Below are 56,456 nucleotides of genomic sequence, written 5' to 3' on the forward strand. Positions count from 1 at the left end.
CACCGCGATCGCCATTCCGGTACTCGCCACCCTGCTTGGGGTGTTCGACATGAGCAAGTCGTTGACCGACTTTGCCAACCCTGTCCTGTTCCTCTTCTTCGGCGGTTTCGCACTGGCCGCCGCCCTGTCCAAGCAGGGGCTCGATACCCAGATAGCCGCCAAGGTGATGCAACTTGCCAAGGGCCACCTCGGCTGGGGCGCCCTCGTGCTGTTCACCATCACGGCCGCCCTCTCCATGTGGATCAGCAACACCGCCACCGCCGCCATGATGATGCCGCTCGCCCTCGGCATGCTCAAGGGCATCGATATCCAGAAAGAGCGCCGTACCCTGGTCTTCGTTCTGCTGGGGGTGGCCTACAGCGCCAGCATCGGCGGAATAGGCACCCTGGTCGGCAGCCCCCCCAATGCCATCGCCGCCGCCCAGATGGGCCTCGGCTTCACCGACTGGCTCAAGTTCGGCATCCCCGTGGTGCTGATCTTCATGCCGGTGGGCATTGGTCTGCTCTATCTGGTGGTGCGCCCCAACCTCGCCCACCAGGTCAGTGCCGAGAAGGTCACCATCGAGTGGACTGGCCAGCGCAAGACCACCCTGTTCATCTTCCTGGCCACCGTGCTGCTGTGGATAGGATCGCAACCCATCGCCAAGGCGCTGGGGGGCATTCCCCAATTTGATACCCTGATCGCCATGGGCGCCATCCTGGCCATCGCCGTCAGCCGGGTCGCCAGCTGGGACGACATCAACCAGAACACCGACTGGGGTGTGCTGCTGTTGTTCGGTGGTGGCCTGACCCTGAGTGCGATCCTCAAGCAAACCGGTGCCAACGCCTTCCTGGCCGAGCACCTGTCCAGCGCCCTCGCCACCATGCCTATCTTTATCATCCTGCTCTGTCTGGCCACCTTCGTGATCTTCCTGACCGAGCTGGTCTCCAACACCGCCACCGCCGCCCTGCTGGTGCCGCTGTTCGCCGGCGTGGCCGAGGCGCTGGGTGTCTCCCCCATCGTCATGTCGGTACTGATTGCCGTCGGAGCCTCCTGCGCCTTCATGCTGCCGGTCGCCACCCCGCCCAATGCCATCGTCTTCGCCAGCGGTCATATCCAGCAGCGGGAGATGATGCGGGCCGGCCTGGTGCTGAACCTGGTGTTCACCGTCATTCTGACCATGCTGGCGTACTTCATGGGTGACATACTGCACTGATCAGGCTCATGAGCCTGCCAGTACTGGCGGGTCGGGTAGCGTCCCTGAACCCTTGAACGAACAGCAAAGCCCCGCATCGTCGGGGCTTTGCTTATGGCATCCCCGACCCTGTCGATTGCTCCCCTTACCACGTCATGGCCGTATCAACCCCGATGACGGATCCCTGGCTACCTCCTTTCTACCCGTCTCCCATCGACCTTAATGCGACCTTAAGAAAGCGCCTTCATGATGCGGACAGCGGCACGCCAGGGATCTGGATGCATCACAACGAGAGGAGAATGTCATGGCGAACACGATGGGAAGCAGCAATGAGATCGCGGTATGGGATCCCCTGATCAGAGGTTTCCATTGGGCCACCGTCCTGCTCTGCCTGCTCAACCTGTTCATTCTGGAAGAGGGAGAGCGCAATCATCGCTATGTCGGGTACGCATTGGCTGGCTTGTTGCTGCTGCGCATCCTGTGGGGCCTTGTCGGCGCTGACTACGCTCGATTTGCCCAGTGGTTTCCCACCCCGGCCCGCATCACCCGTTACCTGCAGGCGACCTTGCAGGGGAAACACCCCTATTATCTCGGCCACAATCCGCTCGGTGCCTTGATGATACTGCTGCTGTTGGGCTGCCTGGTGGGAACCGCCGTCACCGGGATCATGACGGGGTACGAACAGCTGTTTGGTGACGATCTCATCGAAGAACTCCACGAGATCTTCGCCAAGGCGCTGCAGATTGCCATCTTCATCCATGGGCTGGCGGTCATTGCCCTCGATCGCCTGACCCGGAGTGATCTGATCAGGGCAATGGTCACGGGTAAGAAGCGCGTGCCGACAGAGACCGAGATTGCCGACAAGCGTTGAAGCACGCTGCCTGGCCAATGGCATAAAAAAAACCCCGCAATGCGGGGTTCTTCAGATCTGATGGGGATTAGCCGATCTTGCAGGCACTCAGGTTCCAGATCCGATCCACGTAGTCCTGGATGGAGCGGTCGGAGTTGAACTTGCCCATGGTGGCCGAGTTGATGATCGCCTTCTTGGCCCACAGCGCCGGATCCCGATACCAGGTATCGATCAGCTTGTGCGCGTCCGAGTAGGCGGCAAAATCGGCCAGGGTCAGGTAAGGATCCCCCCCTTCCAGCAAGGAGCGCTTGATGGAGGAGAGCTCCCCCGGCTTGCCCGGCGTGAAGTAGTCGGTATCGAACCAGTCCAGCACGGCCTTGAGCTCGGAGTTGGCATAGTAGAAGTCGTAGGGGTTGTAACCCCGCGCCTTCAACGCCTTCACCTCATCCACGTTCAGACCGAAGATGGCGCAATGCTCGGCCCCCGCCTCCTCCACTATCTCTATGTTGGCGCCATCCAGGGTGCCGATGGTGATGGCACCGTTCAATGCCAGCTTCATGTTGCCGGTGCCCGACGCCTCGTAGCCAGCGGTAGAGATCTGCTCGGAGACGTCGGCGGCCGGGATCATCTTCTCCGCCAGGCTGACCCGGTAGTTCGGCATGAACACCACCTTCAGCTTGCCCTGGATGCGGGTATCGTTATTGACCCGCTCCGCCAGCTTGTTGATGGCATAGATGATGTCTTTGGCCAGCTTGTAGCCGGGCGCGGCCTTGGAGCCGAAGATGAACACCCTCGGGTGCATGTCATAGTCGGGGTTGGCCAGCAGGCGACGATAGAGCGCCATGATGTGGATGAGGTTCAACTGCTGACGCTTGTACTCATGCAGGCGCTTGATCTGGATATCGAAGATGGCATTGGCATCCACCTCGATCCCGGTCTCGGCCTTGATCACCTTGACCAGCTTCTCCTTGTTATGACGCTTGATGGTCATGAACTGCTGCTGGAACGCCTTGTCGTCGGCAAACTTGACCACGCCGCGCAGCTTGTCCAGCTGCAGCGGCCACTCCTTGCCCACCACCTCGTCATAGAGGGCGGCGAGCTCGGGGTTGCAGGCCAGCAACCAGCGACGGGGGGTGACCCCGTTGGTGACGTTGCACATCTTGTCGGGCCAGAGCGCGGCAAATTCGGGGAAGAGATCTTCTTTCACCAGCTTGGAGTGGATCTCGGCCACGCCATTCACCTTGGAGGAGCCGATCACGCACAGGTTGCCCATGCGCACCTTGCGTACCTCCCCCTCTTCGATGATGGAGAGCTTGGCCTTGATGGCATCATCCCCCGGCCACTTGACCTCGACCAGATCCCCAAGGAAGCGGGCATTGATCTCGTAGACTATCTCGAGATGACGGGGCAACACCTTCTCGAACAGGCTGACGCTCCACTTCTCCAGGGCCTCTGGCAGCAGGGTGTGGTTGGTGTAGGAGAAGACCTGGTAGCAGATGGCCCAGGCCGCATCCCAATGCAGATCCTCTTCGTCCACCAGCACCCGCATCAGTTCGGGGATAGCCACTGTCGGGTGGGTATCGTTGAGCTGGATGGCAATCTGGGCGGCAAAGTTGGTGAAGTCGCTGCCATGCACCCGCTTGTAGCGGCGCATGATGTCCTTGATGGAGCAGGCACAGAAGAAGTACTGCTGGATCAGGCGCAGCTCTTTGCCTGCATCTGTCTCGTCGTTCGGGTAGAGCACCTTGGAGATGGTCTCGGCCTGGGCCTTCTCCGCCTGGGAGTCGACATAGCCCCCGGCGTTGAACACATCCCAATCGAAGAACTCGGAGGCGCGGGACTCCCACAACCGCAATATGTTGACGGTGTGACCGCCAAAACCGACCACGGGGATATCCCAAGGCACCCCTTTGATCTTGCGACCGGCATGCCACACCTTCTTCAGGCCACCGTTGTCGCCAAAGACCGTCTCGACGTAGCCATACAGGGGGATCTCCTGCACCGACTCGGGACGGCAGATCTCCCAGGGGTTGCCATATTCACGCCAGGAGTCCGGGCGCTCAATTTGGCGACCATCCTGGATCTCCTGACGAAACAGGCCGTGCTCATAATGCAGACCATAACCTACCGCCGGGTAGTTCAGGGTGGCGAGTGAATCGATGAAGCAGGCGGCGAGCCGACCCAGACCACCGTTGCCGAGGGCCATGTCAGGCTCCTGCTCGCACAGATCGGTCAGCTCCAGGCCCAGCTCGCGCAACGCCTCTTCACAGATACTGTAGAGGGAGAGGTTATGCAGGTTGTTGGAGGTCAGTCGCCCCATCAGGAATTCGGCCGAGAAGTAGTGGATCGCTCGGGTATCTTTGTTGAAATGAGTCTGCTGGGTGCGGGTCAGCCGTTCGTACACCTGTTCATTGACGGCGGCGGCGGTCGCCTTCCACCAGGCTTGAGGTGAGGCTTTCTGTTCGCTAGTGCCCAGCGTAGCGCGCAGATGGCGCACTATGCTCGCCTTGAGCTGATCCTTGTTCAGTTGCAGATCCAGCTCTGTCTTCTTCTTGGTAGCCATAACGCTGTTTCCTTCGTTACTTAAATAATTTGATTGCCCGCCAGGGACCGGGGTTATTGTTATCTGAGAATATGTTCCGGCGTGGGCATACTAGCTAATGACGTTGCCAGAAAAGTTAACGCAAGTCACAGTTTAACGTATATAAATGACAGTTTTACCATGAAAACCCTTTCCTGCACCCCTTTCGAAAACAACAACAAAATACTTATAATTCATGCTGTTATGAATTAAATTCAAAATAAAAACTATGAATAGGTTTTCAGCACTTGCATGGATTTCAAATAGCTTGAAAATATCTGAAAATAGTTAACACCTTGAAATCGTTTTCAATTCAACCTTCCTCAATGATCCCGTCACCGATTGTAAAACAGCCGCCAGATAGGCGGCTGTTTTATCCTGGCGAGTTGACCGAGCTTAAATCGGACTCACAAAAGCCTGGATTTAAACTGGTTGCTGACCCCGTCATATTGATAACCAATTTGCTGCAGACGGGTGGCAAGCTGATCCTCGCTCATGTCGTAGTAAGCAAGCAGCTCGTCGAGATTGTCGCATTCGAGCCTTAGCTTCTCATTGACGATGCCCAGCAAGATATTGGCATCCAGGCGCTGCAAAGTACTGGCATCCATGGTACGGCTCCTCTGTTAAACCCTGTATAACCATGGTCCCTTATCGCAGGGTTGTCCATTTCTCACACAAGGCACACGCCCTGAATAAAAATTTAAATCGTATATATCAATAAGATATGAGCATGGCATGCAACCAATGTCACATTTTTGAGCATAAACGGCTTGTCTGATGGAGGAGATACAACTACTGTATACACATACAGCATGGTAATTCATACAGGAAACGCAGATGAACCAGCCAATGAGCCGCCCTCTTGCCCCCCTTATCGCCGGACTGACCCAACCCTGGCCGACCCGCTATCTGAGTCGCCGGCCAAGTTCCCCCGCCGCGGGGGCCGAATTCAGTGGCTCGCAACTGCTGGGTGCCCTGAGCCAGGCGAGCCAGGCGGCAAAAGGCTGGATCCTGCTGATCGCCCCCCCGGGTCTGCCCATTGCGGCCCAACTGCAAGCCAATGGCATCAATCCAGCCCATGTGCTGGTCGTCCATGGCCACAAGATCAAGAACTGGCAGCGCACCCTGGAACAAGCCCTCAGCCAGAGTCGCTGCGCCGCCGTACTGACCTGGCTGCCAGAGACCATCAGTCTGGACACCGGCCGCCTCCATCACTTGAGCCAGCACCATGGGGTGCTGACCCACTACTTCCATGCTCAGGCCGCCACCGACAAGGCCGTGCACTATGCAGGGCAAGATATCTACCTCAACCACTGACCCCCCTCGCGGTGAGACAACCGTATAGAGGCCATCAGTGCTAGCGATTGAGGTTCATGACGGCTTGGCCGATTTCAGAGTGCAGCGTGCAGGCCACCCATGTGGCAGCCATCGCTCTGTGGCGCATCGGTTGACGATCGTTTCGATGGGGTTGGGGAGGCTTGGCGGTATAACGCCTCGTCAGCCCGGTCAGGGGCCGATGTTTCATTCTCAGGGAGAGAGGAGCAACAGATGGGTGATGGGGAGGAGTCCCGGGAGCATCTTGCCAAAACAACACGGCGGCCCTGGGGCCGCCGTGTGAGCTGACGCCGTGCCAGATCATGTCTGGATCTGGGTTGGCGCTTTTGATGACTCAGGAAGAGAGCTTGCCGTCGAGCTCGGCAATCTTGGCTGACCAGATGGCCGGACCTGTCTCGTGGACATTATTGCCACTGGAGTCCACGGCCACGGTGACCGGCATATTCTCCACCTCGAACTCATAGATGGCTTCCATGCCAAGGTCGGCAAAGGCGACGACCCGCGCCTTCTTGATGGCCTTGGCCACCAGATAGGCGGCGCCACCGACAGCCATCAGATAAACCGCTTTGTGCTGGCGAATGCTCTCGACCGTTGCCGGGCCACGCTCCGATTTGCCTATCATGCCGATGAGCCCCGTGTCGCCGAGCATCATCTCGGTGAACTTGTCCATCCGGGTCGAGGTGGTGGGGCCAGCCGGGCCGACCACTTCGTCTCGTACCGCATCCACCGGGCCGACGTAATAGATGAAGCGGTTGGTGAAGTCGACCCCCTCTGGCAGACCTTCGCCATTTTTCAACATGTCGGCGATGCGCTTGTGGGCGGCGTCCCGTCCGGTCAGGATCTTGCCAGAGAGCAGCACGGTTTCGCCGCTCTGCCAGGTCGCTATCTCATCGCGCGTCACCGTATCCACATTGACCCGGCGCACATTGTCACCCACTTCCCAGGTGATCTCGGGCCAGTCGGCCAGCGAGGGGGCGGCCAGTTCGGCAGGGCCTGAGCCGTCAAGTTCGAAGTGAACATGGCGGGTAGCGGCGCAGTTGGGGATCATCACCACGGGTTTGGAGGCCGCATGGGTCGGCGCCGACTTTATCTTCACATCCAGCACTGTGGTGAGGCCGCCCAGCCCCTGAGCCCCGATACCGAGCTTGTTGACCTTGTCATGGAGCTCGAGACGCAGCTTCTCTTCCGTGGTCTGGGCACCGCGCGCCTTGAGCTCCTGAATGTCGATGTGCTCCATCAGCGACTCTTTGGCCAGCACCGCTGCCTTCTCTGCGGTGCCGCCAATGCCAATACCCAGCATACCAGGCGGGCACCAGCCCGCGCCCATGGTGGGCACGGTTTTCAGCACCCACTCGACGATATCGTCCGAGGGGTTGAGCATTGCCATCTTGGATTTGTTCTCTGAGCCACCGCCCTTGGCCGCGACGCTCACCTCAACCTTGTCCCCTGGCACCATGTCGATGTGCACCACGGCCGGGGTGTTGTCTTTGGTGTTCTTGCGGCTACCGGCCGGGTCGGCCACTATGCTGGCCCGCAGCGGGTTATCGGGATTGGTGTAAGCGCGGCGCACCCCTTCGTCCACCATCTGTTGCACCGTGAGATCCGACTCCCACTGCACCTGCATGCCGATTTTGACGAAGCAGGTAACGATACCCGTATCCTGGCAGAGCGGACGGCGTCCCTCAGCGGCCATGCGGGAGTTGATCAGGATCTGGGCCAGGGCATCTTTGGCAGCCGGGTTGGCTTCCTTGTCATAGGCCTCTTTCATGGCGTTGACAAAATCGAGGGGGTGGTAGTAGGAGATGTACTGCAGGGCGCCTTCGACGGAATCGATAAAATCCTGTTTTTTTATGATGCTCATATCATCCTCACTGGTCCTTGTCTTCACGAACGGCAGCAAAGCAAGGGCTTCCATATTGGCCGCGCCAGGGAGAGACATTCAACTCCCTTCCCATGTCGAGGCGCGGCGTGTCTGTTCTAACATTCGCGGCCACTATGATACGCTTAGCCCCCCATACCGGCTAGGGACCAGCGCGCAAACTGTTGCCTGTGTAACAAAAAATGAAACCAGCACTGCACATTCACCCCCTCCCTGACACAACTGACGGGGCAACCCTGTTTGCCCGGCTGCAACATCAGCCCTGGGCCATGCTGCTTGAGTCCATGGGAGCCATGGGCCCGGACAACCGCTTCGACATCATCACCGCCGATCCCCGGGCGACCCTGACGACCCGGGACGCGCTGACTCAGCGGTGGCAAGATGGTGCCTCACAGACCTTGACGGAAGACCCGCTCAGCCTGCTGGCCCGCACCCAAGAAGCGCTGCTCGGGGAGTGCGAGCCCTCTGGTTGCAGCCTCCCCTTTATCGGCGGCGCCCTGGGGCTGTTTGGTTACGATCTGGGTCGACACTTCGAGCGGCTGCCCGTGCAGGCCGAGGCCGATTTGACCATCCCCGACATGGCGGTCGGCATCTATGATTGGGCCCTCATTCATGACAAGGCCCATCAGCAGTGGCAGCTGGTACATTGGGGGGATGCCGCCGGGCTGGCCCGCCGTCTCGCCTGGTGGCATGCGCAACGAGCGCCTGAGCCCTCAGCCTTTCAGCTGCGTGGCCCCTGGCAGAGCAATATGAGTCGCAGTGAATATGGCGCCAAATTCGCCCGCATTCAGGATTACCTGGCCGCGGGGGATTGCTACCAGATCAATCTCACCCAGCGCTTCAAGGCCCCCTATCAGGGTGACGAGTGGCTCGCCTACCTGCGGCTGCGCGCCGCCAATGCCGCCCCCTTCTCCGCCTTCCTGCGTCTGCCGGGTAGCGCCGTACTGAGCCTCTCCCCCGAGCGTTTCTTGCTGCTCGATGGCCGTCATATAGAGACCAAGCCCATCAAGGGCACCCGCCCCCGCCAATCCGATCCCCTGGCCGATGCCGCCAGCGCCCGGGAACTGGCGAGCGCCGAGAAGGACAGATCCGAGAATCTGATGATCGTCGATCTGCTGCGCAACGACATAGGCCGGGTCAGTCGACCGGGCACCGTCTGCGTGCCACAGCTATTTGCCGTCGAATCCTTCCCGGCGGTACATCACCTGGTGTCAACCATCCATGGGGAGCTGGATAGCCCCTGGCAAGGGGTGGATCTGCTGCGTGCCTGCTTCCCTGGCGGCTCCATCACGGGGGCCCCCAAGATCCGCGCCATGGGGATCATCGAGGAGCTCGAACCCCACAGACGCAACGGCTACTGCGGCAGCATTGGCTATCTGAGCCAGCATGGCCGCATGGACACCAGCATCTGCATTCGTACCCTGCTCGCCACCGAAGGGCACCTTTACTGCTGGGCGGGGGGCGGCATCATCGCCGACTCCGAGGTCGACAGCGAATACCAGGAGACCTTTGATAAATTGGCGCGGATCCTGCCTTTGCTCGAGCAGCCATCGTCATGACCCACGCCGAGCTGCTGACCCGCTTCCTGCTGCAACGCCTGCCGCTCGCCCCCCTGCGCGCCCCTGCCCCGGCACTGAGTCCGGCGGCGGTGTTGATGCCCCTGGTCGAGCGGGCCGATGGCCTGCATCTCTTGCTTACAGAACGCAGCCGGCACCTTCGCCACCACGCCGGGGAGATCAGTTTTCCCGGCGGGCGCCAGGATCCCGGCGATGACACTCTCTACCAGACGGCGCTGCGGGAGACCCGGGAAGAGATAGGCATCGCCGCCGATCAGATCCAGCTGCTCGGCCATCTGCCCAGGCTGCCTACGGTATCGCGCTTCGAGGTGCTGCCCGTGGTTGGCCTGCTCGACGCCGACTACCGGTTGCAACTCAATGCCGATGAGGTCACCGCCGCCTTCGAGGTCCCCCTCGCCCATCTGCAAGACCTGGGCAACTATGTCAGCATGCCGGTACAACGCCGTGGCCAGCACTATGAGCTCCACTGGATCCCCTGGCAGCACAGATACATCTGGGGAGCCACCGCCAGCATGATCAGGCAACTCATCGCCCAGATAGCGCGATAACCTTTTCGTTACACAATGTCGAAGCAAATGCGGGATTTAACATTCAAATAACACCGCAAATGATAAACAAAAATTGAAATTATCTTCTTTTGATCACGTTTCCATAAAAAAGTACGGGTTTCGACGATGGAAAAGTGAATTTGATCAACATTTTTACCTGCAAAGCCAGTATCCTTGCGCCGGATTAATAAAAACTACACATCTGGGGTCAGACACATGTCAAATACCGTCTCTCACGCACAGGACGCTGCGGTCGCCAAGGAGCAAGGAACAAGCTCCGTTCAATCTCGTAGTTGGGGAAAACAGGATACCACCTGGGTCATCAGCCTGTTTGGTACCGCCGTCGGTGCCGGCATCCTGTTCTTGCCAATCAATGCGGGTATGGGTGGCTTCTGGCCGCTGGTCTGCATGGCGCTGCTGGTCGGTCCCATGACCTATCTGGCCCACCGTGGTCTGGCCCGTTTCGTGCTCTCTTCCAAGAAGCCGAACGCGGATATCACTGAAGTCGTGGAAGAGCATTTCGGCGTCGGCGCCGGCAAGCTCATCACCTTGCTCTACTTCTTTGCCATCTACCCCATCGTCCTCATCTACGGTGTGGGCATCACCAACACGGTCGACAGCTTCATCGTCAACCAGTTGCAGATGACGCCGCCCCCGCGCTGGATCCTCTCCATCGTGCTGATCATGGGCATGATGTCCGTGATGCTGGCCGGTGAGAAGCTGATGCTCAAGGTGACCCAGTTCCTGGTCTATCCCCTGATCGCCATACTGGCGGGCATCTCCCTTTACCTGATCCCCGAGTGGAGCGGTGCCGCTCTCTCCCAGGTTCCCTCCGGCAAGGATTTCGCCACCACCCTGTGGCTGACCATCCCGGTACTGGTGTTCTCCTTCAACCACAGCCCGGCCATCTCCAGCTTCGCCCTGGCGCAACGTCGCGAGCACGGCGACAATGCCGTGGCCAAGTCCGATGCCATCTTGAAGCGCACCGCCATGCTGCTGCTGGGCTTCGTGATGTTCTTCGTCTTCTCCTGCGTCATGAGCCTGAGCCCGGCCCAGCTGGCTGAAGCCAAGGCCCAGAACATCGCCGTTCTCTCCTACCTGGCCAACCAGCACGAGAGCCCGATCATCTCCTACTTCGGTCCTCTGGTGGCGTTCGTGGCCATCGTCTCCTCCTTCTTCGGTCACTATCTGGGTGCCCGTGAAGGTCTCAAAGGGCTGATCGTCCAGCAGCTGCGCAGCTCAGGTAAAGAGGCAAACCACAAGCTGATCGACATGATCATCATCGGCTTCTTCATCATCACCCTCTGGGTCGTTGCCGTGGTCAACCCCTCTATCCTGGGCATGATTGAATCCCTGGGTGGCCCCATCATCGCCACCATACTGTTCATCATGCCGATGTACGCCATCAAGCGCGTCCCTGCCATGGCCAAGTATCAGGGTCAGATCAGCAACCTGTTCGTGACCGCCATGGGCCTCATCGCCATCTCCGCCATCCTCTATCAGCTGTTCGGCTAAGCCGACGCGGATAACGGGATCAAAAGGGCTGCCTCGGCAGCCCTTTTTCATGCGGCCATCACATCCCTCAGTTCCCCCTCTTCCCATCGACTACAAAAAATTTACAATGTTTAGACAAAACCCATAATCGGAGTGATGTCATGATCAGTGTCTTCGACCTGTTTTCCATCGGAATAGGCCCCTCATCCTCCCACACCGTTGGTCCCATGCGGGCCGCCCATGCCTTCGTGACCCAGCTCAAGGCAGCTAAGCTGCTGGCTCGCACCGGCAGGGTCGAGACAGAATGCTACGGCTCCCTCGGCCAGACCGGCAAAGGCCATGGCACCGGCAAGGCCATCATTCTGGGACTGGCAGGCTTTGAACCGGACAGTGTCGACATCGAAGGGATCCCCGCCTTCCTGACCGGGGTCGAGCAGAGTCAGACCCTTATGCTGGCCGGCGAGCAGCCAAGCGCTTTCCCCCGCAATGGCGCCATCATCTTCAACCGCCGCAAAACCCTGCCCGCCCACTCCAACGGCATGACCTTGCGCGCCTATGACGGTCAGGAGCTGTTGCTGTCCCAGACTTACTACTCCATCGGTGGCGGCTTCATCATCGAAGAGAGCCACTTCGCCAACGCCCGCGAAGAGGCGGCTAAATTCGAGGCGGATCACCCCATTCCCTACCCGTTCGACAGCGGCGCCCAGCTGCTGGCCCACTGCCAGGAGAGCGGCCTCTCGGTGTCCGGGCTCATGCTGGCCAACGAGAAGGTGTTTCGCAGCGAACAAGAGATCATCGCTGGCCTGCGCAAGATCTGGCAGGCGATGAAAGGCTGCGTGACGCGGGGTTGTCAGCAGGAGGGAGTACTGCCCGGCGGACTCAAGGTGCGCAGACGTGCCCCGGCGCTGCTTCGTCAGCTCAGCGCCGAGACCAACTTCAATAAAGATCCGCTGATGGTGATGGAGTGGGTCGATCTCTTTGCCCTGGCCGTCAACGAAGAGAATGCCGCCGGTGGACGAGTGGTGACGGCCCCCACCAATGGCGCGGCCGGCATCATTCCCGCCGTGCTGCACTATTACGATCGCTTCGTGCGCACCGTGGATGACGATCTGCTGGTGCGCTACTTCCTCACCGCCGCCGCCATCGGCATCCTCTATAAGAAGAACGCCTCCTTGTCCGGTGCCGAGGTGGGTTGTCAGGGTGAAGTCGGGGTCGCCTGCTCCATGGCGGCAGGCGCCCTGGCCGAACTGCTCGGCGGCAGCCCGGCCATCGTAGAGAACGCCGCCGAGATAGGCATGGAGCACAATCTGGGCCTGACCTGCGATCCGGTCGGTGGCCTGGTACAGGTGCCCTGCATAGAGCGCAACGCCATGGGCGCGGTCAAGGCGATCAACGCCGCCCGCCTCGCCCTGCGTGGCACCGGTGAGCACAAGGTGTCCCTCGACAAGGTGATCAAGACCATGTGGGAAACTGGCAACGACATGAAGACCAAGTACAAGGAGACGGCCCGGGGTGGCCTGGCGGTGAACATCACCGAGTGTTAACAAAAGGCCATTCGAGCCTCATTTATCCTGCGATACCCGGCCTGGCCGGGTATTTTTTTGCAAAACGTTTGCGAAGCGCTTAACAAAATGGATAAGCATCAAAATAAATTTTATACTCGCGGCCTTTGATTCAACAAAAATAGATCTATTTCAACTTTTTTTAAGGCGAGTCGCGTTACACTGCCGTTATCAGGTCCAGGACCTTAGGGCGATGTCACGACGCAAGCGCCATGGATCACCCCCTTTTTGCAAGCTGGCAACACGTCGGCTTCTACCCAGAGGTAACTATTAGATGATCAGCGTTTTTGATATTTTCAAAATCGGTGTTGGCCCCTCCTCCTCCCACACTGTCGGCCCGATGAAAGCGGCCAAGCAGTTTGTGGATGAATTGCGTGCTGGCGGCAAGATCCGCGACATCACCCGGATCCAGGTTGACGTTTATGGTTCCCTCTCCTGGACCGGCAAGGGTCACCATACCGATACCGCTATCATCATGGGTCTGGCCGGCAACCTGCCAGAAAATGTCGATATCGACGGCATCCCCGAGTTCATCTCCCGGGTCGAGCAGACCGGCCGCCTGCCGATCGGCCTGCACTGCCATACCGTCAGCTTCCCCCGCGAAGCCATGGTGTTCCATGATGAGGCACTGCCTCTGCATGAGAACGGCATGAAGCTGACTGCCTTCATCGAAGACACCGCGCTCTACAGCAAGACTTACTACTCCATCGGTGGCGGCTTCATCGTCGATGAAGAGAACTTCGGCAAGGCCGACAGCGGTGACATGCCCGTCAGCTATCCGTTCAAGAGCGCCGCCGAACTTCTCGCCCACAGCAGCCAGACCGGTCTCTCCATCTCCGCCCTGATGATGGAAAACGAGAAGTGCTTCAACACCCCGGAAGAGATCTACAAGAAACTTGGCAAGATCTGGACCACCATGCGTGAAGGCATAGAGCGCGGCTGCCGTACCGAAGGGATACTGGCCGGCCCCCTGCGGGTACCGCGCCGCGCCGCGCCCCTCTATCGTCAGCTCACCACCAACGAGAGCCTGTCGAGCGATCCCATGAGCATCATCGACTGGGTCAACATGTTTGCCCTGGCAGTGAGTGAGGAGAACGCCGCCGGTGGTCGTGTGGTCACGGCCCCCACCAATGGCGCCGCCGGCATCATCCCCGCCGTGCTGGCCTATTACGACAAGTTCATCCAGCCGGTTGGCCGCGACGAATACACCCGTTTCTATCTGGCCGCCGCTGCGGTGGGCATGCTCTACAAGATGAACGCCTCCATCTCCGGCGCCGAAGTCGGCTGCCAGGGCGAAGTGGGTGTCTCCTGCTCCATGGCCGCCGCAGGTCTGACCGAACTGATGGGTGGCAGCCCGGAACAGGTGTGTGAAGCGGCCGAGATCGGCATGGAACACAACCTGGGGCTGACCTGCGATCCGGTCGGTGGCCAGGTACAGGTGCCCTGCATCGAGCGCAACGCCATCGCCTCCATGAAGGCGATCAACTCCTCGCGTATGGCCCTGCGTCGCACCTCCAAGCCGCGGGTCTCCCTGGACAAGGTGATCGAGACCATGTACATCACCGGCAAGGACATGGACTCCAAGTACCGGGAAACCTCCCGTGGCGGTCTGGCCATCAAGGTGATGCAAGTCGCCTGCGAATAAGTGCTTCGCACATCATGAAAAAGGCGGGATTTATCCCGCCTTTTTGCTGCCTGTCATGTGCCACGCCAAGAGGCAGGCGGCCCCCATCACCGCCTCACCACGGGGGGGGCCCAGTCCCCTTGCCGCCATCCCACCACTGGCATTGATCGGCCCTCGCTGCCGCCCCTCCCCTCAGATCTTGGCCAGTCGCCTGGCCTCCGGCTCACGGCAAGCCTGCCCCAAAAGAGGTGGCGTTGCCCACAAATGAGTCAAAGGAGAGCACTCAGACGAAGAAGGGGGACGATGAAAATAATGGTGGGGGAAAACAACTGTATATTTATACAAGTTGGTCGCTGTTTGAAAATATTATTTTCAAGGCTCATTCGAAGGCGAAAGACTTTATCATCCTCCACTCGCGCAGACATTATCGGCCGCCCTCAGGGGCCGCCAGCAATAATGCCAGGGTGGATCTGAGCCTAATAAACAAGGCGAGTTGTGATATGCGGGATTAAAACATCCCGCGCAAGGACGCAACAGTACCAAACGACAGGTTGCGTCCGGCAATATCAGGAGGTCTGTGGGGGCGTTTGCGCCAGCTTGTGCTGCTCGAGCAAATTCTCCACCGGCGGGGGGACCTGCAGGTAGAAGCCTTGCAGCTTCAGCGCCTCCATCACCCGGCTCACGCTGGCCATGCCAAGGGGCTTGCCTGGGGTGAGCTTGGTCATCAGCACCAGTTGCGGCGTGCCGAAGGTCTGCATCAGGGGGGCCGGAACCCGGGAAAAATCATCCCTTTTTTCAACAAAGAGATAGGTGTCTGCTTTTTTGCGACTTTTATAGACTGCACACAACATGGAAATTGATATAATCCATTGAGTTTATTGCCTCGGAAGTGGGCAAACTATAACATCAGACCATCAATAACAATAACGGATTACCGTCTCTGTCTCGGGGAAAGTCATGGTTGAGCGCGATAACGAATTGAAAGGGACTACCTTCACTATTTCTGTGTTGCATATCAACGATGCCGCGCCGGACAAGATACGCCAGTTATTGGCCACCAAGGTGGCATTGGCGCCCCAGTTTTTCAATTGCGCGCCCCTGGTGCTCAATGTGGAAAAACTCGAGCAACAACCGGATTTTGACGAACTCAAGGCGCTGGTCGAGTCGGAAGACTTTGTACTGGTTGGCATTACAGGGGCCAAGAGCGAGGCCATGAAGATAGCCGCCAAGGCCGCAGGCCTGGCCGTCATGGCCTCGGGCCGCAGTCGCAAGGGGGATCCCCTGCCTGAGGTTGTGACCAAACCCACCGCCAACGACCTGCCCGTCGTCGATCTGCCACTGCCCAGCACTGTGCCCGCCCCCCTGCTTGCCAGCAAGGTTCATGTGGGCCCGGTTCGGTCCGGCCAGCAGATCTATGCGGCGGGAACCTCGCTGGTGGTGCTCGGTTCAGTGAGTCCAGGCGCCGAAGTCCTGGCCGATGACAGCATTCATATCTACGGGGCCCTGCGGGGCCGGGCAATAGCCGGGGCGCGCGGTAATACCGATGCCCGTATCTATTGCCAACAATTACAGGCCGAGCTCATCTCCATCGCGGGCACCTTCCAGCTCAGCGATGCGTTGCCAGCAGGCCAGACTGAGCAGCCGGTGCATATCCGGCTGGATCAAGAACAACTCCGAATAGACCGAATCAAATAGAGTTACAAGGAAGCGAGAATGGCGCGAATCATAGTCGTTACGTCCGGCAAGGGTGGCGTTGGCAAGACCACCACCAGCGCGGCATTGAGTACAGGGCTGGCCCAGCGTGGCCACAAAACGGTGGTCATCGATTTCGATATCGGCCTGCGTAATCTCGACCTCATCATGGGTTGTGAGCGCCGTGTGGTCTATGACTTCGTCAACGTCATCAATGGCGAGGCGAACCTCAATCAGGCCCTGATCAAAGACAAGCGCAGCGAGAATCTCTTTATCCTGCCCGCCTCCCAGACCAGAGACAAAGATGCCCTCACCAAGGAAGGCGTGGAGAAGATACTGGATCAGCTGGGCGAGATGGGTTTTGAGTACATCGTCTGCGACTCCCCCGCCGGGATAGAGTCAGGTGCTCTGATGGCACTCTATTTTGCCGACGAGGCCATCGTCACCACCAACCCGGAAGTCTCCTCGGTACGCGACTCGGACCGGATCCTCGGGATCCTGGCCTCCAAGTCTCGCCGGGCCGAGCGCGGTGAAGATCCCATCAAGGAGCATCTGCTGCTCACCCGCTACTGCCCGACCCGGGTCAGCCGTGGTGACATGCTGAGTGTGCAAGATGTGCAGGAGATCCTTGCCATCCCGCTGCTCGGGGTCATCCCGGAATCCCAGGCGGTGCTGCGCGCCTCCAACTCGGGAGAACCCGTCATCCTGGACAAAGAGTCCGATGCGGGCAAGGCCTATGAAGATGCCGTTTCCCGTCTGATGGGAGACGCCACCGAATTCCGTTTCCTGCAAGAAGAAAAGAAGGGCTTCTTTAGCCGTCTGTTCGGGAGTTAAGCATGTCTATTTTTGATTATTTTCGTTCGACCAAGAAGCAGGCGACGGCCCAGACGGCCAAGGAGCGCCTGCAGATCATCGTTGCCCACGAGCGCTCTTCCAGAGGGGGGCCGGATTACCTGCCCCAGCTCAAGCAAGATATCCTCGACGTGATCCGCAAGTACGTGCAGATAGATCCTGAGAAGATCACGGTACAGCTGGATAAGAAGAGTGATGAGCTGTCGGTACTCGAGCTCAATATCACCTTCGCCGATGACAAGAAGGGATAAGCCAGGCGCCCTATGCGTGACCCCTTCCCTCAATGAGACCGGATCCCGACCCAGGATCCGGTTCTTTTTTATCGCTTAATCACCCTTTGCCGCTCGGCGAACCCCCGAGAAGTGTCCTGCACATGCAGGGGGCTCAGACCAGCTCGTGTGCCTGCTTGCCCTGCAGCATCAGAGGATCCAGCGTCACCTCCGCCTTGCCATTGCTCACCCACAGCTGACCATCTGAGATGGTGCAGGTGAGCTGCATGGTGCGCTCTATCATGGCCGCAAGGGGCAGGGTCTGACTGTCGCTGAGCTCTATGATGCTGAGGTTGTCATGCTGACTGAGTTTGCCCTGATTCTGCTTCCACCAGACGCTGGTACCCCGGCCGCCGTAGAGATAGAGCACCACTTGGCGCGAGCGGTTACAGGCCTTCTTGAGACGGCGCTCATCGGGCTGGCCAAGCTCAATCCAGAGTTCAATCTCATCGGAGTAACTCTTGCGCCACAGTTCGGGCTCATCGTCCGCCGACAGCCCCTTGGTGAATTCGAGCCGCTCGGCCGCATGCCAGGCAAAGGCCGCGAGACGGATCATCATGCGCTCGTCGGTTTCGGAGGGGTGACGAGCCAGGGTGAGGGAGAAATCCTGATAGAGCCCCCTGTCCATGTCAGAGAGGGAGAGCTGGGCCTTGAATACGGTTGCCTTGAGAGCCATGAGGGACCTTATGGGATGCAAAATACGAGACGCTATTACATTGGCCGCCAGTGTAATCAAATTTTCTCCCGGGTTCGACCTCCATGCTCATCGCCCCAGCCTCCAGCGCGCATCTCGAGCCCTGCATCCGGCCCCAGAGACAACAATGCCAATCAGAAGACTGGCATTGTGAACGCGCTATGGCGTGGGGAGGCATGGTAGCCATGCGCTTCACTTCTCGGCGGACTGCACCCCGAATGCGTTGAGCAGCACGCAACAGGTCACAGCCACCGCCACGAAGCCACTCAGGAAGATGAAGGGCATGACGCCATAGCCCAATATTGTCCAGATGGTTTGTTCAAGAAAGCTCATGATGTGTCCTTTGTCCTGTGACGCCCATCTCTGGCGCGAATGTCCATGGCGGCTTGGGCCGCACTCTGACTACTTTCGTTCCTATTTGAGCCTAATACGCCGCCCCCGCCTATGCCACCAAAGGAATATATAGGGGGTAAGATTGCGCTAGATCAATCTTTGGGGGCAAAAAGTGCAGGGATCTGCCGCTCCCCCCCGGATCAGCGGCCAGGTGATCGACTCCCCTCCCCTTGATCCCCTCCGGAACGGCATCAAACCGGCAACGCCTAGTCAACACGCCCATAAAAAGAGGCGACCCTGGGTCGCCTCTTTGTTCATCATGGGGTCACTGACCCCTGAGCCGGTGGATAGCTCCCGTTGATCTGGGGTTCCTCAATAGAAACTCTGCCCCTCGGCCGCCATCGCCTTGAGTCGGCTGCAGGGTGCGAAACGCTCCCCATGGCGCTGTTGGTAGTGTTCGAGGCGAGCCACCAGCTCGGCAATCCCCAGGCTATCCATGTAGCGGAAAGGGCCACCGAGGAAGGGAGGGAAGCCGATGCCAAAGATGGCGCCAATGTCACCATCCCGCGCCGAGGCTATCACGCCGCTATCCAGGGCCATGGCTGCCTCGTTGAGCATCAGCAGCACGCAGCGCTCCACCAGTTCGGTCTTGGCAAGCTTGGCCTGAGGTTTGACCCCGAGCAGCTCGTAGACGCTCTCATCGACCTGCTTCTTGCTCCCTTTGCCCGTGAGTCGACTCAGCAAGTCCGGTTTGCCATAGCGGTAGAAACCCTTGCCATTCTTGCGACCCTTGCGGTCATCCTTGAGCAGCTTGTCAAAGGCCGCTGGCGCCTGGAAGCGCTCGCCCCCCAGTTCCCGTTCGAGGATGGGGGAGATCTTGGCCCCCACATCGATGCCCACCTCGTCGAGCAGATTGATGGGGCCGACCGGGAAACCGAAATCGAGCAGGGCGCCATCAAGCACCTCCACAGGTTCCCCTTCCAGTACCAGGCGCGCCGCCTCGTTCATGTAGGGGGCCAGGATCCGGTTCACATAAAAGCCGGCCTCATCCTTGACCACGATGGGGGTCTTGCCCTGGGCCCGGGCAAAGGCGATGGTGGTGGCCACCGTCTCGGCGCTGGTGCCTGCATGGGGGATGATCTCGGCGAGCGGCATCTTGTCCACCGGGCTGAAGTAGTGCAGGCCCACTATCTGGCCCGGCCGCGCAGCCCCTTCGGCAATCTGGTGGATGGGCAGGGAGGAGGTGTTGGAGGCGAAGATGGTCTGCTCACCACACTCGCGTTCCACCTCCTGCACCATCTGGTGTTTGAGGGCCAAGTCCTCGAACACGGCCTCCACCACCATATCGACCCGCGAGAAGCCGGAGAAATCCAGGGAGCCGGACAGCAGGCTCATCTGCTTCTCCAGTTCGCTGCGCAATATATGGCGGCGCTTGAGCTTCTTGTTAAGCAGGTCATAGCTGTAGCGCATGGCGTTGCTGATCCCCACCTGCGCCACATCCTTGATCCGCACCGGCACCCCGGCCTTGGTGGCGGTGACGTAGGCAATGCCGCCCCCCATCAGCCCACCGCCCAGCACGGCGGCATGGCCTATCTTGCGTGGCGCGGCTCCCTGGTAGCTCACCTCCTTCTTCATCTGGGTCGTGGCGAAGAAGAGTGAGCGCAGGGCGGCGGATTCCGGGGTCATCACCAGTTCACCGAAATGGCGGGATTCGGCAGCCAGACCAGCCTGAATACCCTCCTCCATGCCGATACGCACCACTTCCAGGATGCGTTCCGGGGCCGGGTAGTTGCCACGGGTCTTGGCCCTGATCCCTTTGTGAGCCTGGCTGAACAGCACATTGCGGCCCAGCTTGCTGGTCTCGAGCAGTTTGCCTTGCACGTCTCGCCGCAAAACATGGCGCGGCTTGCCCTTGCGAGCCAAGGCAATGGCCGCCTCCATCAATATGGAGAGCGGAACCACCTCATCCACCAGCCCCATCTTGCCCGCCTGCTTGGCCCTGACTTGCTTGCCGGTAAGCATCAGGTCGAGGGCCTTGGCCACGCCGATGAGGCGCGGCAGACGCTGGGTACCGCCGGATCCCGGCAGCAGACCGAGTTGCACCTCGGGCACCCCGAGCACCGTCTTGCCATGATCGCTCGCGACCCGGCCGTGACAGGCCAGTGCCAGCTCCAGCCCGCCCCCCAGGCAGGGGCCATGGATGGCGGCGATCACCGGGATGTCGAGATTCTCGATCTCGGCGAAGATGATCTGCCCTTCTCGGGACAGTGTCTGGGCATCTGCGGCGCTGGTACAGGCATCCAGCATGCTGATGTCTGCCCCGGCGATGAAGGAGTCCTTCTTGCCGGAGGCGATCACCAGACCGATCAGATCCTTGTTGGCTCGCACGCCCTCCAGCACGGCGCGGATCTCCTCGACGAAGGCGGCCTTGAGGGTGTTCATGCTCTCCCCCGGCACGTCCATGGTGAGGATGCCGATGCCGTCTTTACGAATATTCAGGGAAAAAGTTTGCTCGCTCATCATTCCACCTCCAACACCATGGCCACACCCAGTCCACCCGCCGCGCAGGCGGTGTTGAGTCCCAATCCACCGCCGCGGCGGCGCAGCTCATGGAGCGTCTGGGTGATCATGCGTGCGCCGGTCGCGGCGAAGGGGTGGCCATAGGCCAATGAGCCCCCCAGCACGTTGAACTTGTCCATGTCGATCTCGCCAATGGCGCTGTCACGGCCCAGCTTGTCCCGGGCAAAATCCCGGCTGGCAAACATCTTGACGTTGGCCAGGGTCTGGGCGGCAAATGCCTCATGCATGTCGATCAGAGTGAGATCGCTGAGGGTGATGCCCGCCCTGTCCAGGGCGATGGGGGTCGCGTAGGAGGGCCCCATCAACATGTCCTGCCAGACATCGATGGCGGAGAAGGCGAAACTGCGAATAAAGCCAAGGGGTTCCAGGCCAAGCTCCTTGGCACGTCCTTCACGCATCAGCAGCACAGCGGCGGCGCCATCGGTGAGCGGGGTGGCATTGGCGGCGGTGACGGAGCCATGCACCCGGTCAAACACCGGCTTGAGCTTGGCGTAGCTTGCCAGGTCAGAGCTTTCGCGAATGTTGTTGTCGCGCTCAAGGGCCGCCTTGTAAGGCGCCACATGGGCGGCAAACACCTCCTGGGCCAGCTTGCCCTCGGCCCAGGCCTGGGCGGCCAGGCTGTGGGAGCGGTGCGCCAGGGCGTCTTGCGCCTCACGGCTGATGCCATGACTCTTGGCCATCTGCTCGGCGGTCTGCCCCATGGAGAGGCCGGTCGAGTATTCGGCCACCGCCGGGGGCACCGGCAGCAAGTCTTTTGGCCCGAGTCGGCGCAGGATGGCAAATTTTTGCGCGAAGGTGCGCGCCTTGTTGAGATCGACCAGGGCGCGAGCCAGCCGCTTGCTGACCCCGATGGGCAACACAGAAGAGGAGTCGGCGCCGCCGGCGATGGCGATGTCGACCGTGCCGGCCATGATGGATTCGGTGACATTGGCCACCGCCTGGAAGCTGGTGGCGCAGGCGCGCGACACGCTATAGGCGTCAGTGCTGACGCTCATGCCGGTGCCCAGCACTATCTCGCGGGCTATGTTGGGCGCTTCGGGCATCTGTACCACCTGGCCGAACACCAGTTGATCGATGAGGGCGGGGTCTAGATTGGTGCGGGCGAGCAGCTCGCTCACCACCAGCTTGCCCAGATCCACCGCCGGCACCCCATGAAAGGCGGTGGCCTGCTTGGCGAAGGGAGTACGCAGACCCGCCACGACGGCAATCCGTTCGCCCTGGCGAGTGGTCAGTTGTAAAGGCTGTTTCATCCTGGCTCCTTGGGTTAATCAGGTAGAGGTCAGACCTCATTGCGCCACATCTTAACAATCCGCTCACAAGTTTCATACGGCTGATTGAAACTAAATCTGCACCGGGAGGGACTCGGTTCTCGCACCCCGAGGGTATCTGGAGTATAAAAAGATCAACTTCTATTAAAACAATAGGTTTATCTCATGGCTCTGGCCGAATTTCGACAAGTACGCGACCATATTGCCAGCCAGATCCTGGGGCAGGGCGAACTCATCGACGGCCTGCTCATCGCCCTGTTATGTGAAGGCCATGTGTTGATAGAGGGGGCGCCGGGTCTGGCCAAGACCCGGGCGGTCAAGGTATTGGCGACCGCCATCGAGGGACGTTTCGCCCGCATTCAGTTCACCCCGGATCTGCTGCCAGCCGATCTCACCGGCAGCGAGGTGTTTCACCCTCAGGATGCCAGTTTCCAGTTCCAACCCGGCCCCCTGTTCAATCATCTGGTGTTGGCGGACGAGATCAACCGGGCGCCGGCCAAGGTGCAATCCGCCCTGCTCGAAGCCATGGCCGAGCGCCAGATCACCGTCGGCAAGAAGAGCTGGCGCCTGCCTGGCCTGTTCATGGTGGCGGCGACCCAGAACCCCATCGAGCAGGAGGGGACCTACCCCCTGCCCGAGGCCCAGCTCGATCGCTTCTTGCTCAAGCTCAATGTCGATTACCCCAGCCCGGCGCTGGAGCTCGCCATACTGCAGCTCAATGAGCGGGGCGAGACCTTGCCCCCCTCCCCCTGCCTCATCGGCCCCGATGCCTTGCAACGTGCGCGCGATGCCGTGCTGGATGTCATGATGCAGCCCAGGCTCGCCAACTATCTGGTGCAGCTGGTGTGCGCGACCCGCCCCGGCAGTGGCATAGCCCCCGAACTGGGCAATCTGATTGATTTTGGCGCCAGCCCCAGAGCCAGCCTGGGCCTGGCCCGCGCCGCCCGCGCCCGTGCCTGGCTGGCCGGGCGGGACTATGTGGTGCCAGAAGATATCCAGCAGTTGGCCCCGGCGGTGCTGCGCCATCGCCTGTTGCCAAGCTACCAGGCTCAGGCCGAAGGAATCGATGCCGAAGAGATAGTCCGCCGCCTGCTGGATTGGGTGCCATGTCCCTGAGCCACGGCGCCTCCCCCCTGGCAGATCCGCCCCTCGGCAGCTGGCCGCCCGAGTTGCAACTGCCCCTCGCAAGCCTGCTCGCCACCCGGTTGCTGGCCCAGACACAGCAGCCAATGAGGCGAAAGGGCCCTGCCCAACGCGGCGCCCAGCGTCGTCAACCCGGCCTGAACTTTCGTGAGCTGCGTCCCTACCAGGCCGGGGATGAGGTGCGCCACATCGACTGGCGGGTCACCGCCAGGCTAGGTCGCCCCGTCACCCGCCTCTATGAAGAGGAGCAGGAACAACACCATTGGTTGTTGCTCAACCTCTCCCCTGCCCTCTATTTCGGTTCGAGAGAGCGGCTCAAGGCCCAGCTGGCATGCGAGCTGGCCGCAGCGCTACTCTGGCGAGGGGAACATCATCCCCAGACATTGCATATCCACGGCGCAACTCCCCAGACCCTCGCCTGCAAGGGCTCCCCTCTGCCGCTGTTGCCAGCCATCTGCCTGCACTATCAGGCAGGGCTTGGGCGCCGCCCCTTGCCAATCACCCTGGCGCAGGCGCTGGAGCGGCTACGCCCCCGTCTGCCCCATGGGGCGCGTCTGACCATCATCAGTGACCACCTTCCCCCGCCCCCTGGGCAAGAACTGCAACTCCGACTCATCGCCCGGCGCCACGATATCCATTACTGGCAGATCCGCGATCCTCTGGAAGCCGAGCTGGGTGGCACTGAACGGCTGCCGGTGATGAGCCCCTTCGGCCCAGGCTGGCTCGATGGCAGCAATCCTCAGTTCGTGCGCCGCTATCGGCACCAGGCGCAGCAACAGCTGGCCCTGAGTCAGGCCCGGCTGCTGCCCCTGGTACAGCGGCTGACCCTGCTCGACAGCGGCCTGAGCCTGCAAGCCCAGTGGCCATCCCTATGACCATGGATGCCGCGCCCCCCTTCACAGCATCGATCACGCAACAGATAGCCCAGCAGATCAGGGACATTCATCCAGGCCCTCCCCTGGAGGCAGGCTGGCTGGACCCGCGCCTCGGCGCCCTGCTCCTGCTGACCCTGACCCTGTTGCTGATCGCCGCCCTCGCCTGGTTTGGACGCAGGCTATGGCGGTACTGGGGCTGGCGCCAGGCCCTCGCAGCGCCGCCAGCCAGCGATCGGCGTCTCTGGCTCGGCCAGTTGCACGACAGGTTGCGCCAGGAGGGGCTGCGCCGCTGGCCAGCAAGTCGCAGCTTGCAAGGGGCTGAGTGGCTCGCCTGGCTCGACAGCCAGGGACCGACCGATTTTCAACGCTGGCAGCACCATTGGGATGAGTGGCTCTATGGCCACCGCCAGCCGAGTCACGCCCAGTGTCAGGCGCTCCATGCCGACTATTTGCGTCTGGGTCGCCAGCTGCTGCTCGGCCGACTCGTGCACCCGAGGGGGACCCCATGATCCTGGCCTGGCCCTGGTTTGCCCTCGCCCTGGCGCTGCCCCTGCTGGTTCGCTCCCTGCCCCCCTTGCATCGCCCCCGGTTGCACCATGACGGCTTTGCGCTGCAAGGTCCCCAGGGCGGCTTGCCACGCTGGTATGGCGCCCTGCTGTGGGGGGCGCTGGTATTGGCCCTGTGCCGACCTCAACTGATGGGGGAGCCCATCGTCCAGTATCAGGGCAGTCGGGATCTGCTGCTGGCCGTGGATCTCTCCGACAGCATGCGCACCCCGGACATGTTTGATGGCAGTCAGCAGCAAGACAGACTGAGCGCGGTGCGCAAGCTGATAAGGCAGCTGATCCTGACCAGGCAGGGTGACAGGATCGCCCTCATCGTCTTTGCCGACCACGCCTACCTGCTCAGCCCCCTGACGGAGGAGACCCAAGCGCTGCTGACTCTGGCCAACGAGCTGGATTTTGATCTGGTCGGGCGCACCACGGCGCTCGGCGAGGCCATCGCCCTCGCCAACGCGCACAAGGAGCCTGATCGCGATGCGACGCTGTTGTTGATCACCGATGGCCGCAACACCGCGGGCAGTGCCGATCCCCTGGCCCAGGCGCGCCAGGCCGTCGCTGCCGGACTCAAGATCTATACCCTGGGGGTGGGGGCGGATCCCGACAGTCAGGCGCTGGCCCCGGCCCAGCCCGATCCCAGTACAGAGCTTGACGAGCCCCTGCTCACCGAGTTGGCCACCCTGGGGCAGGGCCGCTACTTCCGCGCGCGCACTCAGGACGATCTCATCGCCATGGATCTGAGCCTCGAGCAGCTGGAACCCGCAGCCAGGGCAAGTCACAGCTATCGCCCGCTGACCGAGCTCTATCCATGGCCACTGGCCCTGTTCACGCTGCTGCTTCTGCTGCCGATGTTGTGGTCAGGCGTGCAGGGGAGGTCAAGATGAAGGACAAGACGGTGCTCCGCAGGTCAGCCCCTTCGAGTGGGGGCCCTCGTTCATGGAACTAGTCCTGCTGCGCCCTTGGTGGTTGCTGGCCTTGATACCCTGGCTCTGGCTTGGCTGGCGCCTGCGCCGTCACTCTCCGCAGCTCAGCCCCCTGATGCGGCGCTATCTGTTGCCAGACTCCAAACCTGCCGTGCCCTGGCGCTGGTGGGCGATGCTGCCCGCCATCCTGGCCCTGGGCGGCCCGGCGCTGGAGCGGGGCCAGGCCGCCCAGGCCGCCCCCCCTCTGGACATCTGGCTGCTGAGCCTGTCGCGCTCCATGGAGGCCCAGGATCTGGCACCGGATCGCGCCACTCGGGTGCGCCTGCTGCTGCAAGATATGCTGGCCCAGCGCCAGGGGCAGCGTATCGCCCTGATCCTGTTTGCCGCCGATGCCTATCTCGCCATGCCGGCCACCCGGGATCACGAGGCCATCGCTCGCCTGTTGCCGGACTTGCGCCCCAGTATCATGCCGCTGCAAGGGGCCAATCCAGAGCGAGCCCTGGCCCTGGGGTTGGCGCAGATCCCCCCTGGTCAGAGCGCCCGCCTGCTGCTGGTAACCGATGCCCTGACCCAGGCCCAGGCCCGGCGGATTGCCGACCACTGGCCCTGCCAGAGTCGCTGGCAGTGCCTGCGTCAGGCGGGCGCCCCCCGGCTCGACATACTGCTCGCGGCGACGGCGCAGCCCGTCACACTCTCCCTCGAGCTGGCTCAAGCATTGGGCAAGGGCAGCCTGCCCGCCCCTGACAGCACGCTGATGGCTGATCTAGCCAGTCGCCTCGGCGGTCAGCTGTACCCCCTGGGCAGTCGCCCGCCTCAGTTCGCTCCCCTGCCCACCAGCCTGGCCCCAGATCCCGCACATCGGCAGGATCTGGGGCCCTGGCTGCTGTTGCCCCTGTTGCTACTCGCGCTGCTGGCCAGACGCGGCGCCCTCTGGCTGGCGCTGCTGCTCTGTTTGCCGCTCCAGCCACCCGTGCAGGCAGCCGACCCTCAACCTGATCAGGCCGAGGCACAGGCCGCATATCAGGCGGGGGATTACCGCACAGCGGCCATGGCGCTGCGCGACCCCATCTGGCGTGGCAATGCCTGGTATCGCCTTGGTGATTTCGAGCAGGCCCTGGCGGCCTATGGCGCACAACAGAGCCCTACCGCCCACTACAATCGCGGCAATGCCCTGGTGCAACTGGGTCGCTTGGAAGAGGCCAAACTCGCCTACCAGGCCTGCCTCTCCCTCGACTCGGGCCATCACGATGCCCGCTACAACCTGGCGCTGCTAGAGCGCAGTGCCCCACCGCCCCAAGCCAGTCCGAACAGGGCCCCTGACGAGTCAAAGAGCCAGCCGGACGCCCCCGCCGAACCGGCCCCCCCCGTGATCCTGCTCAAGGAGCGACTGCGCAAAGAGGCCCTGCGCCGAGGCCTGCAGACGTTGCCGGTGTCACAGTGGTGAACCCGTTGCGCAGGCTAATTGCGTCCAAGAGCAGGCTCTGTCGTGCCCTGCTCTCTCTTCCCTTCGTTCTGGCATCGGTGCAAGGGGCAACCGGGGCGGACGTGCAGTCGGCACCGCCCGCGGCCTCATCGACTGTGCCAGGCACACAGGGAGACAAGCTCGCCCCCTCTGCCGCGCCCAGGGTCGAACTGCTGCCTCAGGAGGGCGCCGAGGATTGGTTGTTGCTGATAGATGCGCCTGGACACTGGCCCCTCGATGCCCTGAACATCCAACCCTTGCTGCGCCAGCTCGCCGTGGGCCGGATCTCCCGGCAAGAGAGCATGAGCGAGTCCGGGCCGCAGACCCGCTGGCTGATCCCCTTGCACGGGAGCGCCGATAGCCTGCCCGCCCTCAAGCTGGGCCCCTGGCATCTTGCCCCCCTTGCCTTCCCGGGCAAGTCCCTCAACCAGACCAGTGCGGCTGACCCTGAGCCCAGGGTGGTGCTGCGTGCCAGCATTGATCATCAGGGCCCCCTCTACCCGGGGCAGCCCTTCATCTATGAGCTCAGGCTCTGGTTGCCGGATCAGATAGTGGATCCCAGCCTCAACGAACCCGAGCACCCGGATCTCACCATTCGACGTCTGGGAGATGATGAGTGGCACCCCGCTGCCCGGCCCGGCGAGAGCGGCGTGCTGACCCGCCGCTGGTTGTTGCAGGCCAGGAGCCCGGGCCAGTTCACCCTGATGGCGCCCAGGCTTCAGGCGAATTACCAGCTTGATGGCCATGCAGAACCCCTCTCCGGTCGCGCTGCCCCCGCCATCATACAAGTAGACAAGGCCCCCCTGCCGCTGGTGGCCAGGCGCCTCACCCTCAGCCAGCAATTTACACCGGCGCAGAGCGTCGCCCTCGGCGAGCCCATCATCCGTACTCTGCGTTTGCGCCTCGAAGATGGAGATGGCAACCGCGTGGCGATCCCCGCACCGCAGGTGGCGGGGCTCAAGGTACTGGGGGATGGGGGAGATCGCCATGAACGCTTTCTTGCCAACGGTCGCTTGCTCTTTGAACAGGAGTGGCGCCAGGCGCTGCGCGCCCAGACGCCTGGCGTCTACCTGCTGCCCGAGATCCAGCTGCCCTGGTTCAACACCCAGACCGGGCGGGAGGAGTGGCTGACGTTGGCGGCCACCCCCTTGAGTTTTACGCCATCTCCTGCCGACCAGCCGGATACTCAGCCACCCAGGCCCACCCGCCTTGGCCCCTTCTCTCTGCTCGGCTGGACGCTGCTCGCCTTGCTGCTGACTGGCAGTCTGCGCCGTCAGACTCGATGGCGCGCGTTTTATGCCCTGCAGCTCGCCTTTTGCCAAGCAGACTCTGACGCGAGTCGCCATGCTCTGTTGCATTGGGCGAAGCTGCGCTGGCCCCCTCCCAGGCACCCTGCTATCACCTGGTTGCGGGATATGCCGCTGGATCCTGCGCTGGCAGCACGGCTCTATACCCTGGAGGCTGCCTGTTTTGGTACACTCACTCACTTTGATGGCGCAGCGCTCGCCCTTGGCCTTTGTGCCTATGAGACGCCAGGGGTCGCCACTTTACTCAGGCGAGTCGCCTGGCTGAACGACACACATCACCACAAGGAGGCGCACTGATGGCGATATCGCTATTTCGCAAGAAAGTGGGAAAGGAACCGACGCCATCCCCGGTCAATGAGGGTATGGCGGATAAACAGACAAAATACGAAGCCCTGGTCAATGCCCTGCATGGGGATATCTACCGCTATGCCTATTGGCTGTGTCGGGACCCTCATGTCGCGGAAGATCTGGTGCAGGAGACCTATCTGCGCGCCTGGCGGGCGATCGACAGCCTGGTCGATGACAAGGCCGCCAAGGCGTGGCTCATCACCATTTTGAGGCGGGAGAATGCACGCCGCTTTGAGCGCAAACAGTTCGATCTCATCGATCTGGATGAGTTCCCCCAAAGCGATAATGGGGCACTGCACAGCGAACAGGAAATGGAGCACGAATGGCTCCGCCGCCACATTGCCCGCTTGCCTGAGGAGTATCAGGAGCCCTTGTTGCTGCAAGTGGTAGGCGGTTTTAGCGGCGAAGAGATTGCCCAGCAGCTGGGCCTGAACAAGAACACCGTCATGACCCGACTGTTTCGAGCACGCAATCAGATCCGAGAGGCCATGGAGTCATCCGCACAATCAAGAGGGCACAGCAATGGATGAGCTTGAGTTTCGTCGTCAGGCTGTCGTCGATCCTCACGACACCCGGGAAGAGTTTGCCGACATGGCCAATGCTTCTCCCGCCAATCGCAAATGGCTCGAGGAGATGAAGCAGTTCGACCGTCAACTCGGCAAGGCGATGGAGGTGGAGGTCCCCGCCGGTTTGGCAGAACGCCTGCTGCTCAGGCAAGCCATGCTGGCCGACCCCATCCCCGACGCGCCCGTTGTGACACTGCCACGGCGCAAGGCGTCGGGCTGGAAACCGCTGGCCATCGCCGCCTCCGTTGCCTTCCTGGTCGGGGTCAGTACCCGCTGGTTGCCTTGGCCCCTCACCCAGACGAGCGAGGCATCCTTGGCCCAGGTGGCCCTGGCCCACGTCTATGGTGAGGAACCCTTTATCCAGGGGGTCGATGAACAGGTGTCGCTGCAAACCATCAACGCCAAGATGGAGAAGTATGGGGCGACCCTGATGAACATGCAGGGCATGGCAAGGATCACCTATGTCAACCACTGCGCCTTCTATCAGGGCCCTGCCCTGCACATGGTGCTACAAGGCAAGATGGGACCTGTCACCCTCTTCCTGGTGCCCAAGCATGTGCCACTGCAGCTCGAGCACAACTTCGATGATGGCCAGCTCAAGGGCGAAATCATCAAACTCAAGGGCGCCAACCTGGTATTGATTGGCGAGATGGGCGAGTCGCTGGAACCCATATCCCGGCAGATTGAGTCCCGCCTGCACTGGTCCATTTAGAGGCTGGGTTCCCACCATTAACACACGCAGAGTACGATGTACTCTGCGTGTTTTTTCCATTTTCCCCCCTTGTTCCTCCCCTGTTCGGCACCATTGACCACCAAGATGCCAAAATATTTATCTGGCACCTCCACGCTTAATCGCCGTTTAAAACAACAATAAGGCCTTTATTTGCTCGTTTTGGCGCCAACAACAAACAAATCGTTAACACAATAGATACTTTTATGTATTCTGCTCTCACTGGTCTGATTTCTTACCTCCTACCAGATCCATAGAATCACACCAGCAACTATTGGGAAGATGCGAACATAACAACAGATCTTGTCAGCTTTTGCGGCGATTGCGCCGGGATTGCATGGCAAAAAATCTGCCAAAAAATAGAGAGAACTCCATGACTACTGCCTTTTTCAAGAAAAGCCTGATTGCCGCCGCCCTCACACTGGCCAGCACCCAAACCTTTGCAGCTGCCTTCCAGCTCAATGAACACTCAGCCTCCGGCCTGGGTCGTGCTTTTGCCGGTGAAGCCGCCATTGCCGACAACGCCGCCGTACTGGCCCGCAACCCGGCTGCGATGACCCGCTTTGACAAGATGGCGGTCTCTGTCGCTGGCACCTATATCCACCCGGATGTGGATGTCGACGGCAAAATTGCCGGTGCCATCGATTCCAGCGAGAGCAATATCGCCCCGGATGCGTTCGTGCCGGCCGCCTATTTCATCCAGCCCATCAATGAACAGTGGGCCTGGGGTCTGGCGATGTTCTCCAACTACGGCCTCTCTACCGAGTACTCGGATGACTTCACCGGTGGCGCAGTGGCGGGTAACACCGAGTTGATGACCATCAACATCAACCCCAACATCGCCTACCGCATCGACTCCAACTGGAGCGTTGGTGCCGGTTTGAATCTGGTCTATGCCGAAGCTGAATTGAACCGCCGTGCCGGTGCCCTGGCCCCCGTCGTCAGTCAACAGCTCGGCGGCGCTCCTGTCAGTCCCAGTACCAAACTCGCCCACATGAAGGGTGATGACTGGGGTTGGGGCTGGAACGTCGGCACCATGTATGAGTACAACGAGAACAACCGCTTCGCTCTGACCTACCGCTCCCAGGTCGACATCACCTTCGAAGGTGATTACGAAGGCACCTCCTCCGGTTTCCAGACCGTTGATGGAAAACTGGGGCTGGACATGCCTGCGCAGGCAGAATTTGCCGGTTACCACCGTCTGAACCAGCAATTTGCCGTGCACTACTCGGTCAACTGGACCGACTGGAGCTCCTTCGAAGAGCTGAACGCCACCAGCGACAGCTGTGTCAGCACCGACGGTGCCGGGGTCTGCCTCTACAAGCCAGAGAAGTTCAAGGACTCGGTACGTTATGCACTCGGCGGCACCTGGTATGTCAACCCGGCTTGGGAAGCGCGCATCGGTTTCGCCTACGACAACACCCCCATCGAGGCCGAATACCGCAGCCTGAGTATTCCTGACTCGGATCGTATCTGGTACAGCGCCGGCGCTACCTACCACATCGATACGGACATGAGCATCGACTTCGGCATGGCCTATATCGATGGCAAGTCCGTCGATGTCAACGAAGGTCTGACCGGCCATGACAGCCCCCTGCGCTGGCAGGGCACCTCCCACGGCAACGCCTTCCTGGCCTCTGCCCAGTTCAACATGATGTTCTGATAACCGAGCATCGAAAAGAGCGCCCTGGGGCGCTCTTTTTTTTTGCCACTCAGCCAGTTCGGCGTACATCTGTAGCAAACAGCTGTACGCTTTTCCTTTTTTATCAGCCTGTTATCCGTTCGTTCTCAGGATTTCCTCCTCTTTTTAGCGCGGCACCATACGCCGGATTGCAATAGTGGTCGTACCATATAAAATCCCGCCTCCATTTTATATACAATAAAAAATGCTGATATGAGCGTAAGAAACACTGTAGTTCGTCCATCCACTCCCAGTCTGCTCGCCCTGCTGCTTTGCCCCACCCTGGTGCAAGCCGCCGGTTTCCAGCTCGCCGAGCAATCTGCCACCGGCATGGGGCGCGCCTTCGCCGGTGAGGCCGCTATTGCAGACAATGCCAGCGTGCTGTCGCGCAATGCCGCGGCCATGACCCGCTTCGAGCAGATGGCCTTCTCGGGCGGCGTCGTCTATGTCCGTCCCGATGTGAACATAGAAGGAGAGACCCGGGTACCGACCGCCCACGGCCCGGTCACCCTGGATGCCAGCGCCCATGACATCGCCGATGCCGCCTGGGTGCCCAATCTGTCGCTCATCATTCCCCTCAATGAAGAGTGGCGGCTGGGTCTGTCTGCCAACGCCTACTTCGGCTTGGGGGTCGAGATGCCCGCCCCCTACAACGCCGGACACTTCGGCAATGTCTCCGACATTCGCACTGTGGATCTGGGGTTGGCCCTGGCTTATCGCCTCAATCAGCATTGGTCCCTTGGCGCTGGCCTCAATGCCATTCAGGGCGAAGGCGAAGTGGGGGGCACCTTCCCCGCCAATGAGATGATCGCCAAGCACCTCAAGGGGGATGGTTGGGCCCTGGGCTGGAACCTGGGCGCACTCTATGAGTATTCGCCACAGACCCGGGTCGGCCTCTCCTATCGCCATGATGTGACCCTCACCCTCGAGGGCGATGCCATGGGCATCGATGAACAGGGACGGCCCTTCGAGGACAAGGGCAAGCTGGATCTCGCCTTGCCAGCCAGTGCCGAGCTGGCGCTGTTCCATCAGCTCACCCCGGCGCTGGCCGTCCATTCAAGCATCAACTGGACCAACTGGAGCCGCTTTACCCAGCTCGAGGCCGAGCTGGATCATCACGGCACCATGCACATCAAGGATGAGCAGTGGCAGGATAGCTGGCGCTATGCCCTGGGCCTGACCTATCAGCTGACCCCGGACTGGCAGCTGAGATCCGGTCTCGCCTATGACAAGAGCCCGGTGCCCGCCGAACGTCGCACCATCTCAATCCCGGACTCGGATCGTGTCTGGTATAGCCTGGGCACAGGTTATCGCCTCAGCTCGGCGCTGAGCCTGGATCTGGGACTGACCTTTATCGATGGCAAGCAGGCGGCAGTCAGTGAGTCCATGGAGCTCAAACCGGGCATAGCCGCCACCACCTCCACCTTCGAGGGCAGCTCCGAAGGGGACGCCTGGCTGGCCGGCCTGCAGCTCAACTATCTGTTCTGATCGCCACGGCCGACGAGTGAATGATCATGACCCATGGCTCCCGGATGGGAGCCTCTTTCTCCTGGGACGACAGGACTAACATCACGCCACCACGCAGGATTGACGCCGCCCCCTCACCCCTCAAGAGATCGAGCCGAGCACGCCCTTGCCGGGCAATCGCCAGATACTGACCTGTCGCCGCGAGCCCCAGGCGTTATTACCCTTGCTTGTCCGCGGCAAGCTGGCATAGTCCGCCGCTTCGCCATACTATCAAGCCAACATTCATCACGGAGAGTTCCATGTATTCCTACGTGGCCAGGCAGCCGATCCTCGACAGCAAACTGCAGACCCATGCCTATGAGCTGCTGTTTCGCGATAGCCTGGACAACGTCTTCCCGCTCATCTCCTCCCAGCAAGCCACCTCGCGCCTGGTGGTCGAGCAATTTTTGCAGCAGAACATTGACCAGCTGCTCGGCGGGCGGCCCTGTTTTATCAATTTCTCCCACGACTCCTTGCTGGACGGACTGGCGGAGTGTCTGCCCCCCGAACAGGTGGTGATCGAGATCCTCGAAGATGCGATGCCCGATGATGCCCTGCTGGCCAAGGTCAAACAGCTCAACCAGCTCGGCTACCGGCTGGCCCTTGACGATTTCAGCATGTCCTCGGATTGGGAGCGTTTCCTGCCCTGGATCCAGATCATCAAGTTTGACCTGCGTCTGAGCAGCCTGTCCCAGATAGACGACTTTATCCGCCGCCATCAGCACCTGGCCCTCACCTACCTGGCCGAGAAGGTAGAGAGCAAGCAGGAGTTCGAACAGACCCAGGCCCTGGGCATCAGTCTGTTTCAGGGTTTCTTCTTCAGTCGCCCCGAAATGGTCAAGCGCGCCACCATGCAGCCGACCCAGATGGTGGTGATCCAGCTGCTCAACGAGGTCAATCAACCCGAGCCCAATCTCGACAAGATAGAGCAACTGCTTGGCCAGGATGTCTCCCTCTCCCTCAAGCTGCTGCGTTACGTCAACAACCTCAAGGGGCGCAGCAAGCCCATCGCCTCCTTCCGCCAGGCGGCCATCTATCTGGGTCATGCCCAGCTCAAGCGCTTCGTGACCCTGATAGCGGCCAGCAGTGCCGGTCAGGGCAAGAGTGCCGAGCTCTATCAGATGTCGCTCATCCGGGCCCGCTTCTGCGAGCTGCTGGCCCTGGCCCATGCCCCGGCCCCCCAAAGCCAGCAAGCCTTTATGGCGGGGCTCTTCTCCTTGCTGGATGTGTTGATGGAGCAATCCATGGGAACCCTGCTCGGCAGCGTGCCCATCACCGACGAGATCCGCCAGGCCCTGCTGACCCGCGAGGGCCAGCTCGGCTTCTATCTGGCGTTTTGTGAAGATTATGAGAATGCAAACTGGCCCAGGGTGCAGATGCGCACCGCACGCCTGGGCCTCAATGAAGAGAAGGTCAGCCAGCTCTATCTGAGCGCCACCGCCTGGGTGAACGAGCAGCTGAGCGCCATGAACAGAGACTAGACAAGCTCCAGTGCCAGGGCGGTGGCTTCGCCGCCGCCAATGCACAGGGATGCCATGCCCCGCTTCAGTCCCCGTGCTCGCAAGGCATGGATCAAGGTTACCAGCACCCGGGCGCCACTCGCCCCCAGGGGGTGACCCAGGGCGCAGGCGCCGCCATTGACGTTGAGTCGCTCTGCCTCAATACTGCATCCTTGCATCGCCAGCATGCTCACCATGGCAAAGGCCTCGTTCACCTCATAGAGATCCACTTCATCACTGCGCCAGCCAAGCTGAGCCAGCAAGCGATTGATGGCGCTCACCGGCGCCGAAACGAACTCGGCAGGTAGACCCGCATGACTCAAATAACCCCGGATCCGGGCCAGCGGCACCAAGCCTTGGGCCAGTGCCGTCTCTTCACGCATCAGCAGCAGCGCCGCGGCCCCATCCGAGATGGAGCTGCTGTTGGCCGCCGTGATGGTGCCATCTGGCTTGAACGCAGGCCGAAGGCTGGGGATCTTGTCCGGACGCGCCTTGCCGGGTTGCTCATCCTCGGCCAGCAGCAGTTTGCCTGCCTGATAGACCTCGGCCAGCTCGGCGGCAAAGTCTCCCTCCCGCTGGGCGCGCAAGGCCCGTTCCAGGGAGCCCATGGCAAAGGCATCCATATCGGCGCGGCTCATGGCGGCCCGATCTGCACTCGCCTGGGCATGGACCCCCATCAACTGGCCGTCGTAGGCATCCTGCAAACCGTCGAGGAAGAGGCTGTCCTGCACTTGTTGATGGCCCATGCGAAAACCGCTGCGCGCCTTGTCGAGCAGGTAAGGGGCACGGCTCATGCTCTCCATCCCCCCCGCCAATATCATCTCCCCCTGCCCCAGGCGCAGGCTGTCGGCAGCCAACATCACCGCCTTCATGCCCGAGCCACACACCTTGTTGACCGTGGTGCAAGGCACGCTCACCGGCAGACCCGCACCAAGGGCTGCCTGACGTGCCGGAGCCTGCCCCATGCCCGCCGCCAGCACATTGCCCATCAACACCTCGTCTATCCTACTTGGGTTGACGCCCGCCGCCTTCAGGGTGGCCGCCAGGGCGCAGGCACCGAGCTCGGCGGCACTCAAGGTGGAAAGGGCTCCCTGGAAGGCCCCCATGGGGGTGCGTTTGGCGGCAACTATGACGATATCCATCTCAATGACTCTCCTGATGACTTTTCACCAACTTGATGTTGAAGCGTGGCCCCTTGAAAGACACACACCCCATCTCGATGACTCAGCTCATTACATATCGGTAACATAAGGGGATGTCCCTTGAAGGACAAGCACTTGCGAGCAAGCAGCGCTTTGGGTAAGGTGCCAACCAAGATTGACAGCCAGGACGATACCAGGATGCCCCCCAAGGATGAGGCCCGCAGCTACAGCATCAGCGAGCTGGCCAAAGAGTTTGATGTCACCACCCGCAGCATCCGCTTTTATGAGGATCAGGGCCTGTTGACTCCGACCCGTCAGGGTCAGACCCGCATTTACAGCCGTCAGGACAAGGTGCGCCTCAAGCTGACCCTGCGTGGCAAACGCCTGGGTTTCAGCCTGGCCGACATTCGCGAGCTGTTCGATCTCTATGACGCCGACAAGAGCAGCCGCACCCAACTGCGCAGCATGCTCTCCCTGATCGAGGAGAAGCGCCAGACCCTGGGCCAGCAGCTGGAGGACATCAAGATGGTGCTGCTGGAACTGGACGCCGCCAAGCATCGCTGCCAACACGCCTTGCAGCAGCTTGGCTGCGAAGAGCCTGAAGGGGCCAACGGATAAGAAGGCAAGGAGTCGTGGCTCAGGGCGCGTCACAGCTGGCACCACCCCGCGCACCATTGGCTCGGACGGTATCGCCAGCCTCAGGACAGCAGAGATAAAAAAGAGGGGCCATGATGGCCCCTCTTGTTGTCAATGGCTCCCAAACAGGGGATCCGTCAGGTCAATCGCCCTGATCCTATTTCTGCCAGCGGGCAGCATCATAATCCGGACTGAATCTGTCCACTATGATGGCGCAAGCCGCATCGCCGGTGATGTTGAGGGCGGTACGGATCATGTCAAACAGACGATCCAGCGCAAACAGCAGCGGCAGACCCTCGATGGGGATGCCCGCTGCCAGCAGCACGGCCACCACCAGGAAGCTCGGACCCGGCACCCCTGCCTGACCGATGGCCCCCAGGGTGGAGGTCAGTATGATGGCAACCCAGGCTCCCAGAGAGAGATCGATGTTGAACACCTGAGCGAAGAAGATGGCGACCAGACCGTAATAGATGGCGTTGCCGCTCATGTTGATGGTCGCGCCCAGGGGCAGCACGAAGGCGGCCGTGCTGTTGCTCACCTTGAGCTCTTTCTCGCACACTTCCATGGTGACTGGCAGCGTCGCCATGGAGGACGCGGTAGAGAAGGCAACCACCTGGGCCTTCTTCATGGCCGACAGGTACTTGAGCACAGGGGTGTTGGAGAAGACGGCAATCAGCAGCGGGTAGATGATGAAACCGAACACCAGGATGGCGGCCACGTACACCACAAACAGGTTGAATACCAGCGAGAGGACGTCAAAGCCATAGGTGCCGATGGCATCGGCCATCAGACCGAATACCCCCAGTGGTGCTATCAGCATCACCTTGTTGATCATCCATACGAAGGCATCGACCAGGGTATTGAGGCCATCGATCAGCGGCTTGACCCGCGCCTGCGGCTGCTTGGCCAGCGCAATGCCGAGGAACATGCAGAACACCAGGATCTGCAGAATGTTCGCCTCGTTGAGGGACTGGAAGACGTTGGTCGGTATCATGCCAAGCAAGGTGGCAACCGCATCCGGCAGCTCACCCTTGTCGGCATAGTCGCCGGAGAAGAGTGATTTCATCGAGCTGAGATCGACCCCGGTCCCCGGTTGGAACACTTGTCCCATCATCAGCGCCAGGAAAACGGCCAGGGCAGAGGTACCGAGGAAGAATACCAGGGTCGTGCCCCCGATCTTGCCCGCCGCCGGGCTGGCGCCCAGATTGGCGGCCCCCGAGATGATGGCCACGGCCACCAGAGGGATCACCAGCATCTTGATGAGCTGGATAAAGAGGCTGCCAAGGGGGGCAAAGACGGAGGCTTGCTCGCCCATGAGCAATCCGACCAGCGTGCCCAGCAGCATGGCAACCACAACCTGGAAGCCAATATTCTTAATAAGTCCTTTAGTTAACACAACATGTTCCTTAAACGAATAAATGTCACACTTTCCTAGTGCAATTCACCAAACAGGGGAATGAACTGCTGCTCATTCCCCTGCCGGGCGGTTTTATCTCATATTTATCTGCTGTTTTAAATCGCTAATTTATGACGAAGATTTATTGATAAGTTTGCAACAAAGTTAAGATTCAAAAGGAACAAGTTAAAAAATCACGATTTTACTATGCCCACAGACTATTATCTGTGCTAGCTTGACTCGGTAACCGCATATACAGGGATAGAAAGATGCTGAAAGTAAACGAGTATTTTGACGGAAATGTAAAATCCATCGGCTTCGAGCAAAACGGTGAGCAATCCACAGTTGGTGTCATGGCAGCCGGCGATTACCTGTTCAATACCGCCGCCCCCGAGCGCATGACGGTGATCAAGGGGAGTCTGACCATACAGTTGGCCGGTGCCAGCGATTGGCAGACCTATGGCCAGGGGGAAGCTTTCGAGGTACCAGGCCACTCCTCCTTCTCCCTCAAGGTGAGCACACCGAGCGCTTATCTGTGTGAATTTTTAAGTTAAATCAATATATTGAAGATTAAGGGGCTGAGGCCCCTTTTTTCATGACGACATCACAGCCAGAGGGGGCCTTCTCTTTGTCCCCTCCCTTGGTTAAACTGTGAGGCCGTTATCAGGATTCAATCGACCGTCATGAGCATCCAGATCCGCCCCATCACACCCGAAGATTGGCCCCAGATCATGGCCATCCAGGCCGAGTGTTACCGCCAACTGGCTCCGGAGCCTCTCAGCGTCATGCGCAACAAGGCCGAACTCGCCCCCCAGTGTTGCTGGGTTGGCGAAATAAAGGGGGCCGTGCTCGGCTATCTGCTCTGCCACCCCTGGCACGCACATCAGCCGCCCTCTCTCTCGGTACCCATGGCGGCACTGACTGGCGATGAAGAGTTCTACCTGCACGATCTCGCCGTCTCGACCAGAGCGCGCGGTCTGGGACTGGGCCAGGCCTTGCTGGATCAGGCGTTGCGCCATGCCAGCCACTCGGGTTACGCCAGGCTCGGACTGGTGGCGGTGCAGGATGCCCCCGCTTTCTGGCTGCGCCAGGGCTTTGCCCCGGCTCAGTCTCGCAAGTCCCTGGCTGAATACGGTGATGGTGCTCTCTATATGGAGCGGCTGCTGGACCAGGCCTGCCAACCCACCCTGGCCTGATGCGACCATAAAGCCGGATAAGCAAAAACAAGAAGGGCGCCCTGAGGCGCCCTTCTGTTATTTATCCCGGCGGGATTCAGCCCTTGAACTTGCTGAATACCAGGGAAGCGTTGGTACCGCCAAAGCCGAAGCTGTTGGACATGACGGTATTGAGATCCGCCGTTTCGTACTCACGCACTATGGGCAGGCCCACGGCCTTCTCGTCCAGGGTCTCGATGTTGATGCTGGGGGCGATGAAGCCATGCTGCATCATCAACAGGGAGTAGACGGCTTCGTGCACACCGGCGGCGCCCAGGGCATGGCCCGTCATGGCCTTGGTGGCGGAGAGCTTGGGCGCAGTGCTGCCAAACAGGGTCTGGATGGCTTCCAGCTCCTTGGTATCACCGACCGGGGTGGAGGTGCCATGGGTGTTGATGTAGTCCACGGTGCCGACCTCCTGCATCGCCATCTTCATGCAACGCACCGCGCCTTCACCGCTCGGGGCGACCATGTCGTAGCCGTCGGAGGTGGCGCCGTAACCGGTGATCTCGGCGTAGATGTGGGCACCACGGGCCAGGGCGTGTTCCAGCTCCTCGACCACCAGGATGCCGCCACCACCGGAGATGACGAAACCATCGCGGTCCGCATCATAGGTACGGGATGCCTTTTCCGGGTTGTCATTGTACTTGGTGGAGAGGGCGCCCATGGCATCAAACTGGATGGTGGAGGACCAGTCCAGCTCCTCGCCGCCGCCGGCGAAGATGATGTCCTGCTTGCCAAGCTGGATCAGTTCCAGCGCGTGGCCGATGCAGTGAGCAGAGGTGGCACAGGCGGAGCTGATGGTGTAGTTGACACCCTTGATCTTGAAGGGGGTCGCCAGGCAGGCAGAGGTGGTGGAGGACATGGTGCGCGGCACCATATAGGGACCCACGCGCTTGACCCCTTTCTCCCGGGCAATGTCAGCAGACTCGGAGGTGTTCTTGCCGGAGGCGCCGCCGGAGCCGACCACGATACCGGTACGCTCGTTGGAGACCTGATCGTCCGGCAGACCGGCATCCGCGATGGCCTGCTGCATGGAGAGATAAGCATAGGCTGCGGCGTCACCCATGAAGCGCATGACCTTGCGGTCGATCAGCTCAGAGGGATCGAGTTTGATGTTACCCCAGACACGGCTGCGCAGGTTGTATTGTTCAAACTGCTCGGAATAGGTGATGCCGGATTTACCTGCTTTCAGGGAGGCCAGCACTTCTTCCTTGTTGTTGCCGATACTGGAGATGACGCCGATACCGGTGATCACTGCTCTTCTCATTAATTCATCTCGTCTGGAAAAACTGGCGCCAAGTCTACCCGCTTTCGGCTGCCAAACTGGTCTGCTTTCACGTAGAATGCCCGCGATCAAGTGACGCGAGCAGAGGAAAACGTGAGTCAAACATCCTTACATCATGCCCAATTAGACTGGAATGAAGCGGGAACTCCGATTTCCAGTGACTTCGGCGATGTCTACTTTTCCAATGATAACGGTCTAAGTGAAAGCCGCTACGTCTTTTTACTGCAAAATGGCCTGCCGGCACGATTCTGCCATCACGACAGTGACAGTTTTGTGGTGGGTGAAACAGGTTTTGGCACCGGTCTTAACTTCCTCGCCACAATGGCCGCCTTTCTGGAACATGGCCCCCAAGCCGGCAACGGCTCGCGTCTGCACTTTATCAGCGTCGAAAAATTCCCTTTGACCAGGAACGATCTGGCCCAGGCCCTCGCCGTCTGGCCCGAGCTGGCCACCTTCAGCGCCAACTTGGTCGCCCAGTGGCCGCTGGCGGTCGAGGGGTGCCATCGCCTGCTGTTTGCAGGGGGACGGGTGCGCCTCGATCTCTGGCTCGGCGACATCAAAGACGCCCTGCCCCAGTGGCCCTGCCCCGCCGATGGCCTCATCGATGCCTGGTATCTGGATGGCTTCTCGCCGGCCAAGAATCCCGAGATGTGGACCCAGGCGCTGTTTGACGATCTGGCCCGCCTCGCCCGACCCAGTGCCAGCGTCGCCACCTTTACCTGCGCCGGCTTCGTGCGCCGCGGTCTGATTGACGCCGGTTTTCACATCAACAAGGTCAGGGGCCATGGCAACAAGCGCACCATGCTGGCCGGTTATCGCCAGGGCAAACAAGATGCCCCGAGCCTGGCCCCGTGCTACGCCCGTCCCGCGGGGCGCCCCGGCGAGGTTCTCATCATCGGAGGGGGCATCGCCTCGGCCATGACGGCACTGTCGCTCGTGGAGCGGGGCCGACGCGTCACCTTGTTGTGTGAAGATGACAAGCCTGCGACCGGCGCCTCCGGCAACCGGCAGGGGGCCCTGTATCCGCTGCTGGGCGGCGAACACGATGCCCTGTCACGCTTCTATGCCCTCGCCTTCGGCTTTGCCCGCCAGCGACTGTTGCAGCTGGCCAAACGGCACCCCATCGCCTTCGAGCTGTGCGGCGTGGTGCAGCTGGGCTTTGATGAGAAGTCGGCGCAAAAACTGGACAAGATGGCGCTAGGTCCCTTCCCCCCCGAGCTGATGCGCCCCTTGACCGACGCCGAGGTGACGCAAGCCTGCGGCCTGCCCATGGGTCTTGGTGGCGTCAGCTATCCGTTGGGGGGCTGGCTCTGTCCGGCTGATTTGACCCGTGCCGCCCTCGATGAGGCACAGGCCAGCGGCCTGCTCCAGCTGGCATATGGCACCCCCATCACCACTGTCGACGAGCACAGCGATGGCTGGCGCGTGACCGCGGCCGATGGCCGCCAGTGGCAGGCCCCCAATCTGGTGGTGGCAGCCGGTCACCGCTTGCCCGCCCTGCTCCCCTTTGCGGAACTTCCCCTCTACCCGGTACGCGGTCAGGTGAGCCATGTGCCGACCAACCCGGTGTTGCAGCAGCTCAAGACGGTACTCTGCTATGACGGCTATCTCACCCCTGGCCATGCTGGTTATCACTGCATCGGTGCCAGCTATGGCCGTAACCAGAGCAGCCTGGCCTTCAGCGCCGCCGAGCAGGTTCACAACAAGGCCCGGCTGCACGCCTGCCTGCCGAGTCAGCAGTGGCCAGACGAGGTGGATGTCAGCGGCAATGAGGCCCGGGTCGGGGTGCGCAGCGCCAGCCGGGATCACTTGCCGGTGGTGGGCGCCGTTGCCCGGGTCCAGGCCCTGAGCGAGCTGGAGTCGCTGGCGCTCAAGGCGCGCCCCGAACACGCGCTACCGACCTACCCGGGCCTGTTTGTGCTGGGGGCGCTGGGGTCGCGAGGGCTCTGTTCGGCGCCGCTGTGTGGTGAACTGCTCGCCAGCGAGATCTGCGGCGATCCCCTGCCCTTGGCCACGGATCTGCTGGCCGCCCTGCATCCCGCACGCTACTGGGTGCGCAAATGGCTCAAGGGCAAGCCCGTGCGCTAAGCCCGGTCACAGGCTAAAAGAGAGATAAAACAAGACGCCGCCAGGGGATCACTCCACTGGCGGCGTCTGCTATCTGGCCTGGTCATCCTCTCATGAGGAAGCGGGGTTATCGTCACGCGCTCAGGGATTGAAGGGCCAGCTCAGCCCCAGCTTGCGACCATGATCGGTCTGCTCGGCGAGCCGGGCGAAGCGGGACTTGGCCTCGGCCAGCAGCGCCTGCCCCTGCAGATCCCCCTGATGGCGCAAGGCGGCGCAATCGTTGCTACGCGGCAACTGCGACAATTTGAAACCGATGGCACTGGCGGTTTCTTGCACTATGTCCTTGTGACGACTCTCGTAGTCGAGCATGGCGCCGACCATGATGTTCCAGTTTTGCTGCTCGCGCACACTGGCCCGGGACTTGTTGACCCACTCGGGCACCATCACCTTGATGCGCGTCCTCACCGTGACGCCGTTGAGGTTGCAGCGCCCGGCCAGGGGATAGGCCAGCATGGACCAGTCGAGCTGATAGCTGGCCATGCCGAGCCCTTGCTGGCCCACGCTACCCTTGGGGCCGATGCTGGACGCCTGCGCCAGGGCAGCCTGCATGGTGGCGCCCTTGACCTTGTAAAACTGGAAGTCGACCCGGATGTCCGGCTCTATCTTGACCCCGGTATAATGGGCCTGGGTGGCCCCCACCGCGGCGCTCCACAGCAGACTCAGTCCCCAAGCCAGGTTGCACAACTTGCCCATGGTGATCTACGCCGCCTCATCGTTGCCATCTGGTGTATGAATATGATGAATAATCAATATATTAATTAACTGGCGCCCTGCGCAAGTCTCATCATGATAGCTGTCGTTCATCTTCGCAACTTGCCGTCCTCTCGATCTCCATATTGCATCATAAAAAATATGTGCGGCATGACCCGCTTTCATCATTTCACGGGTAAAGAGCCGGTCTAGCACCATGATTTGCTGACCTTAATCAACATCACAGACAAGTTTGCTGGTTACATTAGCGTCCACCGAACGAATCCCCACCACCACAGTGCCGTGCCGCAGGCGTTCAGGGCCGCACTTAGCCTCCATTGACCAACAGGAACCTGGATATGGTTGAACTTATTATTGGCACCCTGGTGACCCTCCTCGTGGGTCGCTGCATCTTCAAGGGCTACTCGGCCACCGGCATACTGCTCAGTGGCGGCTTGCTGCTGCTGGCCATCACGGCCTTGCTCGGCAAACCTGTGCTGCCTGCCAGCGTGCCCAGCACAGGCAACGTGATCACCGACATCTTCGAATATGTCCGTTTCCTGCTCAATAGCCGGGGCGGTGGTCTGGGCATGCTGATCATGGTGCTGTGCGGCTTCGCCGGTTACATGAGCCACATAGGTGCCAACACCATGCTGGTCAAGATAGCGAGCAGACCACTGGGGGTCATCAAATCCCCTTATGTGCTGCTGGTCGCGGCTTATCTGGTCGCCTGCGCCATGTCCCTGGCGGTGAGTTCGGCTACGGGCCTCGGCGTATTGCTGATGGCGACCCTGTTCCCGCTCATGGTCAACATGGGCATCTCCCGGGGCGCCGCCGCCGCCGTGTGCGCCTCCCCCGCCGCCATCATTCTCTCCCCCACCTCGGGAGATGTGGTGATCGCCGCCCAGGCCGCCAACATGGAGCTGCTCGACTTTGCCTTCAAGCTGACCCTGCCCATTTCGCTGATCGCCATCGCCTGCATGGCGGTCGCCCACTTCTTCTGGCAGCGTTACCTGGATAAGCGATCCGGTGAGGTGAACGAGAAAGTGGCGGCCAGCGATCTCATCACCGACGCCCCCGCCTTCTACGCCATACTGCCGTTTGCCCCCATCATAGGGGTGCTGATCTTCGATGGTAAGCTGGGCCCCCAGCTCGACATCGTCACCATCATCGTCATGTGCCTGACCCTGGCCGCGCTGCTGGAGTTGGCTCGCCATCGGGATGGCAAGGGGCTGCTCGATGGCCTGCAGATCTGCTGGCGCCACATGGCCGATGCCTTTGCCGGCGTGGTCATGCTGCTGGTCGGCGCCGGGGTCTTTGCCCAGGGGCTGATGACCATCGGCTTCATCGATACTCTGCTGGCTCATGCCCAGGATCTCGGCACCGGCGGCACTGTCATGATGCTCTCCCTGGTGGTGATCACCACCCTGGCGGCCTTCACCACAGGCTCGGGCAACGCCCCCTTCTACGCCTTCGTGGAGCTGATCCCCAATCTGGCCACCAGTCTTGGCATCAACCCCGCCTATCTGGTCATCCCCATGCTGCAAGCCTCCAACCTGGGTCGCACCATATCCCCGGTGTCGGGGGTAGTGGTTGCCTGTGCGGGCATGGGCAATCTCTCGCCATTCGAGGTGGTCAAGCGCACCTCGGTGCCGGTCGCCGTCGGCCTGGCCGTGGTGCTGATTGCCACTCAGATCATGGTACCCGCCTAAACTTGTTCGCCCGGCCCATTCGAGGGCCGGGCTGGCATCCCCTCCCGCACCTAAGGTAGACTCTCCCCCTTCTTTTTCCCCAAAGGAGGACCGATATGAGTACGACGGTTCAACTTGCCCATTTCAGTGACTGTCACTCCCACTTCGATGGTGCCCAAGTACGTTTCAGCCCGCCGGGGCAGGCCCAGTGGCTATGCCAGAGCGGCGGCTATGCCCGTTTGCTGACCCGAGTCAACCTGCTGCGCCGCGAGGCGGCAGCCGCAGACACTCCCTGTCTGTTGCTCCATGGCGGTGATACCTTCCAGGGCTCACTCTATTTCAACCGCTTCAAGGGTCGCGCCAATGCTGACTTGCTGAGCCTGCTCGCCCCCGATGCCATGGTGCTTGGCAATCATGAGTTCGATCTCGGCAACGGCCCTCTGGTGGAGTTTCTCCGTCAGCTTGATTTCCCCGTGCTCGCCGCCAACCTCGATAGCAGTCAGGAGCCTGCCGACTGCCCGCTCCCACTGCGGGGCCTGCCGCATCTCCATGATGCCAGCCAGCCCTGGTTGGTACGCGAGCTGGCCGGCGTCCCCTTCGCCCTGCTCGGCATCACGCTTCCCCAGATGGCGGCCATCGCCAACCCGGACGAACATACCCGCTTTCATGGGGTGACTGAGACCTTGACCCGGCACCTTGGCGCGATCCGTGGTCAGGGCATACGCCACATCATCTTGCTCAGTCACCTGGGTCTGGAGCAGGACAAGCTGCTGGCGGCACGCTTCCCCGAGATAAGCCTCATCATTGGCGGTCACACCCACAGCTTGCTTGGGGATCTCGCGGCGCTGGGACTGCCGAGCGAGGGGGATTATCCGCTGATGGTCAATGGCGTGGCCCTGCTCCACGCCGGTCACAGTGCCCAGAGCCTGGGAGTCTGTGAACTCAGCTTCGACGGCCAGGGCCGGGTCATCGCCAGCAAGGGGCAGATAGAGTGGCTGCCCTGGCAACCCTGGCCTTATAGCAGCCCGGTGCCAGCCAATCTGCGCTTCTGCGCGCCAGACGCCCTCATCGAGGATCACATGGTGCGCCGCTACCGCCCCGCCCTCGAAGAGATGGCGGCCAAGGTGGTGACCCAGCTCAGCCAGCCGCTGCTCCATCAACGGATCCCCGATGCCAGACTGCCCCATGGCAGCCAGGTCGCACCGCTGGTTGCCGCCGCCATGCTGGCCGGGGCGCGCGAGCAGGTGGGTCAGGTCGATTTCGCACTCCACAACGGGGGCGGCGTGCGCTGCTCCCTCGAGCAGGGCCCGCTCACCGAGGCCGACATCGCCGGTCAACTGTTACCCTTCGCCATCCCGCTCACCCTCTATCGGGTGCATGGTCATGAATTGGCAGAAGCGCTGGAGGGCGCCATCGACAATGCCACCGATAATGGCGTGGTCGGCAATGGCAGCGGCAGCTTCCCCTACACCGCCGGGATCCGCTTCCACTATCTGGCTGCCCTGCCCAAGGGCGAGCGTATCCGCCAGCTGGAGTGGGAGGCCGCACCCGGCCACTGGCAACCGGTGGAGGCCAACCATGTCTATCGTGGCGTTTCAAGCGCCTATACGGCGTCCGGCAAGGAGGGCTATACGGCGCTCGCCCGCACCCTGACCCAGCACAACCAGGAGCTGGGCATCACCCTGGCCGATGCGTTTATTCGCTGGGCACGCCAGCACCCCGAGCTGCCCGCCCCGGCGCCGCTGATCCACTACCGGGCTGGCGCTGGGCCAGATTAAGCTGACCCACTCGCTCCTAGCCCAGAGAAACGGATGATTGGCGCGGAGCCAAACGCACACTAACCTGTGATAAGTGGCTGTTTTTAGTTCGAGAATCCCCAAGAGTCGCTCGGCAAGCGGGATTATTTTCTCCCCGACCCGCGCCCCCATTGCATCGGGGGCCCGGGCTCGGCAAGATAGGCCCGCTTTCGCATGCTCAGGCAAAGGATCAAGGCTTCATGAACCACACCATTCGTTTCTCTTCTTCTCGCAATAATCCGCCGCTGCGGCCCCTTGCCGTCTTGCTGACCGGGCTCATCGCCTGTCTGTTTTGCCTGCGCAATCCCCTCTTCTATGACATGGCCCCGGGTTTTGATGCCTCGCTCTTTGCCGTCATGGGCAAGATGTGGAGCGAAGGTGGGGTGCTCTATCGCGACATGATCGACATCAAGGGCCCCATGATCTTTGCCCTGGATGCCCTGGGTTACCGACTGGATGGCTTTCGCGGCATCTGGTTGCTGGAGCTGGTCCTGTGCTGGCTCGGCCTGCTGGCAAGCTGGCAAGCCTTCAATCAGCTCGGACTGTCATTTCAGGCCAGGCTCGGCGCCATGCTGGCGGTGTTGGCACTTTATGGCACCCGTTATTACTACGGCAACATGACCGAGGACTGGACATTCCACCTGGCGCTGATCGCCCAGTGGGCCTTCCTCACCCTGCTGCTGGACAAGGAGTTTCGCTGGTGGCCAGCCCTGGTGGCCGGGCTCACCTTCGCCATCGTCGCCTGGATGCGCGCCAACAACGGTGCCCTCTGGGGAGCCTGGTATCTGACCCTGTTCCTCTTCTGGTGCCTGCGTGAGCAGTGGCGTGATGCCCTGCTGTTGCTGATCTCCAGCCTACTTGGACTGGCGCTGGTAGGCGGGCCCCTCCATGGCTACTTCCAGCATCATCAACTGCTGGCCGAATTCAAATACTACGCCTTCGATATCTTCTTCGAGGGGAGCTATGGCAACGGCTTCTCCGTCTATGTGGGGGCGGTCGGCCTGCTGCGTACCGGTCTCATCATGCTGCTGCCCGCCTTCGTGCTGCTGATGATGAGCCGACGTCAGGAGTGGCATCTACCCGCCCTGTTCGCCACCCTGTTTGGCGTACTGTTCACCCTGATAGCCAACTCCGTCTCCGGCCATGTGTTTGATCACTATGATGTCCTCTACCTTCAGTTGGGACTGCTGCCGCTGGCCTGCCTGCTCGATCGCAGTGAGCGACAGAGCGATCTGATGGGTCTGTTCTGCATCTCGCTGGTGGTGCTCACCGCCAGCTGGCTGCTTGCCCAGCAACTGGTGTTTGGCTGGAGCAACAAGGAGTGGAGCCTGGACAGGGTCAGCGAAGTGCTCGGCACCAGCCTGCTGTGGGCCCTGCCCGTGTTGATCCTGCTCCCCCTGTGGCGGGCCTGGGATGTGCGATCCGCCACCCCCTGGCTCGCCAGCCTGGCCATGCTGGCCCTGATGATCAACAACGCCTGGGAGGGTAGCCAGAAGGGACGCCCCTTCAATGTCGCCGCGCAAGTCCGTGTCGATCGCATCCTGGCCGAGACCACCCCACGGGACAAGATCTGGGTCGATGCCATTCAGCCCCAGTATTACCTCTGGACAGATCGCCAGCCCGCCTCCGCCTATCTCTTCTTCAGCAACGTCAACCCACCCTATGATGTGCGTGAGCGTGTGCTCCAGGATCTGCAGCGCCAGCAACCCAAGTTCATCATTGCCAAGCCGGAAAAGCTGGCCGAGGGGCTCAAGCCTGCGTCCCCTCCCTCCACCCAGGCCTTCTATCGCTATCTGCAAGACAACTACAGCGAGGTGGATCCCGGCCTCTATCGCCGCCACTGAGTCGATGACAAGGCCCGCCATCCCCCCCGGTGAGGAGAGCCACAAGGGGCTGGTCAAGGTACTCCGGGTTGCGGCGCCGGTTGAGATTGGCCCAGGCCCGGATATAAAAAAGGACGCTCATTGGCTACAATGAGCGTCCTTTTTATCTGTCTCATTCACCCGACAGGAGTTTCATGACGGCACTGACCTATCTCGGCGGTTATCCAGAGCCCCTCAAGGCTCAGGTGTTGCAGTTGATCGAGGGCGGCAAGCTCGGCGCATTTCTCGCCAAGCGCTACCCGGACAGCCACAGCATCCAGAATGACAAGGCCCTGCTCGCCTATACCATGGATCTCAAGCACCGCTATCTCAGAAGTTCGGCGCCCCTGGCCAAGGTGATCTTCGATGGCAAGATCAACGTGATCAAGGATGCCCTGGGTCTGCACACCTATGTCAGCCGGGTGCAGGGCAACAAGCTCAAGGCCAAGAACGAGATCCGCATCGCCGCCCTGTTCAAAGCCGCCCCCCCTGCCTTTCTCAAGATGATCGTGGTGCATGAGCTGGCACACATTAAGGAGAAGGATCACAACAAGGCCTTCTACCAGCTCTGCCAGCACATGGAGCCCGACTATCACCAGCTGGAATTCGATCTGCGGCTCTGGCTCACCTGGCGAGACCTGGAGAAGGACGCCCAGTGAAATATCTGGGTGGCCTGCTGCTATTGCTTGCGCTGCACAGCGCCCAGGCCCTGGAGCGCTGGCAACAGGATGCCTATCTGGTGGCGAGCTTTCATCAGGTGGCACTCAAGCGGGAGTATCAGGACAGGGGGCAGGATCACTTCAACCGCTGGCGCGAGCCGGTGCGGATCCTGCTTGTCAATGAAGTTGGCGACAAACCGCTGCAAGCCGAGGTGGTGAACATCCAGGCGGCGCACCTGAGCCATATCACGGGTCACAGCGTGGCGCTGGTGCAGGATCCGGCCAAGGCCAATCTCACCCTGGTGATGACCCGTCGCTCGCAAGTGACCCTCTGGGCCAGGCAGTTGATGGGCCAAAACCCTGCGGTTCAGGCTGCCCTCGCCGATGGCCTGTGCCTCGCCAACTATGTCACCGACCGGGAAGGCGCCATCAGCCGGGCCAGCATCATCATCCCGGTCGATGCCAGTCGCGACAAGGGACGCTTTCTCGATTGCGTGGTGGAAGAGCTCACCCAGGTCATGGGACTGCCCAATGACTCGGACGCCGTCTTCCCTTCCGTGTTCAATGACCGCAGCACCGACAGCTTCCTGACCGGGCTCGACTATCTCCTGCTCAAGATGGCCTACCACCCGGCCTTGAGCCCCGGCATGACTCAAGCCGAGGTGGATGCCGCTCTGCCTGCCGTGCTCAAGAGCCTCAAAGCCCAAGGGGACATACAGCAGGCGAACCGCCGGGTACAGGAGCAAAGCCTCAAGCGGTGGGCCGGGCTCTAGGCTCTCCCTCCCCCAACGCACCCATCGACCAGATCCGGGGAAACAGCGTCCAGGCATCCTCATGCTGTCATCTGAGGCGTATCAGGCAGCGCTCGACTCCGGCAGCCAGCTCTCGGCGTTTTCCCACACTTCCTGCACCAGCTCCTCCACCAGCTCTTTATCTTCCTTGCTGGCCCGGGTGATGTTGAGCGCCATGTTGCTGCCCCCCGCCACCCGCACCTGGATATCGGGGAAGCGGCGGCCCAGCTGTTTGAGCAACTCTTGCTCCAGGGCGGCCATGGTATCGGGGGAGACCTGTTTTTTCCTGTCGATGATGATTTCCAGACGCATAAGCACCTCTCATGTTGATACTGTAATTTTATACAGTATATTTAGCGTCTGTAAAGAGCCGCTTCCCAAAAATCTCAGGGATGAAGATGACGGCCCTGCAGCCACCCATAGACCTCGCGCACCCCGGGCCGCTGGCTGTCGGGGCGAGCCAGCAGCGCATATTCATGATCCGTGCTGAGTATGGGGGCAAAGGGGGCCACCAGCGCCCCTGTCTCCAACTCCTCTGCCACTATGGTGGGATCCCCAAGGGAGAGACCAAAGCCCTGCAGTGCCGCATTCATCGCCAGATCCAGGGTATCAAACAGCTGCCCTCCCTGAGGCAACCAAGGCGTGTCGACAAAGGCGGCGAACCAGTTCCGCCAATCCCGTCTGTCCGCACTGGCATGCAGTAGCGGCAGGGCAAGCAGATCGGTGATGGGGCGTTCAAACAGCCGGTATTTGGCCGCAAAGGCAGGGGCGCAGATGGGGGTCAATCGCTCTCGAAACAGCGGCTGGCTGTGAAGCAGCCGGGCCTGAGTGGGTTGATAGACGATGGCGAGATCGAAGGGCTCGCGGGCAAAGTCGATGCCGTGACTGTGGCTGCCGCGTACCTCGACCGCCTCCCCCTCGAAATCTTGCAAGCGGCGCAGCAACCAGCGGCTGGCGCAGGAGGGCACCTTGATGCTGATCGCCTGTTGCCGTGGCAAGGTTTGCAGAGCGCCCAGCCCCTCCCCCATGCGGGCCAGCCCCTCGCTGACGAAGGGCAGCAGCCGTTCGGCGGCCGGCGTGAGACTCAGGCAGCGGGTACCACGCAGGAAGAGGAGATGACCAAGGCGCGCCTCCAGCTGGGCTATCTGCTTGCTCACGGCACCTTGACTCACGCACAGCTCATCGGCGGCCAGGGTGAAGCTCAGGTGACGGGCTGCGCACTCGAATACTTGCAAACCATACAGGGGCAACTGACTACGGGGCAGGGTCGTTAACATACAAGCCTCCATGCTTGAGAAAAACTCATGCGTACCATGCCGAATAATCCTTTGCCGGACAAGGGCCCAGAGGGCTAAAAGAGAGACATCTTTCACATATTCAGGTGACGGCATCATGTCTTCTCCCCGCATCATCAGCAAATTGCCCCAGGTGGGTACCACCATCTTCAGCGTGATTGGGGATCTGGCCGCCCGCCATCCCAGCATCAATCTCTCTCAAGGGGCGCCGAGCTTCCCCTGTGACCCCGACTTGATCCGAGTCACCCACGAGGCGATGCTGGCCGGTGAAAACCAATATGCGCCCATGACGGGACTGCCCGAGTTGCGCGAACAGCTGGCGACCAAGATAGCGACCAGCTATGGCCACACCTATGATGTCGGCGAGGAGATCACCATCACCGCCAGCGCCAGCGAGGCCCTGTTCTGCGCCATCACGGCCCTGGTCCACCCCGGTGATGAAGTGATCATGTTCGAGCCGGCGTTTGACAGCTATCGCCCCATGATCCAGTTGCAGGGCGCCACCCCCGTGGTCATCGCCCTCAAGGCACCGGACTTCACTATTCCCTGGGATGAGGTGGCGGCACGCATCAGCCCCCGCACCCGCATGATAGTGCTCAACACCCCCCATAACCCGACCGGCACCATCTGGCAGGCGGCGGATCAAGAGCGGCTCGCCCACCTGGTGCGCGGCACTGACATCATCATTCTCTCCGACGAGGTCTACGAGCATGTGGTATTCGATGGCGCCCTGCACCAGAGCGTGATCCGTTACCCCGAGCTGATTGAGCGCTCCGTCGCCGTCTTCTCCTTTGGCAAGACCTTCCATGTCACCGGCTGGCGAGTGGGTTACTGCGTGGCGCCCCGTCCGCTGATGGAGGAGATACGCAAGGTGCACCAATTCGCCATGTTCGCAGCAGACACCCCCATGCAGTACGGCTTCGCCCATCTGTTGCAGCAACCGGCTCACTATCAGGGGCTGGCGGCCTTCTACCAGCAAAAACGGGATCTGCTGGTCTCGGCCCTGGCCGAGTCACGCTTTACCCTCTTGCCCTCGGCGGGCAGCTTCTTCATGCTGGCCAGCTACGAGCGGATAAGCGACGAAGCCGACAGCCTGTTCGTACAGCGGCTGATCCGCGATCACGGGGTCGCCACCATTCCCGTCTCGGCCTTCTATCACGACGGCACGGATCAACGGGTCATTCGCCTCTCCTTCTCCAAGGATGACGACACCCTGCTGGCGGGCGCCGAGCGCCTGTGCGGCGTCTAGGAGGCACCATGGATTCAGTGCGCGTCGCCGTGTTGCAAATGGTGTCCGGGGATTGCCTCGCCACCAATCTGGTCCAGGCAGAGGCGCTGTTGCGCCAGGCCGCGGCCGAGGGGGCCGAGTTTGCCCAGCTGCCGGAATATTTCTATCTGATGCCTGCCGACGAGCGGGCCAGGGTTGCCCTTGCCGCCCCCGAGGAGAGCCACCCTCTGCTGGCCTGGGTGAAAGATCTGGCCCGGGAACTGCACATCTGGATCCTGGCAGGCACCCTGCCGCTGGCAAGCCAGGAACCTGGCAAGATGCACAACAGCAGCCTGCTCATCGACCCGCAAGGGGCGATCGCCACTCGTTATGACAAGCTGCACCTGTTTGGGTTTTCCACCGAGCAGGAACATTATGACGAAGCCACGACCATGAGCCCGGGCCAGACGGTGGTGAGCCACGCGCTGCCCTGGGGTCAGCTTCGCCTTGGGATCTGTTACGATTTGCGCTTCCCCGAGCTATTCCGGCTCGGGCCTGCGCCCGATTTCATCGCCCTGCCCGCCGCCTTCACCCACACCACGGGACAGGCGCACTGGGAGCTGTTGCTGCGGGCACGGGCGGTGGAAAACCTGGCCTTCGTGCTGGCATCGGCGCAGGGTGGAGATCACCCAGGCGGACGCCGTACCTTCGGCCACAGCATGATCATCGATCCCTGGGGCCGCATCCTGGCCCGGATCGAAGAGGGTCAGGGCATGGCCATCGCCACCCTGGATCTGGCTGCCCAGCGCACACTGCGTCGCCAGTTACCGGCCCTCCATCATCGCAAGATAAGCGTCGGCCCATGAAGCCGACCCCTGTTCACTACTCACGACTATGCGCATGACGCCACACTCAAGGGATTGACCATGAAACTCAACGCAATAATGATGCTGATGGCGCTGGCCGCCACAGGCCAGGCCGCCGCCAAACCCCTGGTGATCGCCACCGATGCCACCTATCCCCCTTTCGAAATGGTCGACAGCAGCGGCAAGGTTGGCGGCTTCGAAGTCGAATTGGCCCACGCCCTGTGCGCGGCCATGAAGGCCGAGTGCGAGGTGATCAACCAACCCTGGGATGCCCTGCTGCCGGGCCTGCAGGTACGTAAATACGACGCCATCATGTCCTCCATGAACATCACCGATGAGCGCCGTCAGAAGGTCGATTTCAGCAAGGTCTACTACATGATGCAAAACCGCTTCGTGGGCCGCAGCGACAAAGCTGCCGACTTCAGCGAGGATCCGGCCCACTTCAAGGGCAAGGTGATCGCCGTACAGGAAGGCACCCCGCAGGATAACTTCATCACCGCCCGCTATGGCGACGTGGCCAGCATCAAACGCTACGTCAATGCCCAGTCCCCCATGCTGGATCTGCAATCTGGCCGCGCCGACTACACCTTCGGCAACATGGTGCAACTCAAGGTCGGCTTCCTCGACAAGGAGATGGGCAAGCAGTTTGAATTCGTGGGTCCCCAGTTCAATGGCACTCAGGACAAGATCCTGGGTGAAGGGGTGGCGGTGGCGCTGCGCAAAAACAACGACAAGCTCAAGGGGGAATTTGATGCCGCCATCGATAGCGTCAAGGCCGATGGCACCTTCGACATGCTGCTCAAGAAGTATCAGCTCGAAAATCTGCTCTGATGGCAGACTCGCGGCTGCCCACGAAGAGACAAAAAGGGCGACCCTGGGTCGCCCTTCAGATTGAAGGCAGGCCAGCGGCCTCCCTTCATCCCTGCCGCGCCTTGAAGCGCGGATTGCTCTTGCAGATCACGAACAACTTGCCACGGCGGCGCACAACCTGACAGTCCGGGTGACGCGTCTTGGCCGATTTGAGGGATGCGAGAACCTTCATGCCGCCCCCTGCTTGCCGAGGAAAGCGCCAAAGCGCTGACCGAAGCGAGCAACTTGCCCCTCGGTGCCCACCTGCTTCTGCTTGCCGGTGTAGAACGGATGGGACGCGCTGGACACATCCAGCGTCAGATAAGGGTACGCCTGACCATCCTGCTCCCAGACCTGGGTGCGATCCGTCTTCAGGGTGGAGCCCACCAGGAAATAGGTGTTGGCCGTCACGTCGTGAAACAGCACCTTGCGGTACTCGGGATGCATATTGGGTTTCATAATCGCCTCAACTGTTATGTTATAACGAAACATAAGCTACCCCAATCAAGAACAGTTATCAATAGCCATCAAGCATTTTGCACCGGCAGACCATCGGGGAGCCGTCAAGCCGGACCGCCCCGAGCTATTTCGACAGATCATGCAGAATCCAGAAAGAGAAAAGAGAAAAGAGAAAAGAGAAAAGAGAAAAGAATAACGAACGCAGCATGCCCATCGGCCACGAGAACTGGCAAACCGCAGCGAAGAGGATGAAGGGATAGATTCCCGTGATGACAACGGGAGTGATACCGAGTCAGTCTGGAGCCGACACTGTCATCCTCGCCTATCAGTTGGCCACGCGCTGGCAGCCGAATGCAAAAAGGCCCGTCAGTGACGGGCCTTTTTATCTTGGACAGGGGAACAAAAACCCTGACCCAATCGATTCTATCGATCAATGATGGTGCGGAAGGAGAGACTCGAACTCTCACGCCTAGGGCGCCAGAACCTAAATCTGGTGCGTCTACCAATTTCGCCACTTCCGCAAAGCTGACTTTGTACTGCTCGCACCCTGCTAAACGCGGAAGATACCAACAGACAACAATAATGGGGTGGCTGATGGGGCTCGAACCCACGACAACCGGAATCACAATCCGGGACTCTACCAACTGAGCTACAGCCACCACTGAAACATCTGACCATGCTTGCCGCAGCAAGATGGTGCGCCCTGCAGGATTCGAACCTGCGACCCACGGCTTAGAAGGCCGTTGCTCTATCCGACTGAGCTAAGGGCGCATTTTGCTCAACGACCCTCTATGTGTCAGCACCATGGATTGGGCATACATAAAGCGTTGTCGATAAAAATGGTCGGTGATAAAGGATTCGAACCTTTGACCCTCTGGTCCCAAACCAGATGCGCTACCGGGCTGCGCTAATCACCGAGATACTTCACTTAACTTGCAGCCAACAGCTTATCTGCGATAAGGCTGATGGGCAACGGGCGGGCATCATACCCAAGCGCTCGAGCCAGCGTCAACGAATTTTTCCATCAATAAATTCAAGTGTCTACTTCTTGCCCGCCCGCATCGCGCCGCTAACATCCCGGATAAAAAAATGCGACAATGCGCACAGTTGAACCCATGGTGAGTGAAGAACGATGTCTGCCAAAATCATTGACGGAAAACAGGTTGCGCAAACGATTCGCAATCAGGTAGCAACCGAAGTCCAGCAGCGGCTCGCCGCCGGACAGCGTGCCCCCGGGCTCGCTGTGATACTGATAGGGGCCGATCCCGCCTCCCAGGTCTATGTCGGCAGCAAGCGCCGCGCCTGTGAGGAAGTAGGATTCATTTCCCGCTCCTACGATCTCAGTGCCGAGGCGAGTCAGGACGAGCTGCTAACCCTGATTGACCAGTTGAACCAGGACCCCGAGGTCGATGGCATCCTGGTACAGCTGCCGCTGCCCGCCCACTTCGACACCACCCAGGTGCTGGAGCGGATCCGTCCCGACAAAGACGTCGATGGTTTCCACCCCTATAACGTTGGCCGACTGGCACAGCGCATTCCCGCCCTGCGCCCCTGTACCCCCAAGGGCATCATGACG

General features: G+C 60.7%; 51 protein-coding genes and 4 tRNA genes (2 of these 55 only partly in view). 35 read left to right on the top strand and 20 right to left on the bottom strand.

Annotated elements, in window-relative coordinates; translation table 11 throughout:
- On the top strand, positions 1 to 1,195 hold the 3' portion of the coding sequence (locus M2367_RS10170) for a DASS family sodium-coupled anion symporter (protein ID WP_042044435.1). Its footprint begins 191 nt before the window's first position; only the last 1,195 of its 1,386 coding nucleotides appear in the window; its start codon lies off the left edge, out of view; it ends in the stop codon at positions 1,193 to 1,195.
- A gap of 295 nt (positions 1,196 to 1,490) precedes the next feature.
- Positions 1,491 to 2,045: a cytochrome b/b6 domain-containing protein gene (locus M2367_RS10175; protein WP_259236798.1), complete on the top strand. Its 555-nt coding sequence runs from the start codon at positions 1,491 to 1,493 to the stop codon at positions 2,043 to 2,045.
- Between the two features lie 67 nt (positions 2,046 to 2,112).
- Here M2367_RS10175 and M2367_RS10180 read toward each other — a convergent pair whose 3' ends face one another.
- Both M2367_RS10180 and M2367_RS10185 read right to left on the bottom strand, forming a co-directional pair.
- Positions 2,113 to 4,587 (bottom strand): glycogen/starch/alpha-glucan phosphorylase, encoded by a 2,475-nt coding sequence (locus tag M2367_RS10180; RefSeq protein ID WP_259236623.1) that lies wholly within the window; start codon positions 4,585 to 4,587, stop codon positions 2,113 to 2,115.
- Positions 4,588 to 5,012: 425 nt separating this feature from the next.
- Complete coding sequence (locus tag M2367_RS10185) at positions 5,013 to 5,213, bottom strand: DUF4250 domain-containing protein (RefSeq protein WP_042044437.1); 201 nt, start codon at positions 5,211 to 5,213, stop codon at positions 5,013 to 5,015.
- Between the two features lie 229 nt (positions 5,214 to 5,442).
- On the opposite strand from M2367_RS10185, the gene M2367_RS10190 reads away from it, so the two are divergent.
- On the top strand, positions 5,443 to 5,922 hold the full coding sequence (locus M2367_RS10190; protein ID WP_224432792.1) for a cell division inhibitor: 480 nt from the start codon (positions 5,443 to 5,445) through the stop codon (positions 5,920 to 5,922).
- 352 nt (positions 5,923 to 6,274) lie between these two features.
- Here M2367_RS10190 and M2367_RS10195 read toward each other — a convergent pair whose 3' ends face one another.
- Entirely contained in the window at positions 6,275 to 7,801 is a 1,527-nt protein-coding gene (locus M2367_RS10195; protein WP_042044445.1) for a fumarate hydratase, read from the bottom strand.
- A 287-nt stretch (positions 7,802 to 8,088) separates the two neighbouring features.
- Between M2367_RS10195 and pabB the strand changes: the two genes are divergently transcribed.
- The 5 genes from pabB (at position 8,089) to M2367_RS10220 (ending at position 14,645) form a co-directional block, all read left to right on the top strand.
- A complete protein-coding gene (gene pabB / locus M2367_RS10200) occupies positions 8,089 to 9,378 on the top strand; it encodes an aminodeoxychorismate synthase component I (RefSeq protein ID WP_259236799.1) in 1,290 nt (429 codons plus the stop codon).
- Positions 9,375 to 9,944, top strand: a complete 570-nt coding sequence (locus M2367_RS10205) for a CoA pyrophosphatase (protein ID WP_259236624.1) — start codon at positions 9,375 to 9,377, stop codon at positions 9,942 to 9,944. Before pabB ends, M2367_RS10205 begins: the two co-directional genes overlap by 4 nt.
- A 216-nt stretch (positions 9,945 to 10,160) precedes the next feature.
- Entirely contained in the window at positions 10,161 to 11,459 is a 1,299-nt protein-coding gene (locus M2367_RS10210) for an HAAAP family serine/threonine permease (protein ID WP_042044440.1), read from the top strand.
- Positions 11,460 to 11,599: 140 nt separating this feature from the next.
- A complete protein-coding gene (locus M2367_RS10215; protein WP_224432788.1) occupies positions 11,600 to 12,982 on the top strand; it encodes an L-serine ammonia-lyase in 1,383 nt (460 codons plus the stop codon).
- A gap of 292 nt (positions 12,983 to 13,274) precedes the next feature.
- Positions 13,275 to 14,645: an L-serine ammonia-lyase gene (locus M2367_RS10220; RefSeq protein WP_042044442.1), complete on the top strand. Its 1,371-nt coding sequence runs from the start codon at positions 13,275 to 13,277 to the stop codon at positions 14,643 to 14,645.
- Positions 14,646 to 15,190: 545 nt separating this feature from the next.
- Here the strand turns inward: M2367_RS10220 and M2367_RS10225 are convergent.
- The gene (locus M2367_RS10225; protein ID WP_224432787.1) at positions 15,191 to 15,475 is read right to left on the bottom strand and encodes a YcgL domain-containing protein; all 285 of its coding nucleotides are present in this window, start codon (positions 15,473 to 15,475) and stop codon (positions 15,191 to 15,193) included.
- Positions 15,476 to 15,581: 106 nt separating this feature from the next.
- Here M2367_RS10225 and minC point away from each other — a divergent pair, with 106 nt between their 5' ends.
- Genes minC through minE form a run of 3 tightly spaced genes read left to right on the top strand, consistent with a single transcriptional unit; the run spans position 15,582 to position 17,419 of the window.
- Complete coding sequence (gene minC, locus M2367_RS10230; RefSeq protein WP_259236625.1) at positions 15,582 to 16,319, top strand: septum site-determining protein MinC; 738 nt, start codon at positions 15,582 to 15,584, stop codon at positions 16,317 to 16,319.
- Between the two features lie 18 nt (positions 16,320 to 16,337).
- A complete protein-coding gene (gene minD, locus M2367_RS10235) occupies positions 16,338 to 17,150 on the top strand; it encodes a septum site-determining protein MinD (protein ID WP_005895973.1) in 813 nt (270 codons plus the stop codon).
- Positions 17,151 to 17,152: 2 nt separating this feature from the next.
- Positions 17,153 to 17,419 (top strand): cell division topological specificity factor MinE, encoded by a 267-nt coding sequence (minE, locus tag M2367_RS10240; RefSeq protein ID WP_005895976.1) that lies wholly within the window; start codon positions 17,153 to 17,155, stop codon positions 17,417 to 17,419.
- 133 nt (positions 17,420 to 17,552) lie between these two features.
- Here the strand turns inward: minE and M2367_RS10245 are convergent, their stop codons facing one another.
- From M2367_RS10245 to fadI, 4 genes are all read right to left on the bottom strand, one after another.
- Complete coding sequence (locus M2367_RS10245) at positions 17,553 to 18,113, bottom strand: YaeQ family protein (RefSeq protein WP_042042825.1); 561 nt, start codon at positions 18,111 to 18,113, stop codon at positions 17,553 to 17,555.
- 210 nt (positions 18,114 to 18,323) lie between these two features.
- A complete protein-coding gene (locus tag M2367_RS10250) occupies positions 18,324 to 18,464 on the bottom strand; it encodes a TIGR02808 family protein (protein WP_084218221.1) in 141 nt (46 codons plus the stop codon).
- A 372-nt stretch (positions 18,465 to 18,836) separates the two neighbouring features.
- Entirely contained in the window at positions 18,837 to 20,984 is a 2,148-nt protein-coding gene (fadJ, locus tag M2367_RS10255; RefSeq protein WP_259236626.1) for a fatty acid oxidation complex subunit alpha FadJ, read from the bottom strand.
- Complete coding sequence (gene fadI, locus M2367_RS10260) at positions 20,984 to 22,294, bottom strand: acetyl-CoA C-acyltransferase FadI (RefSeq protein WP_042042826.1); 1,311 nt, start codon at positions 22,292 to 22,294, stop codon at positions 20,984 to 20,986. Before fadI ends, fadJ begins: the two co-directional genes overlap by 1 nt.
- A 183-nt stretch (positions 22,295 to 22,477) precedes the next feature.
- On the opposite strand from fadI, the gene M2367_RS10265 reads away from it, so the two are divergent.
- The 11 genes from M2367_RS10265 (at position 22,478) to M2367_RS10315 (ending at position 34,894) form a co-directional block, all read left to right on the top strand.
- Positions 22,478 to 23,428: a MoxR family ATPase gene (locus tag M2367_RS10265; RefSeq protein WP_224432784.1), complete on the top strand. Its 951-nt coding sequence runs from the start codon at positions 22,478 to 22,480 to the stop codon at positions 23,426 to 23,428.
- Complete coding sequence (locus M2367_RS10270; protein WP_259236627.1) at positions 23,419 to 24,330, top strand: DUF58 domain-containing protein; 912 nt, start codon at positions 23,419 to 23,421, stop codon at positions 24,328 to 24,330. Before M2367_RS10265 ends, M2367_RS10270 begins: the two co-directional genes overlap by 10 nt.
- Positions 24,327 to 24,839 carry a DUF4381 family protein gene (locus M2367_RS10275; protein WP_224432782.1) on the top strand — a complete coding sequence of 171 codons (513 nt, stop codon included), beginning with the start codon at positions 24,327 to 24,329 and terminating at the stop codon, positions 24,837 to 24,839. The genes M2367_RS10270 and M2367_RS10275 overlap by 4 nt, the downstream gene beginning before the upstream one ends.
- Complete coding sequence (locus tag M2367_RS10280) at positions 24,836 to 25,774, top strand: VWA domain-containing protein (protein WP_259236628.1); 939 nt, start codon at positions 24,836 to 24,838, stop codon at positions 25,772 to 25,774. The genes M2367_RS10275 and M2367_RS10280 overlap by 4 nt, the downstream gene beginning before the upstream one ends.
- Positions 25,775 to 25,826: 52 nt before the next feature.
- Positions 25,827 to 27,257, top strand: a complete 1,431-nt coding sequence (locus M2367_RS10285) for a tetratricopeptide repeat protein (protein ID WP_259236629.1) — start codon at positions 25,827 to 25,829, stop codon at positions 27,255 to 27,257.
- A gap of 5 nt (positions 27,258 to 27,262) precedes the next feature.
- Entirely contained in the window at positions 27,263 to 28,879 is a 1,617-nt protein-coding gene (locus M2367_RS10290) for a BatD family protein (RefSeq protein ID WP_259236630.1), read from the top strand.
- Entirely contained in the window at positions 28,879 to 29,460 is a 582-nt protein-coding gene (locus M2367_RS10295; protein WP_259236631.1) for a sigma-70 family RNA polymerase sigma factor, read from the top strand. Before M2367_RS10290 ends, M2367_RS10295 begins: the two co-directional genes overlap by 1 nt.
- Positions 29,453 to 30,208, top strand: coding sequence for a DUF3379 domain-containing protein (locus M2367_RS10300; protein WP_259236632.1), 756 nt, complete (start codon positions 29,453 to 29,455; stop codon positions 30,206 to 30,208). The genes M2367_RS10295 and M2367_RS10300 overlap by 8 nt, the downstream gene beginning before the upstream one ends.
- Positions 30,209 to 30,599: 391 nt before the next feature.
- Positions 30,600 to 31,889 carry an outer membrane protein transport protein gene (locus tag M2367_RS10305; RefSeq protein WP_259236633.1) on the top strand — a complete coding sequence of 430 codons (1,290 nt, stop codon included), beginning with the start codon at positions 30,600 to 30,602 and terminating at the stop codon, positions 31,887 to 31,889.
- A gap of 231 nt (positions 31,890 to 32,120) precedes the next feature.
- Positions 32,121 to 33,395, top strand: a complete 1,275-nt coding sequence (locus tag M2367_RS10310) for an outer membrane protein transport protein (protein WP_259236634.1) — start codon at positions 32,121 to 32,123, stop codon at positions 33,393 to 33,395.
- Between the two features lie 278 nt (positions 33,396 to 33,673).
- Positions 33,674 to 34,894: an EAL and HDOD domain-containing protein gene (locus M2367_RS10315; protein ID WP_259236635.1), complete on the top strand. Its 1,221-nt coding sequence runs from the start codon at positions 33,674 to 33,676 to the stop codon at positions 34,892 to 34,894.
- Here the strand turns inward: M2367_RS10315 and M2367_RS10320 are convergent.
- Positions 34,891 to 36,054, bottom strand: a complete 1,164-nt coding sequence (locus tag M2367_RS10320; RefSeq protein ID WP_259236636.1) for an acetyl-CoA C-acyltransferase — start codon at positions 36,052 to 36,054, stop codon at positions 34,891 to 34,893. The genes M2367_RS10315 and M2367_RS10320 overlap by 4 nt on opposite strands.
- Before the next feature lie 198 nt (positions 36,055 to 36,252).
- On the opposite strand from M2367_RS10320, the gene M2367_RS10325 reads away from it, so the two are divergent.
- Positions 36,253 to 36,672: a MerR family DNA-binding transcriptional regulator gene (locus M2367_RS10325; protein ID WP_259236800.1), complete on the top strand. Its 420-nt coding sequence runs from the start codon at positions 36,253 to 36,255 to the stop codon at positions 36,670 to 36,672.
- Between the two features lie 175 nt (positions 36,673 to 36,847).
- Here the strand turns inward: M2367_RS10325 and M2367_RS10330 are convergent, their stop codons facing one another.
- Complete coding sequence (locus tag M2367_RS10330; protein WP_042042838.1) at positions 36,848 to 38,086, bottom strand: dicarboxylate/amino acid:cation symporter; 1,239 nt, start codon at positions 38,084 to 38,086, stop codon at positions 36,848 to 36,850.
- 269 nt (positions 38,087 to 38,355) lie between these two features.
- Between M2367_RS10330 and M2367_RS10335 the strand changes: the two genes are divergently transcribed.
- Both M2367_RS10335 and M2367_RS10340 read left to right on the top strand, forming a co-directional pair.
- A complete protein-coding gene (locus tag M2367_RS10335; RefSeq protein WP_042042839.1) occupies positions 38,356 to 38,640 on the top strand; it encodes a pyrimidine/purine nucleoside phosphorylase in 285 nt (94 codons plus the stop codon).
- Between the two features lie 129 nt (positions 38,641 to 38,769).
- Positions 38,770 to 39,282: a GNAT family N-acetyltransferase gene (locus M2367_RS10340; protein ID WP_259236637.1), complete on the top strand. Its 513-nt coding sequence runs from the start codon at positions 38,770 to 38,772 to the stop codon at positions 39,280 to 39,282.
- A gap of 76 nt (positions 39,283 to 39,358) precedes the next feature.
- Here M2367_RS10340 and fabB read toward each other — a convergent pair whose 3' ends face one another.
- Entirely contained in the window at positions 39,359 to 40,570 is a 1,212-nt protein-coding gene (fabB, locus tag M2367_RS10345; protein ID WP_042042842.1) for a beta-ketoacyl-ACP synthase I, read from the bottom strand.
- A gap of 90 nt (positions 40,571 to 40,660) precedes the next feature.
- Between fabB and mnmC the strand changes: the two genes are divergently transcribed.
- On the top strand, positions 40,661 to 42,676 hold the full coding sequence (gene mnmC, locus M2367_RS10350; RefSeq protein WP_259236638.1) for a bifunctional tRNA (5-methylaminomethyl-2-thiouridine)(34)-methyltransferase MnmD/FAD-dependent 5-carboxymethylaminomethyl-2-thiouridine(34) oxidoreductase MnmC: 2,016 nt from the start codon (positions 40,661 to 40,663) through the stop codon (positions 42,674 to 42,676).
- Between the two features lie 120 nt (positions 42,677 to 42,796).
- Here the strand turns inward: mnmC and M2367_RS10355 are convergent, their stop codons facing one another.
- Positions 42,797 to 43,408, bottom strand: coding sequence for a DUF922 domain-containing protein (locus tag M2367_RS10355; protein ID WP_224432770.1), 612 nt, complete (start codon positions 43,406 to 43,408; stop codon positions 42,797 to 42,799).
- A gap of 356 nt (positions 43,409 to 43,764) precedes the next feature.
- Between M2367_RS10355 and dcuC the strand changes: the two genes are divergently transcribed.
- The 5 genes from dcuC (at position 43,765) to M2367_RS10380 (ending at position 50,186) form a co-directional block, all read left to right on the top strand.
- Complete coding sequence (dcuC, locus tag M2367_RS10360) at positions 43,765 to 45,117, top strand: anaerobic C4-dicarboxylate transporter DcuC (protein ID WP_042042846.1); 1,353 nt, start codon at positions 43,765 to 43,767, stop codon at positions 45,115 to 45,117.
- Between the two features lie 95 nt (positions 45,118 to 45,212).
- On the top strand, positions 45,213 to 46,874 hold the full coding sequence (locus M2367_RS10365) for a bifunctional UDP-sugar hydrolase/5'-nucleotidase (protein WP_259236639.1): 1,662 nt from the start codon (positions 45,213 to 45,215) through the stop codon (positions 46,872 to 46,874).
- A 218-nt stretch (positions 46,875 to 47,092) separates the two neighbouring features.
- Positions 47,093 to 48,736, top strand: coding sequence for a hypothetical protein (locus M2367_RS10370; protein ID WP_259236640.1), 1,644 nt, complete (start codon positions 47,093 to 47,095; stop codon positions 48,734 to 48,736).
- A 173-nt stretch (positions 48,737 to 48,909) separates the two neighbouring features.
- Positions 48,910 to 49,413, top strand: a complete 504-nt coding sequence (locus tag M2367_RS10375) for a M48 family metallopeptidase (protein ID WP_259236641.1) — start codon at positions 48,910 to 48,912, stop codon at positions 49,411 to 49,413.
- Positions 49,410 to 50,186, top strand: a complete 777-nt coding sequence (locus tag M2367_RS10380; RefSeq protein ID WP_259236642.1) for a DUF2927 domain-containing protein — start codon at positions 49,410 to 49,412, stop codon at positions 50,184 to 50,186. Before M2367_RS10375 ends, M2367_RS10380 begins: the two co-directional genes overlap by 4 nt.
- Before the next feature lie 81 nt (positions 50,187 to 50,267).
- On the opposite strand, the gene M2367_RS10385 is transcribed toward M2367_RS10380, so the two are convergent.
- Together M2367_RS10385 and M2367_RS10390 are read right to left on the bottom strand one after the other, a co-directional pair.
- On the bottom strand, positions 50,268 to 50,516 hold the full coding sequence (locus M2367_RS10385) for a DinI family protein (protein ID WP_042042851.1): 249 nt from the start codon (positions 50,514 to 50,516) through the stop codon (positions 50,268 to 50,270).
- Positions 50,517 to 50,590: 74 nt separating this feature from the next.
- Complete coding sequence (locus tag M2367_RS10390; protein WP_259236643.1) at positions 50,591 to 51,481, bottom strand: LysR substrate-binding domain-containing protein; 891 nt, start codon at positions 51,479 to 51,481, stop codon at positions 50,591 to 50,593.
- Positions 51,482 to 51,596: 115 nt separating this feature from the next.
- Between M2367_RS10390 and M2367_RS10395 the strand changes: the two genes are divergently transcribed.
- The 3 genes from M2367_RS10395 to M2367_RS10405 are packed head-to-tail and all read left to right on the top strand — an operon-like array spanning position 51,597 to position 54,403.
- Positions 51,597 to 52,748, top strand: coding sequence for a methionine aminotransferase (locus M2367_RS10395; RefSeq protein WP_259236644.1), 1,152 nt, complete (start codon positions 51,597 to 51,599; stop codon positions 52,746 to 52,748).
- A gap of 8 nt (positions 52,749 to 52,756) precedes the next feature.
- Positions 52,757 to 53,572 (top strand): carbon-nitrogen hydrolase family protein, encoded by an 816-nt coding sequence (locus tag M2367_RS10400; protein WP_259236645.1) that lies wholly within the window; start codon positions 52,757 to 52,759, stop codon positions 53,570 to 53,572.
- Between the two features lie 60 nt (positions 53,573 to 53,632).
- Positions 53,633 to 54,403: a transporter substrate-binding domain-containing protein gene (locus tag M2367_RS10405; RefSeq protein ID WP_259236646.1), complete on the top strand. Its 771-nt coding sequence runs from the start codon at positions 53,633 to 53,635 to the stop codon at positions 54,401 to 54,403.
- Positions 54,404 to 54,488: 85 nt separating this feature from the next.
- Here the strand turns inward: M2367_RS10405 and ykgO are convergent, their stop codons facing one another.
- From ykgO to M2367_RS10435, 6 genes are all read right to left on the bottom strand, one after another.
- Positions 54,489 to 54,614, bottom strand: coding sequence for a type B 50S ribosomal protein L36 (gene ykgO, locus M2367_RS10410; protein ID WP_224432761.1), 126 nt, complete (start codon positions 54,612 to 54,614; stop codon positions 54,489 to 54,491).
- Complete coding sequence (locus M2367_RS10415; RefSeq protein WP_042042857.1) at positions 54,611 to 54,880, bottom strand: type B 50S ribosomal protein L31; 270 nt, start codon at positions 54,878 to 54,880, stop codon at positions 54,611 to 54,613. The genes ykgO and M2367_RS10415 overlap by 4 nt, the downstream gene beginning before the upstream one ends.
- Before the next feature lie 437 nt (positions 54,881 to 55,317).
- Positions 55,318 to 55,401 (bottom strand) — tRNA-Leu (locus tag M2367_RS10420).
- 62 nt (positions 55,402 to 55,463) lie between these two features.
- A tRNA-His gene (locus M2367_RS10425) sits at positions 55,464 to 55,539 on the bottom strand.
- Between the two features lie 35 nt (positions 55,540 to 55,574).
- Positions 55,575 to 55,651 (bottom strand) — tRNA-Arg (locus M2367_RS10430).
- A gap of 69 nt (positions 55,652 to 55,720) precedes the next feature.
- A tRNA-Pro gene (locus M2367_RS10435) sits at positions 55,721 to 55,797 on the bottom strand.
- Between the two features lie 215 nt (positions 55,798 to 56,012).
- Here M2367_RS10435 and folD point away from each other — a divergent pair.
- Positions 56,013 to 56,456: the 5' portion of a bifunctional methylenetetrahydrofolate dehydrogenase/methenyltetrahydrofolate cyclohydrolase FolD gene (gene folD / locus M2367_RS10440; protein ID WP_042042858.1), read on the top strand. The gene runs 411 nt beyond the window's last position; 444 of the gene's 855 nt are visible here — the first part of the coding sequence; the start codon lies at positions 56,013 to 56,015; its stop codon lies off the right edge, out of view.

The sequence above is a fragment of the Aeromonas sp. BIGb0445 genome (assembly GCF_024809075.1).
Taxonomy (GTDB): Bacteria; Pseudomonadota; Gammaproteobacteria; order Enterobacterales; family Aeromonadaceae; genus Aeromonas; species Aeromonas rivuli.

Excerpts from the sequence above, each read along its gene's own strand:
- M2367_RS10265 (WP_224432784.1), top strand. The coding sequence starts at position 22,478 with ATGGCTCTGGCCGAATTTCGACAAGTACGCGACCATATTGCCAGCCAG.
- M2367_RS10180 (WP_259236623.1), bottom strand. The coding sequence starts at position 4,587 with ATGGCTACCAAGAAGAAGACAGAGCTGGATCTGCAACTGAACAAGGAT.
- M2367_RS10245 (WP_042042825.1), bottom strand. The coding sequence starts at position 18,113 with ATGGCTCTCAAGGCAACCGTATTCAAGGCCCAGCTCTCCCTCTCTGAC.
- minE (WP_005895976.1), top strand. The coding sequence starts at position 17,153 with ATGTCTATTTTTGATTATTTTCGTTCGACCAAGAAGCAGGCGACGGCC.
- M2367_RS10175 (WP_259236798.1), top strand. The coding sequence starts at position 1,491 with ATGGGAAGCAGCAATGAGATCGCGGTATGGGATCCCCTGATCAGAGGT.
- M2367_RS10385 (WP_042042851.1), bottom strand. The coding sequence starts at position 50,516 with ATGCGTCTGGAAATCATCATCGACAGGAAAAAACAGGTCTCCCCCGAT.
- M2367_RS10355 (WP_224432770.1), bottom strand. The coding sequence starts at position 43,408 with ATGGGCAAGTTGTGCAACCTGGCTTGGGGACTGAGTCTGCTGTGGAGC.
- M2367_RS10370 (WP_259236640.1), top strand. The coding sequence starts at position 47,093 with ATGAACCACACCATTCGTTTCTCTTCTTCTCGCAATAATCCGCCGCTG.
- fadI (WP_042042826.1), bottom strand. The coding sequence starts at position 22,294 with ATGAAACAGCCTTTACAACTGACCACTCGCCAGGGCGAACGGATTGCC.
- M2367_RS10225 (WP_224432787.1), bottom strand. The coding sequence starts at position 15,475 with ATGTTGTGTGCAGTCTATAAAAGTCGCAAAAAAGCAGACACCTATCTC.
- fadJ (WP_259236626.1), bottom strand. The coding sequence starts at position 20,984 with ATGAGCGAGCAAACTTTTTCCCTGAATATTCGTAAAGACGGCATCGGC.
- M2367_RS10325 (WP_259236800.1), top strand. The coding sequence starts at position 36,253 with ATGCCCCCCAAGGATGAGGCCCGCAGCTACAGCATCAGCGAGCTGGCC.
- M2367_RS10390 (WP_259236643.1), bottom strand. The coding sequence starts at position 51,481 with ATGTTAACGACCCTGCCCCGTAGTCAGTTGCCCCTGTATGGTTTGCAA.
- M2367_RS10285 (WP_259236629.1), top strand. The coding sequence starts at position 25,827 with ATGGAACTAGTCCTGCTGCGCCCTTGGTGGTTGCTGGCCTTGATACCC.
- M2367_RS10195 (WP_042044445.1), bottom strand. The coding sequence starts at position 7,801 with ATGAGCATCATAAAAAAACAGGATTTTATCGATTCCGTCGAAGGCGCC.
- M2367_RS10270 (WP_259236627.1), top strand. The coding sequence starts at position 23,419 with ATGTCCCTGAGCCACGGCGCCTCCCCCCTGGCAGATCCGCCCCTCGGC.
- M2367_RS10320 (WP_259236636.1), bottom strand. The coding sequence starts at position 36,054 with ATGGATATCGTCATAGTTGCCGCCAAACGCACCCCCATGGGGGCCTTC.
- M2367_RS10310 (WP_259236634.1), top strand. The coding sequence starts at position 32,121 with ATGAGCGTAAGAAACACTGTAGTTCGTCCATCCACTCCCAGTCTGCTC.
- M2367_RS10220 (WP_042044442.1), top strand. The coding sequence starts at position 13,275 with ATGATCAGCGTTTTTGATATTTTCAAAATCGGTGTTGGCCCCTCCTCC.
- M2367_RS10365 (WP_259236639.1), top strand. The coding sequence starts at position 45,213 with ATGAGTACGACGGTTCAACTTGCCCATTTCAGTGACTGTCACTCCCAC.
- M2367_RS10305 (WP_259236633.1), top strand. The coding sequence starts at position 30,600 with ATGACTACTGCCTTTTTCAAGAAAAGCCTGATTGCCGCCGCCCTCACA.
- M2367_RS10315 (WP_259236635.1), top strand. The coding sequence starts at position 33,674 with ATGTATTCCTACGTGGCCAGGCAGCCGATCCTCGACAGCAAACTGCAG.
- M2367_RS10415 (WP_042042857.1), bottom strand. The coding sequence starts at position 54,880 with ATGAAACCCAATATGCATCCCGAGTACCGCAAGGTGCTGTTTCACGAC.
- dcuC (WP_042042846.1), top strand. The coding sequence starts at position 43,765 with ATGGTTGAACTTATTATTGGCACCCTGGTGACCCTCCTCGTGGGTCGC.
- M2367_RS10280 (WP_259236628.1), top strand. The coding sequence starts at position 24,836 with ATGATCCTGGCCTGGCCCTGGTTTGCCCTCGCCCTGGCGCTGCCCCTG.
- fabB (WP_042042842.1), bottom strand. The coding sequence starts at position 40,570 with ATGAGAAGAGCAGTGATCACCGGTATCGGCGTCATCTCCAGTATCGGC.
- M2367_RS10295 (WP_259236631.1), top strand. The coding sequence starts at position 28,879 with ATGGCGATATCGCTATTTCGCAAGAAAGTGGGAAAGGAACCGACGCCA.
- M2367_RS10250 (WP_084218221.1), bottom strand. The coding sequence starts at position 18,464 with ATGAGCTTTCTTGAACAAACCATCTGGACAATATTGGGCTATGGCGTC.
- M2367_RS10395 (WP_259236644.1), top strand. The coding sequence starts at position 51,597 with ATGTCTTCTCCCCGCATCATCAGCAAATTGCCCCAGGTGGGTACCACC.
- minC (WP_259236625.1), top strand. The coding sequence starts at position 15,582 with ATGGTTGAGCGCGATAACGAATTGAAAGGGACTACCTTCACTATTTCT.
- minD (WP_005895973.1), top strand. The coding sequence starts at position 16,338 with ATGGCGCGAATCATAGTCGTTACGTCCGGCAAGGGTGGCGTTGGCAAG.
- M2367_RS10340 (WP_259236637.1), top strand. The coding sequence starts at position 38,770 with ATGAGCATCCAGATCCGCCCCATCACACCCGAAGATTGGCCCCAGATC.
- M2367_RS10215 (WP_224432788.1), top strand. The coding sequence starts at position 11,600 with ATGATCAGTGTCTTCGACCTGTTTTCCATCGGAATAGGCCCCTCATCC.
- M2367_RS10335 (WP_042042839.1), top strand. The coding sequence starts at position 38,356 with ATGCTGAAAGTAAACGAGTATTTTGACGGAAATGTAAAATCCATCGGC.
- M2367_RS10205 (WP_259236624.1), top strand. The coding sequence starts at position 9,375 with ATGACCCACGCCGAGCTGCTGACCCGCTTCCTGCTGCAACGCCTGCCG.
- M2367_RS10405 (WP_259236646.1), top strand. The coding sequence starts at position 53,633 with ATGAAACTCAACGCAATAATGATGCTGATGGCGCTGGCCGCCACAGGC.
- pabB (WP_259236799.1), top strand. The coding sequence starts at position 8,089 with ATGCTGCTTGAGTCCATGGGAGCCATGGGCCCGGACAACCGCTTCGAC.
- M2367_RS10190 (WP_224432792.1), top strand. The coding sequence starts at position 5,443 with ATGAACCAGCCAATGAGCCGCCCTCTTGCCCCCCTTATCGCCGGACTG.
- M2367_RS10375 (WP_259236641.1), top strand. The coding sequence starts at position 48,910 with ATGACGGCACTGACCTATCTCGGCGGTTATCCAGAGCCCCTCAAGGCT.
- M2367_RS10210 (WP_042044440.1), top strand. The coding sequence starts at position 10,161 with ATGTCAAATACCGTCTCTCACGCACAGGACGCTGCGGTCGCCAAGGAG.
- M2367_RS10275 (WP_224432782.1), top strand. The coding sequence starts at position 24,327 with ATGACCATGGATGCCGCGCCCCCCTTCACAGCATCGATCACGCAACAG.
- M2367_RS10400 (WP_259236645.1), top strand. The coding sequence starts at position 52,757 with ATGGATTCAGTGCGCGTCGCCGTGTTGCAAATGGTGTCCGGGGATTGC.
- M2367_RS10185 (WP_042044437.1), bottom strand. The coding sequence starts at position 5,213 with ATGGATGCCAGTACTTTGCAGCGCCTGGATGCCAATATCTTGCTGGGC.
- ykgO (WP_224432761.1), bottom strand. The coding sequence starts at position 54,614 with ATGAAGGTTCTCGCATCCCTCAAATCGGCCAAGACGCGTCACCCGGAC.
- M2367_RS10300 (WP_259236632.1), top strand. The coding sequence starts at position 29,453 with ATGGATGAGCTTGAGTTTCGTCGTCAGGCTGTCGTCGATCCTCACGAC.